We start from the raw sequence: 57671 nt of genomic DNA, 5'->3' as shown, positions 1-57671 counted from the left end.
GGGCTGGAGCAGGGCCTCACCGGCCGCGTTCCGCGGCCACTCCACCGAGCCGGTGGCGGTCCTGGCGGGGACGAGCCAGTAGTCGCCCCGGGTGTAGGTGCCGTCCGGCCGGAAGTACACCTGGACGCCGTCCTCCAGGTCGAGCCAGCTCCCCTCCTGGAGCGGCAGGGCGCCGCCGGCCAACGGCGGGGCGTCCCGGCCGCGCGGTTCGCGGTGGTCCCAGCGGCGCAGGAAGGGGTGGCGCGCGGCCTGCCGGCCGACCTCCGGCGCCGGTTCGGCGGACAGCCGCACCCGGCGGCCCGGCAGGTCGATCTCCTCCACCTGGAGCAGCTCCGTCACCTCCTCCCGGCTGACGGACGCGCTGTCCGCGACCTCGACCCGGTCGCCGACCGAGAGCCCGAGCCGGTCGTCGTCGCCCAGGGTGCCGAGGCCGACCCAGACGCCCTCGACGGAGACGATCGGGAGGACGACCGAGCCGTTCTCCCGGGACCACGTGAACGTGGCGTCGCAGCCGGCCCGGCCGCCGTGGTGGACCTCCACCCGGTACAGCTGGTTCTCCGGGCCCCGGTAGCGGGCCTCGGGGTGCGCCAGGCACGGGTCCTCGCCCGCGCGCTCCGGCCGCCGGGCCCGCGCGGCCAGCCGGGCGACGGGCCGCTCGTGCGCCCCGGCCCAGGCGTCGAAGGCCTCCCGCACCCCGGCGAGGCCGCCCTCCGGAACGCTCAACTCCGAGGCGGGCAGCGCGAGTACCTGCCAGACGACCTTGGCCCGGGCCGCCGTGTCGGGCATCGCGGCGCCGAGCGCGACCTCGCGGAGCTCCGGGTCCTCGACCGCGGTGACGCTGCGCTCCCAGACCTTCAGGTAGACCAGGAACGGGAAGGCGCCGGGCAGCCGGTCGCCGGGGCGCTCCTGGTCCCGGTAGGCGTCGGGCTGGTCCCAGTACGTCCACCCGGCGGGCTCCTCGCCGGCCCCGCCGTCGGAGGCGCCGGCGGAAGGACCGGCGGAGGGGCCGGTGGAGGGACCGGTGGGGGCGCCGGCGCCGCCGTCCTCGGGCGCGGCCCGGCCGGGCACGGGCCGGTGGGCCTCGCACAGGATGCCGTCGACGTAGTAGCGGCCGCCGCCGATGGTGAGGTCGTCCAGGTCGTGGCTGCCCGGCACGTGGCCGATCGCGAACCCGGCCGCCGCGGCCGGTCCGCCGTGACGGCCGATCAGGTCGGCGGCGAGGGTGCGCAGCTGGTACCGCTCGATCGCGGCCTGCTCGTTGGCGTCGGCGTCGAGCTGGACCCGGCCCTGCTGCGTCAGCACCGCGGAGTAGTGCTTGCCGGGCCGGAAGGTGAGGCGCGAGAAGTCTGCGTGCACGGTCGTCCTCTCGGAGACGATGGGCGGGGGCGGGTCAGGTGACGAAGAAGATCCCGGCGTCGGCGCCGGCCGGCGTGTACTCGGCCAGCCGCGCCCGCAGGTTGTCCTCGCGCTGGGGCTGGAACAGGTCGTGGAAGGCGCCCAGTTCGGAGCGGTCCTCGGCGCCGCGGGTGATCTCCGGCGCGCACCCGGCGGCGAACCGGCCGTAGTCGGGCGTGCCGTAGCGGAGGCTGCTGAACAGCGGGCGGACCCGGGCGGTCTCCAGCTCGCGCAGCCGGGCGGCCCGCTCCGGGGGCAGCTCGCCGCGCTCGACCAGCTCGGTCACCGCCGAGCGGACCAGGTCGGGCTGGCAGGCGTAGCGGCGCGGGGTGCGCGAGCCCGGGGGCACGTAGCAGAACCGCAGGCAGCCGGTCGAGCGGCGGGCCACCCGCAGCCGCCCGGTGAAGACGCAGTCCTCGGCGACCGGCACCGCGTGGGTGTGCACCTCGCCGGCCACGGTGGTGCGGCGCGCGTGCAGCAGCGCGTGGGCGTGGGTGCAGTCGGGCCCGGCGAGCGCCGGCCGCCGGGGCCCGGTGGCGTCCAGGACGCTGTCGCCGAGGTGGATCTCCAGCGGGTCGGTGCCGGCCTCGTCGCCGACGACCTGGATCGCGCCCAGGATGCTGTGCTCGATCCGCACGCAGGCCGTGGTGCGGTCCAGGACGAGGCTGGGCTCGTGCGGCGAGTGCGGCGCGCAGTGCGGCTCCAGCGACCAGCCCGGGACGAGGGTGCAGTGCCGCAGGGTGACGGAGGCCAGCGGGCCGGTGACGTTGACGCCGCGGCCGGTGATCAGCAGGCCGTCCAGGACCAGCCGCCCGCCCGGGACCACGCCCCGGACGTTGAGCGCGTCCGGCCGGTTGCTGTACCAGTCGAGCAGCCGGATCACCGGCCGGGTGCCCTCGGCGGCGCGCAGTTCGAGGCGGTCGTCGGCCCCGAGGTCGAAGTCCAGCTGCTCCTGGTGGGTGCCGCTGTGGGTGATCTCGATGACGGCGGCGCCGCCCGCGCGGCCGGCCTGCTGGTCGGCGCGCCACCGCTCGTAGGCGTCGGTGATCCGCTGGTACGGCCCGCCGGGGCCGACCCGGTAGAGCGTCCGGTGCCGCACCTCCGGGCGCTCGCGCGGGTACTCCCCGCCGCCGGTGTCGTCGCCGAACGCGTAGTGGTGGTCGACCCAGACGCCGCGGCGCGGGGCGGTGTGGGCCCCGAAGGCGATCCGGCCGAGCACCGGGTCGACGGCGACCTGGCCGCGTCCCGGCCGGTAGGTCCAGCCGGTCAGGTCGGCCACCGTGATCTCGGCGGGCGGGACGGGCTCCTGGGCGCCGTCGCGCCAGAGGGCGAAGCTCTTGCCGGGCCCGTAGTAGTCGGCGAGGCGCTCGGCCAGCTGGCGCCGCCGGATCGGGGCCGGCACGTTGTCGAGCGTCGCGAGGTGGGAGGCCGAGGGCTCCGGTTCGGGCCGGGTGAACAGCGGCGCGTCGTTGCCGAGCACCGAGAAGGTGAACAGGTTCCTGGCCCGGTCGATGCAGTAGGCCGGCGCCCGGGTGACGGAGTAGGGCTTCAGCCGCCACACGTACAGGGCGACCCCGGCGGGCGTGCGGCCGCCCGGGCGGCGGGCGGAGCCGGCCCGGCGGACGTCGACGGTGTGCGCCTGCTCGTCGAAGGGGCCGCCGAGCAGGTCCAGCGCGGCGCCGTCCCGCAGGCCGGCGAGCCGGCCCCGGCCCGGCCGCCGCCCGGCGGCGGGCTCCTCGTCCGGGCGCAGCAGCCGCACCGGCGGGGTGCCGGCGACCAGCCGGGAGAGTTCCACGGCGCGCGCGGGCCAGTCGGCGACCGAGGCGGACAGCTCCTCCAGCAGGGCGAGGGTGCCCTTGCGCCGGCGGTGGGCGACGGTGTTGGCGACGTCGTGCCGGGGCGCCAGCCGGGCGGCGAGCCGGTCGCGGGCCGCGGCCCGCTCCGGGGAGGCGGCGCCGTGCAGGCCGGTCGCGAGCACCTCCTCGTAGCCGGGCAGGATCCGGTAGCCGACCAGGTCGCCGAGGTAGGCGACGGCCCAGTCGGCGGCGGTCTCCACGAACCGGTCCCGGTAGCCCTGGTCGATGCCGCCGCGCACGAGGTCGGCCTGCTCGGCGATGACGGCCAGCAGCGCGCGCAGCGGCTCGCCCGCGTCGGCGTCGCGCAGCCGGTGCCACTGCGGCAGCAGCTCCAGCAGTCCGTCCGGGTCCCGCTCGCCGGTGTCACTCATCCGCGGATCTCCTTGAGGATCAACGTGTCGGGCAGGTTCGGCGCCAGCATGACGAGCTGGGCCGGGCGCAGGCCGCGGAAGACCGTCAGCACCCGGCCGGGCGGCAGCGGGCGGGTGTCGGTGACGTCCGGGTTGAGCCGCAGCAGTTCCGCGACCGTGATGCCGTGGCGGGCGGCGACGGCGGTGAGGCTCTCCCCGGCGGGGTCGCGCACCCGGTGGCGCTGCTCCTCGAAGCGGGCGAGCGCCGCCGGGACGCTCGGCTGCGGTCGCGCGAGCCGCTCGGACAGCTGCTCCAGGCCCTCCGGGGTGAGGCTGCCGGGCACACCGGTGAAGGCGTCGACGTCGACCCGGGCCACGCCGGGCACCGCCTGGGCGGTGGCGAGCACCTCGGACAGGTGGGCGCTCTGGCCGAGTTCGCGTCCGGCGAAGCCCAGCCGGTCGAGCAGGGCGCGGCGCAGCGCCGGTTCGACCACGTCCCAGGAGCGGTCCGGGGCGAGCTCGACGCCCGCGGCGACGATCAGCAGCACGAGTTCGCGCGGCGCGACCTCGACCGGCAGCCGCGGGTCGCCGTGGGCGGTGAGCGCCGAGCGCAGGGTGCGGATCAGGTCGGAGTCGCCGGTGAGCGGGATGTCGTCCACCCCGGCCACGGTGACGTGGACCAGTTCGCGCCCGCCGTCCGAGAGCCGGACGGCGGCGGCGCGCCCGATGCCGGCCCGGGAGCGGGTGAAGTCCGCGTAGTCGGGCACCGAGACCAGCCGGTCCAGGGCGGTCACGGCGAGCGGGACGGTGCGCCGGGCGAGGCCGGGGCCGTCCGGTCCGGCGCCGCCGGTGGCGGGCAGCGGGTTGACGACGGCGGAGACGCCGAGCGGGCGGGTGGTGAGCTGGGTGATCCGGCCGGCGCCGACGTTGCCCGCCGGGCCGATGCCGATCCGGTAGCGGGCGCGGACGTTCTCCCGGCCGGTGGGCAGGCGCGAACCGTGCACGCCGTCGCCGAAGGTGACGGTGGTCCGGCCGTCGCCCGCCGTCGCGGTGACGTAGACCCGTTCGCCGGGGCCGCGCCCGGCGAGGCTGTCGACCTCGTGCCAGAGCACCCCGTCGACCCGCACCTCCAGGGTGCTCCGGGCGCCCCCGGGGGTGTCGGCGGCCAGCCAGGTGAGCGGCGACTGCCAGAGGGCGAAGCGCTGGCCCGGGACGCCGGCGTCGCCGCTGCCGATCGCCTCGTCGCGGGTGGCGCCCTGGGTGGCGCGCACGACGTTGCCGAGGACCTGGACGGTGTCGCGCCGGTAGCGGTGGGCGAGGCCGGCGCTGAGCGTGAGCGTGGTGCGGACGGTGTCCCCGGGCAGGCTCGGGTCGACGCTCTGCCCGACCCCGGCGATCATGGCCAGTTCGGTGCCCCGGACGCCGGTGGTGCCCGGGATGTCGGTGCGCTCGCCGCTCACCGCGACGAGCCGGCCGGGGGTCAGCCCGTCGTAGAGCCGGGCGAGTTCGATCCGGTCGCCGTGGACGTCCTCGGTGACGGGCTCGTCGGCGAGCCGCAGCGACTCGCCGCGGGCGTAGACGGTGGCGTCCCGGATGTGCGAGAGCTGGGTGTCCTGGTCGTCCAGCCAGGGCTGCTGGAGGGACAGTTCGGTCACCTTGCCGGTGATGCCGAAGTCGGCGCGGGAGATCACCCGCACATCGGTCACCCGGGTGATGACCTCGGCGAGGTCGCGGCCGCCCGGGATGCCGCCGTCGAGCCCCTTGCGCGGGCGCTGGACGACCACCCAGCTGCCGGGCGCGATCTGGTCGTACACGGCGTCGAGGGTGAGGACGGTGCCGGAGACCGGCTGCAGCTTGGTGGTGAACACCACCTCGACCGCGGGCGGGGACTGCTCGGTGGCGGGGTGGCGGTGCATCCGGACGTTCAGTTCGCCGGACTCGCCGGTGGTCTCCTGGCCCGGGTCGAGCCGGTGGTCGAGCACGGGGCCGGGCCCGCCCTCGACCCGCACGTGCACGCGGCCGTCGGCCTGCGGGCGGGAGACGAGGACGGTGCGCTCGGGCAGTCCGGCCAGGAACCGGGCGCTGACACCGGGCTCCCGGTCGGGCGCGGGCGCGGCGCCGGCGTGCGGGTCCGGCGGCGGCGGTTCGGTGGTGACCACCTGGACCTGGCCGGGCCCGAACGGGAAGGTGTGGTCCCACGGCAGCGAGAACCCGCTGTGCAGCAGGCTGCCGGCCTCGACGTAGGTGAAGTCGGCGGTCGTGGGGACGGTTCCGGCGGTGTCGAAGCCGATGCGGACGCCGATCAGCGTGCTGCCGGAGAGCGGCCAGTCGACGTAGCGGTCGATCCGGCCGTCGGCGCCGTACACGGGTTTGAGCGGCGCGGTGGCGCCGAACGGCGTGGCCACCACCCGCATCGCCTGGATCTCGTGCACGGCGAGCGGCGCGGTCAGGTCGACCCGTTGCCAGGCGGGGTAGAGGCCCGCGCGCAGCCGGGGGTCCAGGGCGGTCAGCAGCTGCGGGCCGAGGTCCGATCCGGCGGCGAACAGGCGCCGCGGGTCGCGGGCGAGGTCGCGGGCGCTGAGCGGGGGCCGGGCGGGGGTGGTGCGCAGCGCCGCCAGCAGCGGACCGAGGCCGCGGACGGCCGGGTCGGCGGCCGCGGGGCCGGGCGGGTGGGATCCGGTCCCGTCGGGGGGCTGCGGCGGCTCCAGCTGGTGGGCGCGCTCGCGCAGCCGGGCCAGCTCCTCGCCGAGGGCGCCGAACCAGTCGGCCACCGCCTGCTGGGAGCGGGCCAGTTCGGCGGCCTCGGCGGCCCGGGCGGCCACCGGGACGAGCCGTTCGGCGAAGTCGGCCGGGGTGCTCAGCGGACCGTCGGGCCGGTCGAGGTCGGCGCGCAGCGGGGCCAGCACCTGCGCGTCGAACTCCCGGACGATCCGGCTGCGCCCGGGCCTCGGGCGGGGGGCGTGCCCGGAGACGGTGATCCAGTCCGTCAGCTCGGCGCGCAGGTCCTTGAGGGTGCGCAGGTCCCGGGGCAGCCCGATCACGGTGACGTCGTTGTCGCGGTCGATCCGCACCTCGGGCACCAGCCGCAGCACCCGGTGGACCGGGTCGGCGGCCCGGTCGGCGCTGAAGACGAACAGCAGCCGGTCGCCGGGCCTGATGTTGTTGGCGGTGCCGGCGGCGAACAACTCGGCCCGGCCGCCGGGGTTCAGCTGCCCGGGCGTCAGCTGGTAGGGGCGGCGGCGCAGCACGGCCAGCTCGTTCCAGGCCGGGCGGGCGACGAGGTCCTCCGCCGTCTCGAAGGACTGCGGGTCCTCGCCGGGGCCGGGGACGCTCTGGCTGCGGGCGCCGCGCGGCACGGTGACGGCCGGGTCCTCGACGGCCCGCGGGTCGTGGTCGAGGGTGTAGGCGAGATGGGTGTCGGCGGCCACGCCGGGCCGGGGCCGGTGCCCGACCAGCCGGCCGAGCAGGGTGAGCGAGCCCTCCTCGGTGGCGGTGCGCAGATAGCCCTCGTCGGCGATCCGCTCGGAGTGGAAGGTGAGCACGTCGGCGAGCACCGCCCAGGCGTCCAGCAGCGCGATCGCCGGGTCGTCGGGGGTGCGGACGGTCAGGTCGCGCAGCGCCGGGTACGCGGGGCCGGACAGCCGCGCGAGCATGCTCGCGAGGAACTGCCCGTAGCGGCCGACGCGGTGGTCGAGGGCGTTCAGCCCGGGCGGGTTGAACAGCGGGGCCGGGGTCGCGGTCGCGGTGCCCGTGCAGCCGCAGGTGCACTGGCCGTTCACCGGCCACCTCCGATCACGATCGAGAGCCGGCCGTTCTCCGGCCGGTCGGGGTCGTCGTCGCACGCGGCGACCTCCAGCGCGCCGAGCCGCAGCAGCCCGGCGTCCGGCTCGCCGTCGTCCCGCCCGAACTGCCGCCGCAGCCGGGTGATCCGGGCGCTGACCACGCCCGGCACGGCGGCCGCCGCGGCCACCAGCCGGGAGGCCCGTACCGGCTCGCCGAAGCCCAGCGCGTCGGGGTGGAAGAAGCCGAGGCGCCCGTCCGGCAGCGCGCGGCTGCCCAGGACCCGCCGCAACTCGGCGAGGACGTGGCCGCGTTGGTACCCGGCGGCGGCGCAGATCCGCAGTTCGACGTCGAGCGGCACCAGCAGGGCGGGGCGGACGACCAGCTCGTGGCCGATCCGGCGGTACGCCTCCAGCGCGTGGCCGACCGCCTCCAGCAGGGTGCGGTCGGCGAGGGCCTGCCCGTACGGCTCGACGGCGACGTGCACCTCCTGGCCGCTGCCGGTCCAGCGGAGCTCCGCGGCGGCCCGCCGGACCTCCGGCAGGCCGGCGGCCAGCTCGGCGTAGTCGCCGGCCGTGACGGCGCGCAGCCGGCGGCGGCTCAGTGCGAGCGGCGCCGACTGCCGCACCAGGCCCAGCGGTTCGGGTTCGGTGCCGCCGGTCGCGGGCAGCGGGTTGCGGACGTGCAGCACGGCGTCCTGCGGCCGGGTGGCGGCCCCGCCCCGCGGTGGCCGGCAGACCACCAGGTGGTTGACGGCCTCCGCGCCCACGTTCCCGGCCGCGCCGTTGCCGAGGCGGTAGGCGACCCGCAGCTCCGCACCGGGCCGCGGCGGCCGGCCGTGGCGGCCGTCGCCGAAGCGCAGCGCGAGACGGCCGTCGTCCTCGAACTCGCCGACGAAGTGCCGGTCCCGGGGCCCGTCGGCTAGCAGGTCCCGGCGGGGCGTCCACTCCAGGCCGTCGGCGGTGGCCAGGACCGCGGGCAGGGCGGCGCGCGGATCCTGGACGGCGGATCCGCCCGCCGGGCCGGCCAGCGCGGGGGAGCCGGGGTCGAGCCCGGCCGCGTACCGGGCACCCCAGCTCCGGTCCACCTCCCAGACGCCGGAGCGCCGGAGCACCACGCCGGAGCGGGTGCGCGCGACGAGCACGTCGAGGCGGCGCAGCTTGCCCGCGAGCAGCCGGGTGCGGCGGGCCAGCAGCTCGCGCAGGCCGTCGGCGGGCCGCTCCGCGAGACGCAGCTCCTGCACCACCCGGGCACCGAACAGCACGGTGAGTTCGGTGAGTTCGGCGCGGGAGAGGCGGTGGCCGCCGCGCGCGCGGTGCCACAGCTCCTCCAGCCGCCGGTGGACCCGTTCGGGCACGGCGGCCAGCAGGGCGGCCTGTCCGGCACAGATGTGCGCCCGGTCCGGGAAGGCGGCCGCCCGGGTGACCGGCGTGTGGCGCAGCAGCGGCCGGAAGGGCTGCGCCAGGACGGGGTAGCGGGTCTGGTCGAGCAGCGTCTCCAGCACCGCCGCCTGCGCGTCGGCGGTGGGCGGTTCGACCTCGGCGCCCCCGCCGTCGCCGCCCTCCGCGCCGGAGCCGGGCGCGAGCCGCACGCCCAGCCCGGCCCGCCGGACCGCCGCCGCGCCGACCAGCGCCTCCAGCTCGCGGACCTGCCGCGGGCCGAGCTGCCGCCCGCCGCGGGTCAGGGCGAGCAGTTCCTGGAGGGCCTGCGCGGCCGGGCTGTCCCCGGCGCCCTCCGCGCATCCGCACCCGCAGCCGCCGCCCGGCGCGCAGGGCGCCACCCGCACCGGCTCCGGCGGCACCGGGAACGTCTCCGGGGCCCCGCCGCAGAACGTCAGGGAGCGGCCGTGGTCGGCCAGGACGACGTTGCCGCGGGCCACGCTCACGTCGGCGACCGGCCCGCAGCCGCTGCCGCCGTGGGCGGAGAGGCAGACCGGGAAGGCCAGCGCGTCCTGCGGCGCCCAGGCGACCTCGACCAGCGGCTGCCCGTACAGCTCGTCGACCAGCGGGGTGACCGAGGTCAGCCGGACGGCCTGGCGGTGCGCGGGATCGGCGTCGGCGGCGGCGCCGGTGCGCGGGCCGAGCACCTCCTCGACGACCAGCAGGTCGCCGGGGCGCAGCGCCAGCTGCCGGGCCCGCTCCTCCGGGCGGCCGGACCGGTGCCACTCGTCGCGCAGCGTGGCGCCGGTCGCGCCCGCGGGCAGCACGCAGTCCTGGTCGCCCCAGGTCCAGAACCGGATGGTGTTGTGGGCGGGGTGCAGCGCCACGTCCTCCCCGCCGAGCGGCTCGAACACCTCGACGGCGGCGGTGCGGGCGAGCGCGTCCAGCTCCTCGTCGGGGACCACCGCCGCCAGGTCCGGGCGGTCCCGCGGGTCGAGCCGGCCGACGTCGACGGCGGCGAAGCGGAAGGTGCCGCGCCGCAGCGTCAGCGGGCGGTCCACCGTCAGCGCGACGAACGCCCGGGCGTTGCAGCCGTCGTGCATCGGGTAGTCGGTCAGCCGGACGTGCCGGCGCACCGACACCCGGCGGCGCGCGGTGTCGAGGTACGCCTCGGTGGCCACCGCGTCCTGCTGGTAGGAGAGCAGGTCGGCGGTGTGGGCGAGCAGCTCGACCAGGGTGACGCCGAGGTCGGGCAGGTGCCGCTCGGACCAGCCGGGGACGGTCAGGCTCATCCGGTCCAGCACCAGCCGCCGCAGGCTCTCGTAGTCGCGGGCCGTGTAGTCGGTCACCGGGGCCGGGCGGACGACGGGCGGGCAGCTCTCCTCGGCGCGGCAGTCGAAGGGCGAGGGGCAGTCGGCGCCGAAGGAGAAGGCGGCGCTCGCGTACCGCGGGTCGAAGTCCGGACGGGGGCGGGTGCCCGGCCGGCCGTGGGCGTCCGCCTCGACCACGGTCAGCCGGTAGCGGGAGGTGTCGCCGGAGCGGTCGAGGGTGACCCGCATCAGGTCGTCCAGCTCCGGGTCGTCCGCGCGCTCGACCTCGACCCGGACGGCGCGCAGACCGGTGATCCGCCGGCCGCCGTCGATCCGGAGGTTCTCCGGGCCCAGCCCGTCCGGCGCCCGGCCGAGGAAGGTCACCTCCAGCGTGCGCCCGTCGTCGCCCGGCTCGGCGCCGTCCAGGCCCGCCGACCGCGCCGCGCGCACATCGGCGCGCCGCAGGTCCGTCCCGCACCGGGCCCCCGGCCCCTCGCTGCGCCCGGTCATGCCGCCACCCCGCCCTCGAAGATGTCCTGCCGCTGCGTGCCGGTGCGCAGCACCACGTACGCCAGCCGGACCCGCACCACGTCGTCCTCGCTCTCCACGTCGAGCGAGCCGACCTCGATCACATCGCCGAGCCACCGTTGCAGCGCCGCCCGGACGGACAGCTGCAGGGTGGCCGCCAGCTCGGGACTGTTCGGCGCGAAGACCAGGTCGAGCAGTCCGCAGCCGAAGTCCGGGTGCATGACCCGCTCGCCGGGAGCGGTGAACAGCAACTGCTCGATCAGGTCCCGCACGTGGTCGTCGTACCCGGCCTCGGCGGTGCGCCCGCGCCGGTCGATCCGGAACGGGAACGCCAGGTCCGTGCGGGCCGGCCCGGCGCCGTCGCCGGGGTACCCCGTGCCGTTCACGTCCCCTCCGCGCGCTGCTGGACGACGGTCACGACCGGCGGCCCCTGCGGGATCTGCTCGGCGCTCTGGCACAGCCCGACGGCGGAGCTCGGCAGCGCGGGGGAGCCGTTCACCCGGATCCGGGCCGACGGCACCACCCAGCGGACCGTGACGCACGGCTGCGGCTTGCCGGCCACGGTGAACGGGCAGCCGGTCACGGTGTACGGGTCGGCGGTGCCGGTGACGGCCTGGCCGGCGACCAGCACCCGGGCCTGGGCGGGCCGGGCGGTCGCCCGGGCGCCGTGCGGGCAGAGCACCGTGGCGTTGACGTGCAGCAGATTTCCGGGCACGAGGTCCTCCCCGTCAGGTCACGCTCAGGGCGTCCTGGTTGATGGAAACGGTGGCGCCGACGAGCGCGATCGAGGCGCCCTGGCCGTTGCTGATCCGGATGCCCGAGTCGTTGATCACGATCGAGGCCCCGCCCGGGGTGCGCAGGGTGATCCCGGTGACCGGATCGTCGGACAGCACGATCACCCGCCGCCCGGAGGTCTCCAGCACCGTGTTCGGCAGACCCGGCGGGCCGGTCGCCGCCTCCGCCGGCACCTCCGCGGCGGATCCGTACCAGCAGCCCGTCCAGACCGGGTAGCTCTGGTCGCCCTGCTCGAACTCCAGCCACACCCCCGCCCCGACCGGCGGGAGCGCGTAGTGCCCCATGCCCGGGCCGGCCACCGGGAAGCAGGGCATCGCCCAGGTGGAGACCGCCTCGCCCAGCACGTCGGGCACCTGGGCCTGGATGCGGCCGATCCCCAGCGGGTCGGCGTTGCTCACCACCGTCCCCCGGAACTTGCCGAGGTAGCGGGTCGGTTCGGCCATGCGGGCACCTCCTGACTGTGGCTGCTACGGGACGACGACCGGCTGGAGGGCGATCAGGCCCTCGCGGGTCAGCGTGAAGTTCTGGGTGTACGAGCCGCGCTTGAGGTCGTGGGTGACGCTCTTGACGAAGTACAGGCCGTCGTAGGTGAGGCCGGCGCCGCGGACGCCGACCAGCTCGCGCGGCCGCAGCACGTGCCCGTACCGGAGGACGTCGAGCCGGCCGGAGCCCGAGACGGCGTCCGCCGACTGCACCGCCTGGGCGATGATCTCGGCCACCGCCTGGGTGGAGTCCTTCTTGGCGGTGTCGGCGACGACCTTCTTCTTCAGTGCCGGCGCGGGCCGCAGCGCGAGCGGCGGGCGCAGCACGCTCACCTCCGGCACCGGCAGGACGGCGGACACCTTGGTCGCCGGGAGCTGGACGCGGGCCTCCGGCTCCTCGCGCGCCGTCCCGTCGAAGGCGAAGGTGAGCTGGTCGACGTTGGACAGCGCGTCCATGTTCACGTTCAGCGCGTGCTGCGGGACACCGAGCCGGTTCTCCGGCCCCCAGTACGCCCGGCTCGCCCCGGGGACCGGGCCGGGGTCCAGGTAGAACACGTACCCGTTGGCCTTCGCCAGCTCGTTGACGTACCCGAGGTCGGTGCCCTTCTGGAAGTCGATCCGCCGGGTGGGCATCGGCGTCTGCGGCACCAGCTCCGGGATCACCAGCGGGACGATGCCGTACTGCCCGTACTTGCCGATGATCGCGGCGACCCGGGCCGCCGGGGACATCGCGGGGAAGGGCACCCCGGCCTGCTCCTCCAGGTCCATCAGCACCGTCAGGTCCTCCCCGGTGACGGTGAGCGTGGACTGCCCGGGCTGGTTGCTGATGCCGACCTCCTGACGGATGATCACCCCGTCCATCAGCACGCTCGGGGTGCCGGTGACGGTCACCATCAGCACCACCCTGGTCTTCGGGTCGAAGAAGCCGCCCGGCAGCAGGGCGGTGTTGACCGGACCGCGCTTCGACAGGTCGAAGGCCAGCTGGAACCCGCTGCGCTGCCCGGACGCCACCGTGACCTGCGCCGACAGCAGGGCGTCGGTCACCGGCTGCGGCACCGGCACCGGGATCCGCGGGCCCATCAGCAGGCTGAGCCGGATCGAGCCGACCGGTCCGCCGCCCGTGACGGCCGGGGCGTCAGCCATGGTCCACCCCCGCTCCCGCGCCGGGCAGCGCGATGACGATCCGCCGGCCCGGCGTCGCGGTCAGCTCCCGTGGATCCAGCACCGGGTTGGCGTCGGCGATCCGCCACCACTGGTCGGCGCTGCCGAGGTAGCGGTCGGCGAGCAGGTCGAGGCGGTCGCCGGCCCCGACGGTGTGCTCGGCGAGCGGCGTCAGGCCGTCCGCGCGCGGCAGCAGCCGCCGCCGCAGGTACGGCACCTGCCGTCCGTCCGGTTCCGTGTGCAGCGCGAGCGGGACGCCGTGGTAGCGGCTGCCCGGCGGGTACGGCGAGGGCGCGGGCAGCGCGTCGAACGGGTCGCCGGCGGTCATCGGAGCCCCCCGCCCAGGCCGAGCGCCCCCGGCCCGCCGTCGGCCCCGGCGGTGACCAGCCGTTCCTTCTGCGCCAGGTGCGCGAGGTAGAGCTCCGCCCCGCGGTGGCCGGCCGGCAGATCGCTGACGGTCAGCACGCGCAGGCCGACGGCGACGGCCGCCCTGACCGGGTTCAGATCCATGTCGAACGCCTCCTCGGTGATGGTGAGTTCGGTCAGCCGCACCGGCAGGATCCGCTTGCCGCCCCAGGTGAACAGGGTGAGCGGCGCCTCGACCGGCGCGATCTCCAGGGTGCCGAGCGCGGCGAGCGCCTGGCCGGCCCTCAGCTGTGCGCTGGCCGGCTGCACCAGCGACTCCAGCGTGGCCAGCTGCGGATGGATGCCGTTCGGGGCCGGCACGTCCAGCTGGTCGGTGGAGTCCAGCTCCGCGGTGAACTTCCACGTCTCCACGGCCGGTCCCTTGAGCCGCAGGGCCTCCGTGCGGTCCCCGCTGCCGTCCGCCCCCGCCGCCTGCGGGGCCAGCGACCGCTCCAGGCTGTCCGGGTTGAACTGCAGCACGATGATCCGCTGCGGCGTGCCGCGCTGCGGGTCGACGACGACCAGGCCGGAGCGCACCGGCCGGGGGGCGTCCGTGTAGGGCATCAGGAGTCGCCTTCCGTCCGGGCCAGACCCTCCAGCAGGACCCGGGCGTTGTGCCGGACGTGGTCCACCGGGTCCGTCCGGCCCAGCTCCTCCACCAGGGCCACCAGGCCGGGCCAGGGCAGGTAGCCGGTCGCCACCACCACCGCCTGCCGGATCCCCGGATCGTCGTCCCGGGCCGCGGCGGCGAACGCCTCGACCACCGCCCGGTCCTCCGGGCCCTCGGCGGTCAGCGCGGCGGCGTAGAGCGCGACGAGCCGGTCGTTGCGGTCGTCCGCGCCTGGCCGGTCGTCCGCTTCGGGCCGGTCGTCCGCGGCCGGCCGCTCGCCGCGTCCGGCGCTCCGGCGCAGCGCGGTCAGGGCCTCGTCGAGGGTCCACACCCGGCAGCGGGGCCGCAGTTCCGCCTCCGTCTCCGCCGCGCCCTCGCCCCGGATCGTGACGTACCGCAGGCCGGTGGTCCGGTCGTCGACGTAGTGCACCTCGGCCCTGCCGTCCGGGGTGAGCCAGCTGTCGACGACGGCGCCGTCCTCCTTGCGCCCGAGGTCGAGCAGGTTCCAGAACAGGTCCCAGACGACCAGCTTGAAGTCGTGCTCGCCGAACTCGGGCCTGAGGACCAGGCGGGTGAACGATCGGGTCATTCCGGTCTTCTCTCTCATGTCAGGCCGTAGAAGTTCCGCAGGAAGTCCCGGACGAGCTTCTCGCCCTTCCTCACGGTCTCGTCCTCCGTGGCGGCGAGGATCCCCAGGCCGCCGGTGTGGGCGCGGGCCCAGGCCTCGCCGAGCTGCAACTCGCGGAAGCGCAGTTCGTCGCGGTCGGCCTTCGAGGCGTCGAAGTGCTTCTGCCGGCCGGCCTCCTCCTGCTTGAGGGCGCGGGCGGCCGGCACGGCCTTCACCATCGACATCGGGAACCGCCCCCGGTCGCCGCGGCGCTTGCCCTCGTACTCGGCGAACGCCTGTGTCCGGTCCAGCCCGCCGGCGCCCGGTCCGCGGGCCAGGAGGTCGGTCGTCATGGCCGCGTAGCCGAGGTTGGCGGGGCTCCGGACGGACTCCCGCACGAACATCAGCCAGTGCGTGCTGCGCACCAGGGCCCGCTGCTCGGCCGTGAACGAGGGCGGCAGGTGGCTGTTGGTGCTGTAGGCCCGCAGCGCCATGGCGAAGTCCATGTCGCTCAGGCCGACGCGCTTCAGGTCGCCCACGAGCTCGTGGTACTTGGTGACCCCCATGGTCATCGAGTTGAGGGCGCCCCGCTTCTGCTTCTGCTCGCCGACCGGTTCGGCGTCCGGACCGACCAGGTAGCGGTCCACCTTCCCGGTGCCGACGGTGTACGGCGGGAGGAGGAGCGGACCGCCCTGGGCGGCCGAGAGCTGGAGGGCCGATCCGCGCTCCCGCAGGTACCTGACGACGCCGGGGATGTCCTGCGACCCCTGGATCACCAGCGACTGGTTCACGGCGTCGGCCTGGGCCCGGTACTTGATGAGCCGCAGGCGCGCAGCGACGTCGATGACGTCGGCGCGGTCCAGCAGGCCCTCCGCCTGCTTGCGGATGATCGCGCGGATCTCCGCGTCCGTCAGCTCGAAGCCGCCCCCGGCCGAGGCCTTCGGGTTGAGCAGGGCCTCGACGGTGAAGGCCGGACCGCCGACCTCCGCCAGCCCGGTGAGCCGGTACCAGGCCCGCATCCCGGCCAGCACGGGCCGCAGCACCAGCTGCCGGACGCCGCGGGCCAGCAGCCGCTGGATCCGCGGTCGGATCCGGGCGACGATCAGGTCCAGGCGCTGCTGCTTCGCCCGGGGCGAGTTCTCGCGTTCGCGGCGGGCGGCGCGCTGCTGCCGGCGCCGCTGCCGCCAGTCGCGCAGGCGGTCGCGCTGCCTGCGGTAGGCGTCGCGGATCCGCCGGGCGCCGGTGGTGAGGGCGCGGCCGAGCCTGCTGCCGAGGAGCCTGCGGCCGAGGGCGCGGGCGGCGGCCCGCACGCGGGTGAGGGCGGCCCGGACGGTCCGCCGGGAGGAGCGGAGCGCGCGGCCGACGGCGGAGGCCGGGCGGCGGGGAGCGGCCTTCGGGCGGGCGGCCTCGCGGCGCGGGCGCCCGGCGGCGGCGGGGCGCTGCGGGTGCGGGACGGTGGGCCGGGCCGGTCGTGCGGGGCGTACCGGCCGGCCGGGGGAGGGACGGCCCGGGCGGAGCGCTTGGGTGGCCCGGCGCAGGCCCGCCCGGGCCCTGTTGACGGCGCTTCCGGCCGCCCTGCGGGCGCCCCGGCCCGCCCTGGCCAGGCCCTTGAGGATCTTCCGGGCGATCCCCCTGAGCCTGGCGCCGACCGCCTTGCCCGCGCCCTTGAGCTTCCCGAGCAGGAAGTTGGAGATGAAGTCCAGCAGCGCCACCACGCCCGCCGCGACCGCGTCGGCGAACAGGCACGCGGCCGACCCGGACCTGACCGCCTTGAGGAAGGCCACGAACTTCCCGATCGCGGAGACGATCCTGCTGACGGTGTTCCACGCCGCCACCAGGCCCTGGATGACGGCCAGCACCGCGCCCGCGGCCGGCACGATCAGCGACACCAGCTTCTCGACGACGATCGAGACGATCATCCCGGGCAGCGCGGCGACGATCGCCTGCCAGGCCATCCGGCCGATCTGCGCCATCGTGATGCAGCCCTTGACCAGGACGTCGATGAGCGTCGAGGTCAGGCCGACGACCGGCTCCACCTTCTGGTCGAACCACTGCTTCACCGCGCGCTTGATCGCACCCCACAGGTGCAGCCGCACGCCGTCGACCGCCGCCGTGCCCAGCTTCTTCAGCCACCCGCCCGGATCGGCGGCGACGTCGCCGATCAGGACGGCGAACTCGCCGAAGACCGCGATCGCCTTCCGCACGAAGTCGATCGCGTCCAGCACGGCCCGGCGGACCGCCTCCACCGCGGCCTTCAGCCCCGCCTCCAGCGCGTCCAGCAGGGCGTTCAGCCCGGCCGCCAGCGCGTCCAGCAGCTTGTTGACGGCGTTCCTGAGCCCGTCCGCCCACGCGTCGACCTTGGCGACGGCCCGGTCGCGCCACTCCTCGATCCTCCTGCGGAACCGGTCCCGCAGTTCGGGGAAGGCCGCCAGCAGGACGTCGCAGATCCTGATCAAGGCGTCCGCCAGCCCGTTGATCAGGTCGACGGCGAACTTCCGCGCCTGGTCGATCGCCCAGTTCGCGAAGGTGCGGAAGCCGTCGATGATGGCGGTGACCAGGCCGCGGAAGTAGTCGAAGACCTTGGTGACCGCCTCGACCAGCGCGTCGAAGGCCGCCTTCACCTTGGACTTGACCCAGCCCCACCAGCCCTCGGACTCCTCCTTCTTGCGGTCCTTCTCCCGCTGCGCCTTCTCCTCGGCCTCCCTGCGCCTGTCCTGGATCGTCCGGTTGTCCTGCTCCCGGCGGGCCTCGACGTCCCGGTCGGCCTCGGCGCGCCGGCCGTCGATCCGGCCGGTCCTGTCCCGGTGCTCGGCGCCGGCCTCCTGGTCCGCGGCGGAGATCCGCCGGTCCTGCTCGCCGCGCCACTGCTCGCGTTCGGCCCGGACCTTCGCGGCGGCGTCGCTCCGCTCACCGGCCTGGGCCTCGGCGTTGTCGGCCACCGCCCGGTCCACCTCGGCCTCGTTCCGGCGGCGCGCCTCGGCCTCTCCCTGCCGCTGCGCGGCCTGTTCGGAGTCCAGCCGGCCCCGGCCCCGGCCGACGGCGGCCCGGATCTGCGGGCCGCGCTCCTGCTGGGTCACGAGGCCGACGCCGGGGCCTGCTTCGACGGCGCGGGCGGGACCGGCGGCGCGCGTGCGGCCGTCGCCCGGGACGGCGGCGGTCAGCGTCTCCTCCGGCACGTCCGGGTCGATCCGGTCCTCGCCCATCGGCTTGGCGGCGTCCTCCCGGCCGACGCCGAGGATCCTGGCCGAGCTGTCCCTGAGCTTCGCCGCCTGCGCGTCGGCGCGCGCCGGATCGCTCTCGCCGGTCAGCTCCACCCGGGGCGCCGGACCGACCGTGGTGTTCAGCGCCGGGTCCGTCGAGGGCACGCCGTCGACCGCGCCCTGCAGCCGCTGCACCTCCTGCGGCGAGACCTGGGTGCTCGCGTCGTCCGCGACGTGCGGCGCGGTGACCCGCTCACCGGGGTTGCGGCCCTCGACCTGCTGGGGTCCGGCCTCCTGCCGCGCGCCCCCCGCGCCCGTCGGCCCGATCCGCTCCAGCCGCTCCGTCACCGCCCCGGCGGGCGGCGCGGCCTCGGGCGGGCCGGACCGGGTGCGCGGGGCCCCGGACGGGCGCCGCAGGGACGGCGGGGCCTCCCGCAACCGGGCGTGCTGCTCGGTGACCGTGCGGTCCACCGAGCCGTCCACGCCGTCCAGCGCGGCGGCCATCCGGTCGGGCGGCAGGCTCGCGGCGGTGGCGAGGGCGCCCGGCGGGTCCTGGGCGGAGACGTCGGGCGCGGCCGGCTGCTCCTGCGGCGCGGCCGGGGCCCCGCCCGCGCCCCCGGCCGCGCAGACGCCGCCGTCGGCACCGGCACCGTCCGGCTCCGCCTCGGTGGTGGGCTGCGGCGGGCCCGCGCAGGCTCCGCCGCCGGATTCCAGGGAAGCGTCCGGGGCGGGCCGGGCGGTGGGCTCGGCCGGTGCGTCGGCCCCTTCGGCCGCCGGGCCGGGGGCGGGGGACTGCTCGGGAGCACCGTCCTGGGCGTCGCCGCCGACCGGCTCGCGGGTGACGGCGGGGGAGGCGGGCGCGGTGGTGCGCTCCGGGGCGCTCGGCTCGGGCGGGGGCGCGGGTTCGGCGGGCGCCTCCGGCTGCTGCGCCGCGGGCGCCTCCGGTTGTGGTGGTGGCCCGGACTCCGGGGCGGTGGGTTCGGCGGCGGCCCGGGTCTCCGGTTCGACCGGCTGCTGCGGCTGGGCGGCGGGGCCGGCCCGGTCCTCGTCCTCCCGGGCGTCCTGGGCGTCCCGGGTCTCCTCGGCCTCCTCGGTTTCCCGGCTCCCGTCGGCGGCCGGTGGCGGCGCGGCCGCGGGCTCGGCCGGTTCGGGTGCCGGCGCCGGGTCCTCCTCGGTCTCCGGCCGGCTCGCCCGCTCGTCCTGGACCTGCTCGGCCCTGGTGGCGGGCGGCTCGGGGAACGCCGGTGCTTCGGCCGCCGTGGCCGGCAGGCCGTCCGCCGAGGGCCGGATCCGGTCGAGGGTCGGGACGGCGGACACCTCGGGGTCCGTCGCGGGGAGGAAGTCCCCGGGCCTCAACTCCGGGCCGGTGTCGGTCGGCTGCGGTGGCTGCCCGCGGTCCGCGTCGGGGGCCTCGGGCACCTCGGCGTCCGCGCCGGGCTCCAGGCCCAACGGCCGCTCCTCGTCCCGGACGTCGTCCTTCGGGCGGTCGTCCTCCAGCAACCCGTGCCGGGCGAGCGGGCTGTCCGGGGCCTGCGCGACGGCGTCCAGTCGCTCGGGCCTGACCGGCGCGGGCTGCGCCGGCGGTCCGGCGGCGGGCTCGCGCGGCGTCGCCCCGGCCGGGGGACGGGCGGCGGCGCCCGGCTCCCCGGCCTCGGGGGCTCCGGTGCCGGGGGCGAGTGCCTCCGGCCCGGGGTCCGGTGTCGCGGCCCCGGGTGCGGCGGCCCCGGGGGCCGCGCCGGGTGCCTCCGGCGCGCTCGTCGGCTGCTCCGCCGGTTCCGCGTCCGGGGGAGTCTGCTCCGCGTCCTGCTGCTCCTCCGGAGGCCCGGTCTCCTGGTCCGGTGGCGGGGTCTGCTCGTGCTCGTCGCCGGTCTGGCCGGTCTGTTCGGTCTGGCCCGTCTGGCCCGTCTGACCGGTCTGACCGGTCTGTTCGGTCGGCGACGGCGGCTGCTCGGTCTGTTCGGCCGGTCCGGCCGGTCCGGTGCCCTCGGTGACCGGCGCGGGCGTCTGCGCGCCGTCGACGTCGGCCGGGCGGTGCTCGGCGGCCTCGACCAGCTCCAGCACCCGGGTGTAGTCCGGGGACGGCAGCCGGTCCGCCAGCCGCGCGAGCACCGAGGCCTGCAACTCCGGCGCGAATCGTGCGAGTTGCAGCCGGACCCGGCCGGAGGAGTCGGTCGGGTCCCCCCGCAGCGAGCGCAGGATGCCGGCCGCCAGCCGGTCGACCAGCGTGGCCGGATCGAGCCGCTCGGTGCGGAACCGGTCGGCGTCGACGGTCGCGTACCGGAGCCAGCCGGGGGTGGCTCCCGGCGTCGCGGTGGCCGGACGGTCGGCGCGCGCGCCGTGCTCCGCCTCCCGTTCGACCGCGTCCTGCGGCAGGCTGACCGCGCCCAGGTCCCGGCCGGCCCGCAGCGCGCCGAGCGGATCCGGGGCCTGGACGGTGTGCAGCAGCTCATGGGTGAGCAGCCGCCGGCCGTCCTCGGCGGACGGCCGGTACTTGCCCTCGCCGAAGAAGAGGTCCGGGCCGACGGCGACGGCGTCCGCGCCGATCAGCTCGGTCAGCGCGGCGGAGTCCCGGTCGGTGTGCACCCGGACCCGGCCGAGGTCGTGCCCCAGCCGTGCCTCCAGCTCCCGGCGCAGGCCCGGGTCGAGCGGCTGACCGGCGCCGGAGACGATCTCCTTCGGTTCGGGGGCCTTGGCCCTCGGCGCCCTGGTCCGGCGCCGGTCCGCGCCCTGCTCGGAATCCTTCGCGGCCGCAGTGGTGGCGGCGATCCGGGTCATGCCCGCCCCCCTTCCGGCGGCCGGCCCCCGCCGGACAGCCCGGTGTGCACGGCGCGGGCGAGCGCCTCGCCGAGCCGCCGGGGGGAGGCGCCGGCCGGCAGCGGCGGCAGCCCGGCGACGAGGTCCAGCTCCCGGTCACCGCCGGCCGCGAGCGGCACCCCGCGCGCCTCCAGCAGGCGGGTCAGTTCGCTGCGGAACGCCGCCGTCAGCCGGTCGTGGTCGATCCGCGCGAAACCGTCGAGGACCAGCTCGCCGATCTCGACCTCGACCCGTCCGGCCGATGCCCCGGCCGATGCCCCGGCCGGTCCCCCCGTCGGCCCCCCGATCAGATCCATCCGCCGACCTCCGAGGGCGTCAGCGAGCGCTCCAGCTTCAGGTACTCGGTGTGCGCGGCGGCCAGCAGGTGCCGCATCTGCAGGGGGCAGTCCTCGTCGGCGGCCCGGAAGGCGGCGGCCAGCGCGATGTTGCGGATGGAACCGCCGGTCACGGTGAGCTGGGCGAGCCGCTCCGGGTCGAGGCCCCGGCTGGGGGTCTGCGCGGGGATGACCCGCCGCCAGATCTCGGCGCGCTCCGGCACCCCGGGGAACGGGAAGTCGACCACGAACCTGATCCGCCGCAGGAACGCCGGGTCCAGCGCCTTCTTCATGTTGGTGGTGAGCACGGCCAGGCCCCGGTAGGCCTCCATCCGCATCAGCAGGTAGCTGACCTCCAGGTTGGCGTAGCGGTCGTGGCTGTCCCTGATCTCGCTGCGCTTGCCGAACAGCGCGTCGGCCTCGTCGAAGAGCAGCAGGGCGCCGCCGCGTTCGGCCGCGTCGAAGACCCTCCGGAGGTTCTTCTCCGTCTCGCCGATGTACTTGCTGACGACCTGGGAGAGGTCGATGACGAACAGGTCGACGCCGAGCTGCCCGGCGACCACCTCGGCCGCCAGGGTCTTCCCGGTGCCCGACCCGCCGGCGAACAGCGCGGTGACGCCGAGGCCGCGGCGCAGCACCGCCTCGAAGCCCCACTCCTGGTGGACGGTGCCGCGCCGGCGGACGTGGGCGACGATCTCGCGCAGCGTCGAGCGCTGGCGCTCCTCCAGCACGAGGTCCTCCCAGCCGGCGCGCGGTTCGACCCGCCGCCCCAGCTCCTCCAGGGACATCCGGGCCTCCGCCAGCCCGGCGTGCCAGGCGAGCGGGCTGATGTCCCGGCCGTCCTCGGCGGCCCGCCGGGCGGTTGCCGCGGCCGCCCGGATCACATGGCCGGGCAGCGAGAACTGTGCGGCCAGGGCGCGGAGTTCGCCGTCGGTGAGGCCCGGGGCGCCGTCCAGTGCGGCGGCCCAGACCGCGAGCTGCTCCTCGGGGCCGAGCGGGGGCACGGTCAGCCGGGCGCGGTCCGAGACCTCCGCGGGCGCGGGCTCGTCGCCGGACACGACCAGCGGCACGGCGAGGCTCCCGAGGAAGGACTCCACGGCGTTCGGGGACGGCGGACGTTCCCGGTCCGGCTCGCCGCCCTCCACCAGCAGGGCCGCCGGGATCAGGATCGCCTCCCGCTGCCAGAGCCGGGCGAGCCGCTCGCGTTCGGCCGGCGCGCCGGGCAGGTCCTCGCGGTGCACGGCGTAGAGGCCGAGCCCGGCGCGGTGGGCGGCCTCCGCCGCGATCTCCCGGCGGGTGCGGCGGTCGGCGCCGGTCAGTTCGGCGTGCGGGGGGCCGGCCGGTCCGGCCGAGGTCCAGGCCCGGGCCAGCTCGGCCGCGCACCGCTCGTGCGGGCCGGGCAGCTCGCCGGGCGGACCGATCCGGGTGAGCAGGCCGTGCAGCCGCACGTCCAGGTAGGGCACGCCGACCAGGAAGTGCAGCACCCGCTCGTCGATCCGCAGCCGGGAGGTGGTGAGCGCGGTCTCGTCGTCCGGTTCGACCAGCCGGAACCGGCGCAGCGGACCCACGGGGGTCAGCGCGCTCCAGTGCGGCCGGTCCAGGGCGGCGAGGGCGAGCGAGAAGGTGGGGTGGGCGCGCCCGGGGTCGCCGCTCGCCGCGGCACACCGGGCGGCGGTGGTGGGGTCGACGGCGGGGGCGGCGGCCAGCACCAGGACGTCGCGCTCGAACGGGGTGAGCCCGAAGTCCGTGGTGAGGGCGTCCAGGGCCGTGCCGGGCGGTGCGGGCTCGCCGGGCGGCGGGCGGTCGGTGCGGCCCGCCGCGTGCGCGTCGATCCGTTCGAGCACGGCGGCGACCGCGGCCGACAGCGCCCGCCGGTGCGGCTCCTCCGGGTCCTGCCCGTGGCTCGTGCTCATCGCTCCCCCCTCCCCGGTCAGTGCGTCAGATCCACGAGCGGGCCGCTGAACGACCCGTCGGCGGCCACCGTCAACGCGCTGGGCACGCCGTCCACCTGGACCCGGGCCAGATACGCCGTCGGGCGTACGCCGACGACCGGCACCCGGACCTCGTACGGGTCGGGGCGCGGCCGCGACGGCGCGGGGGCGCGGAACTGGTGGCTCGCCCCCGGCCGCCCGGCGGGCGGGCGCGACTCGTCCAGCAGCAGCAGGACGCGCTGGTCGTCCCGCAGCGGAAGGTCCAGCCGGACGCTCAGCCGGGCCGACACCCCGTTCGGTCCGACGCGCCGGTCCGTGATGCCGATCGGTGCGAGGATCCGCGGCTGGCGGGCGAAGCTCTGCGCGTTGGACTCCATGGCGAGGTGGTCGGTGGCGGGCCGGCCGTCCAGCGCGAGTCCGTGCAGCACCTGCACCTGGTGCACGCCGGGCGGCAGGTCCTCCGGTACGGCGACCACCAGCCGGTCGTCCCGGACGCCGTCCGGTCCGACCGGGACCCGCCATTCGCCGAGCCGGGCCACGACCAGGTCCGCGCGCAGGCCGGAGCCGTCCAGCACCAGTTCCCGGTCCTTGGTCACCGGCCCCTCCTCGGGGGCGCCCCGGGACCCGGCCGGCCGGGAGCGCACCCGCTCGACGACCGGCGCCCGGGACGGCACGGCCCGCACGGTGCGGCGCAGCACGGGCCGCCCGGCCACCGGGTCGGCCCGGCCCTCGACGAGGACGGCGGTGGCCTGGTAGACGACGGACAGCGCGTACGGGGTCTGGAACAGCGTGGTCCACAGCTTGGACAGCTCGTCGACGTCCATCGGCGTGGGCGTGAGGCGCACCCGCTGCGGGGCGGCGGCCAGGTCGCTGCCCGCCAGGTACGGCCGGGCGGCCGCCTCCTCGATCAACTGGCGCGGCAGCACCGGCTGTTCGGTCAGCGCCCGGACCACGCAGCCGAGCAGCCGCTGGCCGACCAGCTGGGACTCCTCGCCGTAGCAGCTGATCAGGTAATGCAGGTCGAGGGCAGCGGCCGGGCGGGTCAGCAGGGTGCCGTCGGCCGCGCGGGTGGGCGCGTCGAGGTTGCGCAGCGAGGCGTTGGGCGTGACCTGGTAGAGGAAGACGGTGACGGTCGGGTCGGCGGGCGGTTCGGTCGGCGGTTTGCGGGTGCCGACCTCGACGGCGAACGGGATGTCGGGGGAGAGCGCGCGGGTGAGGAGCAGCCGCAGCGCCTCGCTCACGGTGGCGATCGCGAGGTGGTTGCTCATGGCCGCACCCGCCCGGTCATGAGGGCTCCCGGGAGAGGTAGGCGTCCAGGCCGACGGCCGGGGCCGGCCGGGTGGCCGCCGGTCCGCGCGGTGCGGCCGGGGCGCGCTCGGCGGCCCTGACCTCCACCCGGCCGATCTGGACCCGCACCACCCGTTCGGCCGGCCGGGGTTGGCGCCGGGCACCGGTTCCGGCTCCGGCCGGGTGGCGCGGGGCGGCCGTCGCGGTGGTCCGCCGGCCGGGCGCCGGTGCGACGGCGGGCCGTGCGGGTGCGGGCGCCGCCCCGGCCGCCGGTCCGGCCGCGGCCGCCAGGGGCGGAGCGGGGACGGCCGGCACGGCCGCCGGCCCGGTGGCCCCCGCCCGCGGCGCCGGTACGGTGCCCGGTACGGCGGCGGGGGCCGGGGCGACGGGTGGCGGGACCAGCAGCGGGGTGCGCGGCAGCGGAAGGACGGGCGCGGCGGGCGGCCGGGCGTCGCCGCCCGTCGCCGGGGGCGCCCCCGGCGGTGCCGGCGGGCGCGGCTCCGCCGACGGCCGGGGGAGCGGTGCGGGCGCGGGCCGCCGCTCCGGTGCGCCCGGCTCCTCGTCGACGGGCGGCGGCGTCGGCCCGAGCTGCTCGATCCGCTCGAAGGGCCCCGGCAGGCGCGGCCGCACCCGCACCCCGGCCCGGTCCGGGTCGCTCTTGGCCAGCAGACGGTCGAAGTGGTCAGGCATCGGCACACAGCTCCAGGTAGTAGCGGCGCCGCAGCGGGCTGAGCGCCAGGACCTCCGGCTCGCTCCAGCCGTAGGCGGTGGCCAGCAGATGGACGTCGAGCAGGGTGGCCCGGGCCCAGTCGTCCAGCTCCTCCCAGAGATAGGAGGCGATGTCCAGCTCGGCGAGGGCCTGCCCGCCGCACCCGGGGCAGCCGAGGTTCAGCCGGATGTCCGCGCAGGGGTCGGCGGCGGCCGCGGCCTCGGCCATCCGCCGTTGCACCGGTTCGGGGAGCCGGCGGGCGGCCACCGGCTCCCCGTCGTGCTCGGCGGTCAGCACGCACCGTTGCAGCAGGACCGCCCTGGCCCGGCCGGCGGGGGCCTGTTCGGCGGCGGCGAGGTCGCCGGGGGTGGCCGGGCGGAAACCGACCCGCCAGCCGTCCAGCTCCACCCGCAGCGGCCCGGTCACCGGCCGTGCGGCACCGGCCACCTGCCCGGCGTCCAGCGTGAACTCCAGGTCCTCCGGGCAGCGCGGGCAGCCGGCCCGCATGGTGAGCCGTTCGCCGAACAGCGCGGTGCGCAGGCCGAACAGTTCGGCGTCCCGCTCGCCGAGCGGGACGGCCAGGAGCTCCTCCGGGCCGGCGCCGGGGCGCGCGACGGTGTGCAGCAACAGCGCCCGCCCGGTGCGACCGGCCGCCAGGCCGGCCTCCCAGGTGGCCAACAGGGCGGCCTGCCCGGCGAGTTCCACGGTGCCGCCGCTCAGGCCGGCTGCTGGAACGACGGTTCTTCGGGCTCGGGCGTCTCCTCGTCCCGCTCCCAGCCCTCCACCTCCAGCTTGAGGCTCTGGATCGCCACCGCGTTGGCGTTGGCGTCGAGTTCGCCGAGCACCTGGTACTCGCTCGGCCAGGCGCGGTACAGCTTGTGGGCGACCGCCACCTGGCCGGCCTCGTTGAGCACCTGGATCACCAGGTCCTTGCGGAAGTCCCGCAGTGACACCTCCGCCCCGCGGCCCGCGCCGACCATCCAGACCTTGTTGGCCCAGCGGTCGAACTCCGGGTCGTGGGTGACGCCGCGCTCCAGGGTGACGGCCTCGAAGTCGGTCCGCCCCGGGGACTTCCGCGGTGCGCTCGGATCGCCCCCGCTGCGGTGCTTCACCACCTCGGTGGTGCGCTTGAGCGGGCTGACCTTGCTGACCCCGGCGACCACCCGGCCGTCCCAGACGACCAGGAATTTGAAGTTCTTGTACGGATCGAACCGGTGCGGATTGACGGTGAACTCGACCATGGAGATCCTAAACCTCGAACTGTCCGGCGAGCTGCTCGATCTTGACGATCACGAATTCCGCAGGTTTCAGCGGCGCGAATCCGACCACGACGTTCACCACACCGCGATTGATGTCGTCCTGCGTGGTGGTGTCCTTGTCGCACTTGACGAAATAGGCCGAACGCGCGGAGGTGCCCTGGAACGCGCCCTGCTGGAACAGCGAGTGCAGGAACGCGCCCACGTTCAGCCGGATCTGCGCCCACAGCCGCTCGTCGTTGGGCTCGAACACGACCCACTTGGTGCCGCGGTAGAGGCTCTCCTCCAGCATCAGCGCGAGGCGCCGCACCGGCACGTACTTCCACTGCGAGCCCAGCACGTCGGCGCCGGCCATGGTCCGGGCGCCCCACACCACCGGGCCCACCACCGGGAACGTCCGCAGGCAGTTGACCGCGAGCGGGTTCAGCAGGCCGTTCTCCCGGTCCGTCAGCGGGACGGTCAGCGCGCGCACCCCGGGCAGCCCGGCCTCGGTGCCCGCCGGGGCCTTCCACACGCCCCGCTGCCCGTCGGTGCGCGCCATCACCCCGGCGACGGTGCCCGAGGGCGGGAAGGCGCGCAGCCGCCCGGTGAGCGGGTCGACCAGCTCCAGGTGCGGGAAGTACAGCGCCGCGTGGTCGCTGCGCACCGAGTCGAAGGCGGACAGGCCCGCCCGGGCGGCGTCCAGCGTCGTCCACGCCTGCGGCGAGTCGACGATCAGGAACATCCGCTTCTCCGCGCAGAGCGCCTGGGCGGCCGAGACGACCGTGACGGCCTCGTCGAGGTCGGCGTAGCCGGCCAGTTCCGGCAGCACCAGCAGATTGACGTCCTGCACGTCGCGCAGGGCCTGGATGCCGGTCTTGCCCGCCTCGCTGCCGATCAGGTCGGTCAGGCCGGGGGCGCCGCCGTCCCGCCCGCCGGTGAGGGCGTGCACCGGCGAGCTGACCGAGCCTTCGAGGCCGAGGTTGTTGGCGGCCTCGCCGAGGAAGCGCACCACGTCGGCCGGGTCGGTGGAGCCCGCGACGACCTGCAGCTGTCGGCCGAACACGCTGACCCGGGTGCCCGCGAAGGCGCGCCGGCCCGGCGCGTCCGGCAGGGCGCGCAGCTTGCGCTCCAGCAGCAGGGCGAGTTCGGCGATGCCGGCCGGTGGGGCGCCGTCCACGGCCGGGTCGTGGATCCTGAGGATCCGCGCGACGTCGCCGATCTTGACCTGGACCTCGTGGGTGAGGTCCGGCAGCGCGACCGGGAACGGCTTGGAGACGGTGCCCACCGGGTCCGGCCGGCTCTCCGCCAGGACCCTCACCCGGACCACCGCCGAGCCGCCGTTGACCGCCGACTCGGCGAACCGGGGGTCGGCGGCCCGCACCGAGAGGTCCGTGAAGGACTCCCGGACGGCGCCGGAGGTGTCGGAGACCTGGAGGTTGAAGGTCTCGGCCGGGGTCGGCGTCCGGTAGTCGACGGCGACCCGCAGCGCCGCGCCCCAGAGCCCCGGTTCGACCGCGGTGACCTCCAGGACCGGGGTGGCGGCGGAGGTCTGGGTCGAGCCGAGCGTGACGCCGGCGGCGGCGCCGGTGCCGGCCGCGGCGACCCGGACGACGACCGCGACCGAGCCCCCGTTGAGGAAGAACTGCTGGACGGCGTAGCTGACCGGGCTGTCGCTCGCGAGCCCGCCGAAACGGCGTTCGAAATCCGCGAAACCGGTGATCGTGACGGGCTGGTCGAGCGGTCCGCGCCGGGTGGCCCCGACGAAGGCGGTCACCGACGTGCTGACCGCGGTGACGGTGCGGACGCCACTGGGAAGCTCTTCGATGTAGACGCCCGGGTAGGTCGGTGTCGTCGGCAATTCCCCCTCCGTTCACTTCGTGCATCAAGGGTCCGGGGAAATGGCGGCCCGTGAGATCCTGATGCAGGGATCGGCAGGCTCAGTTTGATATTTCGGTGACGACCCGTCAAGGGCTTTATTGAAAAGGATAATTGTCATACTGCACGCGGTATTCGGGGTTGCGGATCAGGTCGCTCCGCAACCCCTTGTCGGTGCGCGGTGCCGGATTCCGGGTCAGCCGCCTTCGGGGACGTTCAGGTCCTCGAACCGGGCCGGCACGGGCGCCGGGGACGGGTACGCGGGCGGCCGGGCGGCCCCCAGGAACCACCCCCAGGCCGCGCCGAACCGGTGCTCCAGGAACCGGAACGCCGCGTAGTAGGCCGTGCCGAAGCCGGTGACCAGCGCGGCGGTGAGGGAGGCGTTGTCGAGGTCGACGCCGAGCCGCGCGGCCTGCACCGCGAGGAACGCGACGACGTACGGGACGCACGTGCGCCACAGGGAGAGGGAGAGTTGGTACATCGGTCCTCCTCTGCCGACGGTTCTGCCGTCGCGGTGCTGCCCGCCGCACCCGCCGCCCACACGCCCTCCGCCCGCACGAGCCCCGGCGCACGGAATCGGGCTCCCGATCGCGCCCCGCGCCGCACGCCCCCGGCCCGCCCTCCGCGCAGTGCGCGCAGGGGTCGGTCGTAGAGGAAATATAGGGCCGGGGCGCACCCTGACGGGCATGTCTATTTCGAGGAACTCCTTCAGGGCGGGCCTTGCCGCGATCGTGACCGGGGCCGCGCTCCTGGTCCCGGCGGCCTCCGCCGGGGCAGCGGTGACGGATCTTCCCTGCGGTCAGTACACCAGCGGGGGGCGCGAGTACTACCGGAACTGCGAGGACCACGCGATCAAGGCCCAGGGGCAGTACTGGGACGGCTGGCGCGAGTGGGCGTGCGTCCAGCCGGGTCAGTCGGCGCTGTTCGGTCCGGACGTGTGGCTGATCATCAAGATCGAGGACCACTGCTGAACCGCGACCCGGCCGGCCCGGACGCGTAGGACGCCGCTGCCCCCGACGGAGGCCCGTCGGGGGCAGCGGCGTGCCCGGGGACGGTCGCACGGGCCGGTGCGCGCAAGGGTCGGTCGTAGAGGAAATATAGGGCCGGGGCGCACCCTGACGGGCATGTCCATCTCGAAGAACTCCCTCAGGGCGGGCCTTGCCGCGATCGTGACCGGGGCCGCGCTCCTGGTCCCGGCGGCCTCCGCCGGGGCAGCGGCAACGGATCCTCCCTGCGAGCAGTACACCAGCGGGGAATACAAGTACTACCGGAACTGTGAGGACCACGCCATCACGGTCGAGGCGTTGTACTTCGACGGCTGGCACGCGACAAGGTGCGTTCAGCCGGGCCAGTCGGCGCTGTTCGCGTCGGACGCGTGGATCATCTACAAGACCGAGGACCACTGCTGAACCGCGACCCGGCCGGCCCGGACGCGTAGAACGCCGCTGCCCCCGACGGAGGCCCGTCGGGGGCAGCGGCGCGTCCGGGGACGGGGACCGGTCAGGCGCCGGCCACCGCCACGGTGGTGGCCGGGTCGATCGGACCGGCCGCACCCGGGGCCTGGGTGTCCATCCAGGTCGACCAGCGGCCGAGGGCGTAGTCGCCGTTGGCGCAGACGACCTGGCCGTTGTAGACGCCGAACAGCCGGAGGTTGGTGCCGGTGAAGGTGACCGCGAGCTTGCTCAGCGGGGCGGTCTGCCCGGTGACGGCGGAGACGTCGCCCCAGCCGTTCCACCGGCCGGCCGCGTAGTCGGCGGTGGCCTGCTTGACCTTGCCGTCGACGAGGGCCAGCACGTGCTGCTGCGAGCCGACGGCGACGGTGGCCAGGCCGGTGATCGTCCCGCTCAGCGGGCCGACCGCGCCGGTGACGTCGCCGAAGCCCCAGACGCCCCGGTTGTAGTCGGCGTCGGCGATGTAGACGTGGCCGTCGGTGCCGACGCCGTTGATGTACATCACGTTGCCGCTCGCGGTCGCCGCGATCCGGTTCAGCGCGCCGGACGGCAGGCCGAGCACCCCGGAGATGTCGCCCCACGGGTACCAGCGGCCCGCCGAGTAGTCGGCGGCGGCCTCCAGCAGACGGCCGCCGGAGACGACGACCACGTGCATCTTCGTCCCGGTGGCCGCGACCGCGACCTCGGTCACGGGGGACGACAGCGGACCGGCCGCACCGGTGACCTGGAGGTCGTACCAGGGCGTCCACACGCCGGTGTAGAGGTTGCGGTCGGCGGTGTAGACGTGCCCGTTGGCGACCGTCACCGCGTGCAGCTGGCTGCCCATGTACAGCACGCCGAAGCTCTGGTTCGGGTCCGCCGGGCCGGGGACGGTCGGCATCGCGTGGTACTTCTCCCACGCACCGCGGGTGAAGTTGGCACCGGCGTTCACCGGGCCGCTGCTGGTCTGCGCCAGCAGCTGCACCCGCTCGCCGCTGGCCAGCACGTCGGTCTTGGCCGGCACGAGGTCGACGTCGTCGGCCGAGACGAAGGCGAGCCGGTGGTTGTACCGGATCGGGTAGTACGTGACGCCGCCGGTGACCCAGCTGCGGTCGTACGGCGCGCTGCCGTCGACGGTCGGGGCGTAGTAGAAGGCGCCCGCCACCGGCGTCGTGGAGGCCGGGACGTAGAGCTGGCCGGCGGGCAGGGTGTAGTCCAGGGCGACGATGTTCGGGCTCGGCGCCGGGACGTGGAACGCCGTGTAGGCGTTGTACTCCGGGTAGGAGCGGCCGTACACCGCGACGCTGCTGAGGCCGGCCTTCGGGGTCAGCGCGTACTGGCCCGGGCGGTTGTCGGCGGCGGCCATGGTGCCGTCGTTCCAGAACCAGGCCTTGCGGCCGTTGTACCAGATGGCGATCCACTGGCCCTGGATCTCGGCGACCACGTAGCTGCCGCCGGCCACCGCCTTGTCGGACCAGTCCGAGGCGTTCTGGGTGCCGTTGCCGATCAGCGGGCCGCCGGGCGAGCTGTACAGGTAGACGAAGTTCGCCGGCTGGGGCGCGACGTTGTTGATCGTCGGCCGGTAGGCGTTGGAGAACGGCGGGTTGATGGTGATCCGGCCGCCGACCGCGTAGCCCTGGTCCGGCGTGACGTGCCCGCCGACCAGGTCCATGTAGTGGTTCCAGTCCCAGAACGTGCCCGGGTCCCAGTGCATGCCGTTGACGGAGCTCTGGATCGGCCCCGGGACCTCGTCGTGGCCGATGATGTGCTCGCGGTCCAGCGGGACCCCGAACCGGTCGGCCAGGTAGCGGGTGAGCGTCGCCGAGGACTGGTACAGCTGCTCCGAGTACCAGGCGGCGCCGCTCAGCGCGTAGCCCTCGTGCTCGATGCCGACGCTGTTCATGTTGAAGGTCTTGTTGCCGGCGTGCCAGGCGATGTCCTTGTTCGCCACCATCTGGGTGACGTGGCCGTCGCTGGACCGCAGCAGGTAGTGCGCGCTCGCCAGGGTGGCCGGGTTCTGGAAGGTGGCCAGCGAGCCCGCGTAGCCGCCCTCGGTGTCGTGGATGACGATGTAGTCGATGTCCACGCCGGAGCGGTTGGCGATGGAGTAGTTGCCGAAGTCGTTGACGTCGGCGCTGTTCTTCGCGTAGGCGGCCGGCCGGAAGTCGCAGCCCAGCGTGGCCGGGCACTCGATCGGGTCGGCGGCCGCGATCGAGGGCGCGGCCGGCGCCGCGGCGGGCGCGGCGGCGAGCGCGGTGTCCCGCGAGCCGGGCTGCCGCTCGACCCCGCGCGCCACCCCGCGGTCGACCGCCGGGCTGTGCGCGGCGGCGGCCGGGTCGGCGGTGAGCGTCACCCGCTGGCCCTCGGAGGTGGTCCGGACCGCGCCGACCTTGAGGGTGCCGAACACCCGGTCCGCGAACTCCTGGCCCTCGGCCGAGCCCTGACCCGGCGCCCCGCCGTTGCTGAAGCGGACCACCGCGTCGTACCAGGCGGCCGGGTCGGCGGACTGCGGCTTCTTCGCCCCGCGCTGCTGTTCGGCGAGGAGCGCCGCGCCGCCGCGGATGCTCTGCAGGGTGTTCTCGCGCAGCTCCGCCTCGGGCCGCCCGATCAGCTTGGCCGCGGCCTCCAGGGTGTGCAGCGCGGGGCTGTCGGCGGGGGGCGCCGGGACGGGGGCCGCCGCCCGGCGCGCGGCCGGGGCGTCGCCGTCACCGCGCAGGTCGACCTCCGGCTGGGCGGCGGCCTGGGCCGCCGCGACCGCCGCCAGGTCGACCTGGGTGAGGCCCATGACGTTGTAGTTGCCGGTGGTGCTCGGGAGGCCCTGGTGCGACTCCCAGCGGGTCTGCTGGTAGGAGACCGCCAGCAGGACGCTCTCGGGGACCTTGAACTCCTTGGCCGCGGCGGCGAACTGGGCCTGCAGCCCGGCAACCGGTGCGGCCGGCGCCGCGACGGCCACCGTGCCACTGCTCGCGGCCATGCCGAACGCTGCCGCCGAGGCCGCCACGGCCACGGCCGTGCGCAGCGGCGAGCGTGGCCGCCGTATACGGGAGGGATGAGTCAACGGTCGGTACCGACCTTCCTGTTCGACCGGATTGGATCGACGGCGAACGTACCAGCGGTGGCGGACAGGAACGTACTCGGGGCGGGCAGCGTAGCACCGGCGACGACGCCGCGGCGGGCGGCTCGGCGGCGAGCCGGCGACGCCCCGGGAAAATCGCGGGGAAGGGCCTGTGGGGAGCGCGGGCTGACGGGGGGTCGGCAGCGCGGGGGTGCGAGCCTATGATCATCTGACGGCCGTTCTGCGACCGTGATCTTGTCCCCAGGGCGGTCCCGGACCGCCGGCGTCGGGTGGGACGCGTGAGGCGGGGACGGCCGCGACGGTCGTCGAGGGGAGGATGGGCGATGGAACCGCTGGCGGCGGAGGATCCGCGGCAGGTGGGCGAGTACCGCCTGCTGCGGCAGCTCGGAGCGGGTGGAATGGGCCGGGTCTACCTCGGCCGGAGCCCCGGCGGGCGGACCGTCGCCGTCAAGGTGGTCCGTCGCGACCTGGCCGGGGACGCCGAGTTCCGGGCCCGGTTCCGGCACGAGGTGGCGGCCGCCCGGCGGGTCGGCGGCACCTGGACCCCGCCGGTCCTCGACGCGGACACCGAGGGCGGGCAGCCCTGGGTGGCCACCGGCTACGTCGCCGGGCCCGCGCTCACCACCGCCGTCCGGGACTTCGGGCCGCTGCCGGAGCCCGCCGTCCGCACCCTCGGGGTCGGCCTCGCCGGGGCGCTCGCCCATGTGCACGGCCTCGGGCTGGTGCACCGGGACGTCAAGCCGTCGAACGTGCTGCTGACCCTGGACGGGCCGCGGCTGATCGACTTCGGCATCGCCCGAGCCCTGGACGCCACCTCCGCGCTCACCCGCTCCGGCCAGGTGTTCGGCTCGCCGGGCTTCATGTCGCCCGAGCAGGCGAACGGACTGCCCGCCGGGCCGGCCGGTGACGTCTTCTCGCTCGGCGCGGTGCTCGCGTACGCGGCGACCGGCACGATGCCCTTCGGCTCCGGGGTGAGCGCGCCGGTCCTGCTCTACCGGGTGCTGCACGAGGAGCCCGACCTCTCCGGGCTGGCCGGCCCGCTGTACCCCCTGGTCCGTGACTGCCTGGCCAAGGACCCGGCCGCCCGCCCGGCGCCCGCGCTGCTGCGGGAACGGCTGGACCCCGACGGCGCGGCCGCCGCCCGGCTCGGCCACGGCGACTGGCTGCCTCCGGCGCTGGCGGCGGCGGTCGGGCGCAGCGCCGTGCAGCTGCTGGACCTGGAGGGGGAGCGGACGGCCCCGGTGGGACCGGACACCGGGAACAGGACGCTCGCCGGGGTGCCGCAAGCCGTCCCGGGCGGCGGCGCCCCCGTGCTCCCGGCCGCGCCGCCCGGCTTCGGACCGCCGGCCGCGCCGGGCTTCGGCCCGCCGGCCGGGGGCCCCACCGGTCCGGCCGGAGCGTACCCGGCGCCGCCGTACCCGCCGGCCACGCATCCGTCGGCCACGTACCCGTCGGCGCCGTACCCGTCGACGCCCCACTCCGCGCCGTTCCCGGCGCCGCCGGGCCCGGCCACCGCCCCGGGCCACGGACCGCACGCCGCGCCGCGCCGTCGGCGCGGCTACGGCGTGGCGGCCGCGGTGCTGGCCGTCGCCCTGCTGCTGGGCGGCGGGTACCTGCTGATCGAGCGGCTGGGGGACGACGGCGGGAGGACCGCCGCGGCCGGGGAGCGGACGACGCCCGCCGCCCCGCCCGCCCCCGCCGCGACGAGCCCCGAGCCGGCGGAGTCCCCGGCGGACCAGCCGGGGCAGGGCGCCGTCCCCGCGAAGTTCCTCGGGACATGGGTGGGTCAGCGCACGGCGGAGGACGGGGCGGTCACCACCGTCACCCTCAAGATCGTCCAGTCGGCGAGGAGCGAGGAGAAGAGCACCATCCGCGCCGAGACGCCGAAGACCGGCATCTGGTGCGAAGGCGCGTGGACGCTCAGCGAGGCCGGCGACAGCCGGCTCACCTATGCCTCCCGGACGACCGACTCCTCGCCCGGCGCGGCGTGCATCACCGACCGGTCGGTCTACCGCCAGGTCACGATGCAGCCGGACGGCACGCTGCACTACAGCACGGACCTGCTCAACGCGAACCCGTACGTGGTGCTGCAGAAGCTGGGCTGAGGCGCGCCCGGGTCGCACGCGCTTCCCGGAACCGCCGGCTCCGTCGGCCCGTCATCTCCACGGGGGCCGTCACCGACGCACCGCCCCCGCCACGCGCACCACCGTCCGAGTCCGAGGAGATCCATGGCCGACACCGTCAACTCGCTGGTCGCCCGTCTTCACGACGTGGTGGTGGGGATCCTGACCGGGGGACCGTCCGCCGCGGCGGCCGGGACCGGGAGCCTCCACGACGTCGTCGCGCGGGCCGCGGCGCTCGGCCCCGACGGCGCCTGGCTCGCCGCCTCCGGCCACGCCGGCCTCGCGGGGGTGGCCTGCGCGCAGGGGCGGGCGGACGAGGTCGTCCACCACCTCGACGCCGCGGTGTCGTACGGCTTCAACGACTGCGTGGCGCTCCACGCGGCCCCGCTGCTCCCGCTGCACCACGACCCGCGCTTCCGGGCCCTGTACGGGCGGATGCGCATCACCGAGGCCGACCTCGACGAGGTGTACTGGGCGCACCGGGAGATGCGGATCATGATGAGTGACGCCCAGCGCGCGAGCATCGACAACATCAGCCGCTACGACACCGGCGTCTCCCTGCTCCCGCAGGCCCCGATGCCGACCCGTGAACCGCACACCCCCGGCGTCCTGATCACCCGGCTCGACCTCGCGGTGACCCAGGAGGCGCTGCAACGGACCGCCGTGCAGGCCGACTTCCGGCGCAGCGCCGGCAACACCAGCCTCAGCCTCATCGACGACACCTGGGACTACGGCCGGGCCAGGCGCGACGCCTGGCACGCCGACGAACTGGACCACCACCGGCTGCGGGCCTCCGAGGCGCGGGCCTTCGTCGAGCGCCCCGGCGCCGGAGCGACGCTCCTGCCCTGCCCGCCGCTGGGGTCGATCCGCTACCCGGCCTGACGGACGACGGCCGCGCCGGCCCGCGCCCGCAGGTCGCCGAACGCCCCGCCTCCGGGTCGCCGGTGGCGGCCCGGAGGCGGGGGCCCGCAGGCCGGCGGATCGGCGGGTCAGCGGGCGGCCGTGGCGACCGCCGCCGGGTGCGGGACGCCGGGCGCGCCGAGCAACTCGCCCTCGGGGGCGGCCGGCAGGGCGTCGGCGAAGCGGCCGACGACCTCGTCGAGGGCGGTGGCGGCGGCGGGGGCGAGGTCGACGGCGCCGTCCGGGGTGGTGAGGATGTGGCTGTCGAGGACGAACCAGCCCTGGGTGACGTGCGCGGCCCCCATGGCGCTGAGGACCGGCCGCAGGGCGTAGTCCACGGCCAGGACGTGCGCCGGGGAGCCTCCGGTGGCCAGCGGCAGCACCGTCCGGCCCGCCAGCGCGTACTGCGGCAGCAGGTCCAGCAGGCACTTCAACAGGCCCGAGTAGGCCGCCTTGTAGACGGGCGTGCCCACCACGACGCCGTCGACCCGCTGCAGCAGGTCGGCGACCTCGGTGACGGCGGGGTGGGTGACGTCCGAGCCGGTGAGCACCTCGGCGGGCAGCCGGCGGACCTCCAGGGCGGTCACCTGGTGGCCCCGGGCTTCGAGGCGGTGGGCCGCCGCGCCGAGCAGGCGGGTGGTGCGGGAGGTGGCGGACGGGCTGCCGGAGAGGGTGAGGATGCGGGCCATGGGAACCTCGATCAGGGTGGTGCGGCGGGTGGGTTGGGCGTCGTGCGGGGGTGTCAGACCGTGACGATCCGGTGGATGTCGGCGAGCGTGCGGGCCTGGAGCAGGTCGGGGAGCGAGAGCCGGCGGCCGCTGCTCCGCTCCAGGGTGGTGAGCAGGACCAGCAGGTGGAGCGAGTCCCAGCCGGGGAGGTCGTCGAAGTCCACCTCGGCGTACTCGGGGCCGAGCGGGAGGCCCAGTTCGGTGCCGGCCACGGAGATCAGCTCGGCCAGGCCGTCGGAGTCGCTCATGCGGGGGTTCCTTCCAGGAGGCCGGCCAGTTCGGCGTCGAGCCGCAGGTGGCCGGGCGGGGTCAGTTCGGTGCCGAGGTCGTGGCGGAAGGCGAGGGCGCCGTCCGGTGGCGCGGTTCCGTCGGCGGGGGCGAAGCCGTACCGGGGGAGGAGGTCCTTGACCGTCCCGTTGCGCGGGCTCGGCCGGTAGTGGCCGGTGACCTCGCGCAGGCCGGTCCCGGCGGCCAGGCCGAGGACGGCGGAGAGCACCGCCTGTTCGATGCCGCGGGAGAACACCCGGCAGCTGAGCAGGAAGTTGTCGATCCGCAGGGTCTCGCCCTCGCGGGCCAGGAAGACCGCGCCGACCAGGCCGTTGTCGCCGAACCGGTCGGCGGAGCGCACGGTGAGCACCCCGGAGCCCTCGGCGCCGGCGAAGGCGGCCACCTCGGCGGGCTGCAGCCGTCGGGTGGTCAGGTTGAACTGGTTCGTGCGCAGCGTCAGTTGGGACACCCGGGGGAGCTCGTCGGCGGACAGCGGGCGCAGCCGGACCCGCACCTCCAGCTCGTCGAGGTAGTCGGCGAGCGAGTCGAAGCCCTGGAGGAAGTCGCTGCGGGCGGCCTCGCCCCGGTAGAGCTCGGTGCGCGCCCGGTCCTCGCCGGTCAGCCTGCGCACGTCGAACCAGCCGTCGGCCAGCAGCCGTTCGAGGTGGAGGGCCGGCTCCTCGTCCACCGCGACCACCGCGACCTCGGGCAACTCGCGGCGGACCAGGCCGCGTTCGTAGGGCGAGTCGTCCACGAAGACGAAGCCGGAGGTGCCGAGGTTGAGCGCCTCGGCGAGGCCGGTGATCCCGTCCGGCTTGGGGCGCCAGTCGGCCGTCACCCGGACGAAGTCCTCCTCCCGCAGCGTCATGTCGGGGTGGTCGCGCAGCACCGACAGGACCGGCTCGCGGTCGTTCTTGCTGGCGGCGGCCAGCAGGACGCCCTGGGAGCCCAGTTGCTTGACCGCCCGCTGGAAGGCGCGGAACGCCTCGCCGCGCGGGGTGCCGGCCGCCTCGATGCCCTCCGGGCCGTCGTCGCCGAGGATCCCGCCCCACACCGTCTGGTCCAGGTCCAGGACGAGCACCTTGCGGGTCAGCCCGGCCAGATGGCGGGCCAGGTGCCCGGCCTCGCGGGCGTAGGCGGCGAGCAACTGGTCGGAGAGGTGGGCCTTGGCGTAGACGTCGAGCCGGGGGTCGGCGGCGGGGACGCCCTCGGCGAGCAGCGGGTCGAGGTCGAGGACCACCACGGACGCGTTCTCCTCGCCCAGGCGCAGCAGCCGGGCGTTGGCCTCCCGCCAGATCGCGCCGAGCCGGGCCCGGGACTGGTGGTCGACCAGCTGGTGGGTCCAGCGGCGGGGGAGCGGAAGGGTGTTGAGGACCAGCACCCCGCGGGCGGTGGCCGCGAAGCGTTCCGCCAGCCGGCCGATCAGCTCGACCTTCGCGTCGGCCACCCGGGCCACGTCCTCCGGCCGCCAGGGCAGCGGGACCTCGTCGAGGACCACGGCCGGGTCGAGCAGGCAGAGGACGAGGTCGGGGTCGGCGGCGTAGAGCGGGCTGCCGGGGTCGGACAGGTCGAACACCCAGCTGTCGAAGTTCCCCTGGTGCGGGCGCAGCAGCAGTCCGTGGCGCGCCAGTTCGCCGGTCAGCGGGGCGATCAGCGGGCCGACGGTCCCGTGGCCGAGGACGGCGACGGTGAGCGTGGCGGTGCCGGGGTGGGCGGCCAGCACCTCGTCCGGGTCGAGCCCGGCCAGGATCCGGCCGGCGTGCGTGGTCCCGGCGGCGTCGGCCTCGGCGAGCAGGGTGCGGACGGCGGGGTACTCGGCGGCGAGGCGGCCCTGCCGACGGAGGTCCAGCAGGGCGCGGGCCGGGTCGGCGGTCGTTTCCATCAAGGCTCTCCGATCGGTGCTCCCGGGCGCGGGCGGCGGTGGGCGGGGCTGCCGGGCCATCGTGGCCCGAGGGGCTGAACCGGGTCTGAACCCCGGCGGGGCGCCGGGGTTCAGACCCGGTTGAGCGGCGGTTTCGCGCCGTCCTGGAGGGTGGGTGGCTCACTGTGACCCCGAGAACCCCGGGAGGTACCGAGGTGGAAGCACCGCAACCGCCGGCATCGTCGCGGCGGACCGCCTGGCGCCGGGCCGCGGGCTGGGCGCTGCGTCACGTCCTGCTGCCGATGCGGTGGTTCGCCGCCGGCTGGGCGCCGATGCCGTGCACCGACGGCTCGGAGTGGGACCCTCCGGCGCCGTCGGTGCGCACCGGTCCGCCGGCCGGGCATCCCGAGCGGTCGATGGCCGGGGTGCCGCCCACGCCCGTCGAGCGGGAGCTGTGGGCACGGCTCGCCGAACCGATCTGAGCCCGGCGTTCGGAGCAGGCCGTCCGCGCAGGCCCTCCGAGCAGGCCTTCCGTGCCCGTGTACCGGGCCGACGTTCAGGGGTGGTTTAGCCCTCCCGCTGAGCATGGCCGCACGAGCGGGCCGTCGTCCGCGCCCTCCCCGCGGCCGGTCGGCCGCCGCCCCGAGACACCGTGCCGCCCCGAGACACCGCGCAGCCCCCCGTACGCCGGGCCGCCCCCGTTCACCCGGCCGCCCCGACCCCCTTCCGGCCCCCGACACCCCGCCACCGCCTCGACGAGGAGCACGCAGCCCGCGATGACCGCCAAGCCCGAGACCTCCGCGACCGTCCCCGCCACCACCGCCGCCGCCACCGCTCCCGAGGTACCGCCCGGTGCCGTCGCCGTGGTCGGCCTGGCCTGCCGCCTGCCCGGCGCGCCCGACCCGGGGGCGTTCTGGGACCTGCTGCGCGAGGGCCGGGACGCCGTCGGCGAGCCACCCGCCGACCGGTGGCCGTCGGACACCCCGGGCGTGCCGCGCGCGGGCGCCTTCCTGGAGCGGATCGACACCTTCGACGCGGCCTTCTTCGGGATCTCCCCGCGCGAGGCCGCCGCGATGGACCCGCAGCAGCGGCTGGTGCTGGAGCTGGGCTGGGAGGTGCTGGAGGACGCCGGGCGGCTGCCCGCGCGGCTGCGCGACAGCCGGACCGGTGTGTTCGTCGGCGCGTTCCTGGACGACTACGCGGCGCTGGTGCACCGGCGCGGCCCGGACGCGGTGGACCGGCACACCCTGACCGGCCTCAACCGGGGCATGATCGCCAACCGGCTCTCCTACCAGCTGGGCCTGCGCGGCCCGAGCCTGACCGTCGACACCGCGCAGTCCTCCTCCCTGGTCGCCGTCCACCTCGCCTGCGAGAGCCTGCGCAGCGGCGAGTCCGAGCTCGCCCTGGCCCTCGGGGTCAACCTGATCGCCGCACCGGACAGCACGCTCGGCGCGGCCCGCTTCGGCGGCCTGTCCCCGCACGGGCGCAGCCGCCCGCTCGATGCGGCCGCCGACGGGTACGCGCGCGGCGAGGGCGGCGTCGCCGTGCTGCTGAAGCCGCTGGCCCGGGCGCTGGCGGACGGCGACCCGGTGTACGGGGTGCTGCTCGGGAGCGCCACCGGCAACGACGGCGCCACCGAGGGCCTGACCGTCCCGGGCGTCGACGGCCAGGCCGAGGTGCTGGCGGCCGCCTACCGGCAGGCCGGGGTGGACCCGGCGGCCGTCCACTACGTCGAACTGCACGGTACCGGGACGGCGGTCGGCGACCCGGTGGAGGCCGCTGCCCTGGGCCGGGTGCTGGGTGCCGGCCGGGCCGAGGACGACCCGCTGCTGGTGGGCTCGGCCAAGAGCAACGTGGGCCACCTGGAAGGGGCGGCCGGCCTGGTCGGCCTGCTGAAGACGGTGCTCGCGCTGCACCACGGCGAGCTGCCGCCGACCCTGCACCACCGCACCCCCAACCCCGCCGTCGACCTGACGGCCCTGCGGCTGCGGGTCGCCACCGGGCGCACCCCGTGGCCCGGTGCCGCCGCGCGGGCCCGGCTGGCCGGGGTGAGCTCTTTCGGCATGGGCGGGACCGACGTCCACGTGGTGCTGAGGGACGCCCCGCCGGTGCCCGTGCCCACGGCGGACGAGGCTCCGCTGCCCGCCCCCGTGCCGCTGCCCGCCCCCGTGCTGCTGTCCGGCCGGGGTGGCCAGGCGCTGCGCGGACAGGCCGCCGCCCTGCGCGCGCACCTGGAGGCCCGGCCCGCGCTCGGTCCGGCCGCGCTCGCGGGTCCGCTCGCCACCGCCCGGACCGCCTTCGAGGACCGTGCCGTCGTGGTGGCCGAGGACCGCGCGGGGCTGGCCGCCGCGCTGGAGGCGCTCGCCGACGGCGCGGAGGCGTCCGGCGTGGTCACCGGTACCACCGGCACGGCGGGCGGCACCGCCTTCCTGTTCCCCGGCCAGGGCAGCCAGCGGCCCGGTGCCGGCCGTGAACTCCACGCCCGTTTCCCGGTGTTCGCGGCCGCCCTGGACGAGACCCTGGCCGCCCTGGACCAGCACCTCGACCGTCCGCTCGGCGGGCTGCTGTTCGCCGAGCCGGGCAGCGCCGAGGCCGGGCTGCTGGACCGCACCGAGTACACCCAGCCCGCGCTGTTCGCCCTCGGCACCGCGCTGCACGCCCTGCTGCGGTCCTGGGGCGTGGTCCCCGACGCCGTGGCCGGGCACTCCATCGGCGAGATCGCCGCCGCGCACGCCGCCGGGGTGCTGACCCTGGCCGACGCCGCCGCGCTGATCACCGCGCGGGGCCGGCTGATGGGCGAACTGCCCGCGGGCGGCGCGATGGTGGCGGTGGAGGCCGACGAGGCCGAGGTGCTCGCCCGGCTGTCCGGCCGGGAGGCGGAGGTGGGCATCGCCGCCGTCAACGGCCCGCGCGCCGTCGTGCTCTCCGGCACCGAACCGGCCGTGCTGGCCGTCGCCGGGGAACTCGCCGACCTCGGCCGGCGCACCCGCCGGCTGCGGGTCGGCCACGCCTTCCACTCGCCGCTGATGGCACCGGCCCTGGACCGCTTCCGTGAGGTCGCCGCCGGCCTGTCCTACGCACGGCCCCGGACACCGCTGGTCTCCACCCTCACCGGGCGGCCGGTCGAGGCGGACACCCTGGCCGACCCCGAGCACTGGGTGCGCCACGCCCGTGAGGCCGTCCGCTTCGCCGACGGGGTGCGCGCCCTGCACGGCCTCGGCGTGCGGACCCACCTCGAACTCGGCCCGGACGCGGTGCTCACCGCGCTCGTGCGGGACACGGCGGCGGCCGACGGCCTGGGCGGCGAGGTCGCCGGAGCGGCGCTGCTGCGCCGGGGACGGCCGGAGGCGGCGAGCCTGCTCGGCGCGGTCGGGCTGCTGCACGTGCGGGGCGGTGAGGTGGACTGGTCCGGCTGCTTCGGGCCGGGCACGACCGGTCCGGCGGCGGCCCGGGCGGTCGCGCTGCCGACGTACGCCTTCCAGCGGGAGCGGTACTGGCTGGCGGGTCCGGACGCCGTCGCCGAGGAGCCGGAGCCGGTCGCCGGGCCCGTCCTCGCCGAGCCCGCCGTCGTCGAGCCCGCCGTCACCGCCGGTGCGCCCGAGCGGCGGCGCCGGGACCGCGATCTGCTGGAACTCGTCCGGGCCCAGGCCGCCGTGGTGCTCGGTCACCCGACCCCGCACGGCCTGGACAGCCGGCGGACCTTCAAGGACCTCGGCCTGGACTCGCTGGGCGCCGTCGAACTGCGCGACCGCCTGGCCGCCGCCACCGGCCTCGACCTGCCCGCGTCCGCCGTCTACGACCACCCGACCCCGCAGGCCCTGGCCGAGCACCTGCGCGGTGAGGACCGCGACCCGTCCGTGGGGCGGGTGGTGGCGGTGGATGAGCCGGTGGCGATCGTGGGGATGGCGTGCCGGTATCCGGGTGGGGTGGGGTCGCCGGAGGAGTTGTGGCGGTTGGTGGTGGAGGGGCGGGATGCGATTTCGCCGTTCCCGTCGGATCGTGGGTGGGATCTGGAGGGGTTGTACCACCCGGATCCGGATCATCCGGGGACGTCGTACGCGCGGGAGGGCGGGTTCCTGCACGGTGCCGCCGGCTTCGATGCGGAGTTCTTCGGGATCTCGCCGCGTGAGGCGGCGGCGATGGATCCGCAGCAGCGGCTGGTGCTGGAGTCGTCGTGGGAGGCGTTGGAGTCGGCGGGGATCGATCCGGCGGGGCTGCGCGGCAGCCGCACCGGCGTCTACGTCGGAGCGACCGCCATGGAGTACGGCCCCCGGCTCTCCGAGGGGGGCGACGGTTCGGACGGCTTCGTGCTCACCGGCAGCACGACCAGCGTGATCTCCGGGCGGGTGGCCTACACCTTCGGTCTGGAGGGTCCGGCGGTGACGGTGGACACGGCGTGCTCCTCCTCGCTGGTCGCGCTCCACCAGGCGGCCGCCGCGCTGCGCGGCGGGGACTGCGACCTGGCGATGGCCGGCGGCGTGACGGTCATGGCGAGCCCCGGCATGTTCGTGGAGTTCAGTCGGCAGCGGGGGTTGTCGGCGGACGGGCGGTGCAGGTCGTTCGCGGCGGGTGCGGACGGGACGGGGTGGAGTGAGGGTGTCGGTGTGCTGGTGCTGGAGCGGTTGTCGGACGCTCGGCGGCTGGGGCATCGGGTGCTGGCGGTGGTGCGGGGGTCGGCGGTCAATCAGGACGGTGCGTCGAACGGTTTGACGGCGCCGAACGGTCCTTCGCAGGAGCGGGTGATCCGGGCGGCGTTGGCGTCGGCGGGGTTGGGTGCGGGGGATGTGGATGTGGTGGAGGCGCACGGGACGGGGACGCGGTTGGGTGATCCGATCGAGGCGCAGGCGTTGCTGGCGACGTACGGTCAGGGGCGGGCTGCTGATCGGCCGTTGTGGTTGGGGTCGTTGAAGTCGAACATTGGGCATGCGCAGGCTGCTGCGGGTGTGGGTGGTGTGATCAAGATGGTGCGGGCTCTGGCGGAGGGGGTGTTGCCGGGGTCTTTGTATGCGGAGGAGCGGTCGCCGTTGGTGGACTGGTCCTCGGGTGGGGTGGAGTTGTTGGTGGGGGCGCGGGAGTGGCCGGAGGTGGGGCGTGCGCGTCGGGCGGGTGTGTCGTCGTTCGGGATCAGTGGGACGAATGCGCATGTGATTCTGGAGCAGGCGCCCGCCCCGGTGGAGCCGGAGGTGGTGACGGCGCCGGTGGTGGCGTGGCCGGTGTCGGCGCGCAGTGCGGCGGCGTTGGGTGCGCAGGCCGCACGGCTGCTCGCCTTCGCCGAGGAGCACCCCGACCTGGACGCGGGCGTGCTGGGCCGGGCCCTGCTCACCACCCGCTCCGCCTTCGAGCAGCGGGCGGTCGTCCTGGGCTCGGAACGTGCCGAACTGCTCGACGGCCTGCGGGCGTTGGCCGCCGGCGAGGACGCCCCCGGTCTGCTGACCGGCTCCGCCCAGGAGGGCCGGACGGCGTTCGTGTTCACGGGGCAGGGGAGTCAGTGGTCGGGGATGGGGCGGGGGTTGTACGAGGCGTTCCCGGTGTTCCGGGGGGCGTTCGACGAGGTGTGCGAGGCGTTCGGTCCGTATCTGGAGCGTTCGTTGCGGGAGGTGGTGTTCGAGGGTGGTGAGGTGCTGGATCGTACGGCGTTCACCCAGCCGGCGTTGTTCGCGGTGGAGGTGGCGTTGTACCGGTTGGTGGTGTCGGCGGGGGTGACGGCCGATGTGGTGGCCGGGCATTCGATCGGTAGTGTGGTGGCGGCGTTCGTGGCGGGGGCGTTCTCGCTGGAGGACGCGGTGGCGCTGGTGGCGGCGCGCGGCCGGCTGATGGGGTCGGCGCGCTCCGGTGGGGCGATGGTGGCGGTGGAGGCCGGTGAGGAGGAGGTGCTGGCGGAGCTGGCGGAGCATGTGGGCCGGGTGTCGCTGGCGGCGGTCAACGGTCCTCGTGCGGTGGTGCTGTCGGGTGACGAGGAGGTGGTGGCGGAGCTGGCGGAGGCGTGGCGCGGGCGTGGCCGCCGCGTCCGGCGCCTGACGGTCAGTCACGCGTTCCATTCGCCGCACATGGAAGGGGTGTTGGAGCAGTTCGAGCGGGCCGTGGCCGGGGTGGTGTTCACCGAGCCTTTGCTGCCGGTGGTCTCCGATCTGACCGGAAAGCTCGCCACGGCGGAGGAGTTGGCCGATCCGGGGTACTGGGCGCGGCACATCCGTTCGGCCGTGCGCTTCCACGACGTGGTCCGCACCCTCCACGAGCAGGGTGTCACCCGCTACCTCGAACTCGGACCCGACGCCGTCCTCACCCCGCTCGTCCGGGAGGCACTGGACGAGGACGCCGGCCCCGCCGTCGTACCGCTCGCCCGCCGGAACCAGCCGGAGGTCCGCACCCTGGCCACCGCGCTCGCCCGGCTGCACACCGCCGGCGCCCCCGGCGAGGCGCTGCGCCCGCTGCTGCCCGGCCCGGCGGTCCGGCTGGACCTGCCCACCTACGCCTTCCAGCACACCGCCTACTGGTCGGCGCCCCGGCCGGCCGCCGACGCCGCCGCCCTCGGGCTGGCCGAGGCCGGGCACCCGCTGCTCGCGGCCGCTGTCGGACTCGCCGAGGACGGCGGACTGCTGCTCACCGGCCGGCTCTCGCTGGCCGCCCTGCCCTGGCTCGCCGACCACGACATCCTGGGCACCCCGCTGCTGCCCGGCACCGCCTTCCTGGAGCTCGCCCTCGCCGCCGCCGGACGCGTCGGCGCCGACGGCGTCGAGGAACTGACGCTGCACGCACCGCTGCCGCTGACCGCCGAGGGCGCCGTCCAGCTCCAGATCGCCGTCGGCCCCCCGGACGGGCACGGCCGCCGGACCCTGGCGATCCACGCCCGCCCCGGGCGCCCCGGCCAGGAGGACACCGAGGGCTGGACCAGGCACGCCGAGGGCCTGCTCACCGAGACCGCCCCGGCCGCCGGCGCCGGGACCGTCGCCTGGCCCCCGGCCGACGCCGAACCACTGGACGTGGACGCGCTGTACGACCGGCTGCTCGCCCGGGGCTACGCGTACGGCACCGCCTTCCAGGGCGTGCGCGCGGCCTGGCGGCGCGGCCCGGAGCTGTTCGCCGAACTCGCGCTGGGCGACGGACAGGCCGGTGACGCCGCCGAGTTCGGCATCCACCCCGCGCTGCTGGACGCCGCACTGCACCCGCTGGTCGACGCCCGGACCACCGAAGCCGAGAGCGGGGCGGAGGGCCTTCCGCTGCCGTTCTCCTTCGGCGCCGTCCGGCTGCACGCCGAGGGCGCGGACCTGCTGCGGGTCCGCTGGACCCCGGCCGCCGAGGGCACCGCGCTGGAGGCCTTCGACGCCGAGGGCCGTCCCGTGCTGTCCGTCGGAACGCTCGCCCTGCGCACGGCGGCGCCCGCCGCCCGGCCCGCCCCGGCCGACGCGCGCGCGGCCCTGCACCACCTCGACTGGCGGCCGGTGCCCGCCGGAGGCGACCCCGCCCCCGGCCGGACCCTGCTGCTCGGCCCCCCGCCGCAGGGCCTGCCCGAGCTGCCGGCCGTCCCGGACCTGGAGGCGCTGCGCGCCGCGCTCGACGTGGGGCAGCCCGCGCCCGACACCGTGCTCGCCGTCCTGCCGCTGTCCGGCACCGGCCTGCCCGGAGCGGCCCACGAGCTCACCCGCGAGGCGCTGCGACTCGCCCGGCACTGGCTCGACGACGAACGGCTGGCCGACACCCGGCTCGCCGTCGTGACCCGCCGCGCCGTCACCGCCACGGCCGACGACGCCGCGCCCGACCCGGCCGCCGCCGCCGTCTGGGGCCTGCTGCGCAGCGCCCAGAGCGAGCAGCCCGACCGCTTCCAGCTCGCCGACCTGGACGACGACCCGGCCTCCGCCGCCGCGCTCCCGGCCGCACTCGCCACCGGCCTGCCCCAACTCGCCCTGCGCGCCGACGCGGTGCTCCAGCCCCTGCTCCAGCCCGCGCCGCTGCGTGCCGCGGACGGCGCCGCACCGGACCTCGGCCGGGGCACCGTCCTGATCACCGGCGGCACCGGCGGGCTCGGCACCCTGCTCGCCCGCCACCTGGTCGCCCGGCACGGCGTCCGGCGGCTGCTGCTGGTCAGCCGCAGCGGGCCGGCCGCCCCCGGCGCGGCCGAACTGGCCCGCGAACTGGCCGAGCAGGGCGCCGAGGTGGCCTTCGGCGCGGCCGACACCGGCGACCGGGCCGCGCTGGCCGGACTGCTCGCCGAGCTGCCCGCCGACCGGCCGCTGAGCGCCGTCTTCCACCTCGCCGGAATCGTGGACGACGCCACCCTCGCCGGACTCGACGGCGACCGGATCACCCGGGTGCTGCGCCCCAAGGCGGACGCGGCCTGGCACCTGCACGAGCTCACCGCCGGCCTCGACCTGGCGGCCTTCGTGCTCTTCTCCTCCGTCTCCGGTGTCACCGGCACCGCCGGCCAGGGCGGCTACGCGGCCGCCAACACCTTCCTGGACGCACTCGCCCAGCACCGCCGGGCGGCCGGCCTGCCCGCCCTCTCGCTGGCCTGGTCGCTCTGGGCCGACCAGGACGGCATGGCCGGTGCGCTGGACCCCGAGGTGCTGCGCCGCTGGGGCCGCAGCGGTCTGCCGCCGCTGGAGACCCCGGCCGCCCTGGACCTGCTCGACGCGGCGCTCGCCGACCCCGCCCCGCTGCTGGTGGCCGCCCGGATCGACCCGGCCGCCCTGCGGGCCCGCGCCGCCGACGGTCCGCTGCCGGCCCCGCTGCGCGGCCTGGTCCGCGCACCCGCCCGCCGCGCCGCGGCCCGTACCGCGGGCGCTGCGGCCGGCACCGGCTGGGCCGAGCGCACCGCCGCCCTGCCCGAGGCCGAACGCGCTCGGACCGCCGAGGAGTTGGTGCGCGGCGCGGTGGCCGCCGTGCTCGGCCACAGCGGCGCGGACACCGTCGACGCGGAGCGGTCCTTCAAGGACCTCGGGCTGGACTCACTGACCGCCGTGGAACTGCGCAACCGGCTCAACACCGCGACCGGCCTGCGCCTGCCCACCACCGTCGTCTTCGACCAGCCGTCCCCGGCCGCGCTCGCCCGGCGCCTGCTCGCCGGCCTGGACGGCGCCGGGTCCGCGACCGGGCAGGCGTCCGTGGGGCGGGTGGTGGCGGTGGATGAGCCGGTGGCGATCGTGGGGATGGCGTGCCGGTATCCGGGTGGGGTGGGGTCGCCGGAGGAGTTGTGGCGGTTGGTGGTGGAGGGGCGGGATGCGATTTCGCCGTTCCCGTCGGATCGTGGGTGGGATCTGGAGGGGTTGTACCACCCGGATCCGGATCATCCGGGGACGTCGTACGCGCGGGAGGGCGGGTTCCTGCACCGGGCTGCCGATTTCGATGCGGAGTTCTTCGGGATCTCGCCGCGTGAGGCGGCGGCGATGGATCCGCAGCAGCGGTTGCTGCTGGAGTCGTCGTGGGAGGCGTTGGAGTCGGCGGGGATCGATCCGGCGGGGCTGCGCGGCAGCCGCACCGGCGTCTTCGCCGGGGTGATGTACAACGACTACGGCTCCCGGCTGCAGCGCGCCCCCGAGGGCTACGAGGGGTACCTGCTGACCGGCAACACCTCCAGCGTGATCTCCGGCCGGATCGCCTACACCTTCGGTCTGGAGGGCCCGGCGGTCACCGTGGACACGGCCTGCTCCTCCTCGCTGGTCGCGCTGCACCTGGCCGCCCAGGCCCTGCGCAGCGGTGAGGCGACCCTCGCCCTGGCCGGCGGCGTCACCGTGATGGCCCGGCCGGACACCTTCGTGGAGTTCAGTCGGCAGCGGGGGTTGTCGGCGGACGGGCGGTGCAGGTCGTTCGCGGCGGGTGCGGACGGGACGGGGTGGAGTGAGGGTGTCGGTGTGCTGGTGCTGGAGCGGTTGTCGGACGCTCGGCGGCTGGGGCATCGGGTGCTGGCGGTGGTGCGGGGGTCGGCGGTCAATCAGGACGGTGCGTCGAACGGTTTGACGGCGCCGAACGGTCCTTCGCAGGAGCGGGTGATCCGGGCGGCGTTGGCGTCGGCGGGGTTGGGTGCGGGGGATGTGGATGTGGTGGAGGCGCACGGGACGGGGACGCGGTTGGGTGATCCGATCGAGGCGCAGGCGTTGCTGGCGACGTACGGTCAGGGTCGTTCGGTGGATCGGCCGTTGTGGTTGGGGTCGTTGAAGTCGAACATCGGGCATGCGCAGGCTGCTGCGGGTGTGGGTGGTGTGATCAAGATGGTGCGGGCTCTGGCGGAGGGGGTGTTGCCGGGTTCGTTGTATGCGGAGGAGCGGTCGCCGTTGGTGGACTGGTCCTCGGGTGGGGTGGAGTTGTTGGTGGGGGCGCGGGAGTGGCCGGAGGTGGGGCGTGCGCGTCGGGCGGGTGTGTCGTCGTTCGGGATCAGTGGGACGAATGCGCATGTGATTCTGGAGCAGGCGCCCGCCCCGGTGGAGCCGGAGGTGGTGACGGCGCCGGTGGTGGCGTGGCCGGTGTCGGCGCGCAGTGCGGCGGCGTTGGGTGCGCAGGCCGCACGGCTGCTCGCCTTCGCCCAGGACCGGCCGGAGCTCGACCCGGCCCGCCTCGGATTCGCGCTGGCCCGGACGCGTGGCGCACTGGACCACCGGGCCGTACTGGTCGGCTCCGGACGTTCCGACCTGCTGGACGGTCTCGCCGCGTTGGCCTCCGGCGCGGAGAGCCCGACGCTGTCGCGGGGCCGGGTCGCGGCCGGTGGCCGGACGGCGTTCGTGTTCACGGGGCAGGGGAGTCAGTGGTCGGGGATGGGGCGGGGGTTGTACGAGGCGTTCCCGGTGTTCCGGGGGGCGTTCGACGAGGTGTGCGAGGCGTTCGGTCCGTATGTGGAGCGTTCGTTGCGGGAGGTGGTGTTCGAGGGTGGTGAGGTGCTGGATCGTACGGCGTTCACCCAGCCGGCGTTGTTCGCGGTGGAGGTGGCGTTGTACCGGTTGGTGGTGTCGGCGGGGGTGACGGCCGATGTGGTGGCCGGGCATTCGATCGGTGGTGTGGTGGCGGCGTTCGTGGCGGGGGCGTTCTCGCTGGAGGACGCGGTGGCGCTGGTGGCGGCGCGGGGCCGGTTGATGGAGTCGGCGCGTTCCGGTGGGGCGATGGTGGCGGTGGAGGCCGGTGAGGAGGAGGTGCTGGCGGAGCTGGCGGAGCATGTGGGCCGGGTGTCGCTGGCGGCGGTCAACGGTCCTCGTGCGGTGGTGCTGTCGGGTGACGAGGAGGTGGTGGCGGAGCTGGCGGAGGCGTGGCGCGGGCGTGGCCGCCGGGTCCGGCGTCTGACGGTCAGTCATGCGTTCCATTCGCCGCACATGGAAGGGGTGTTGGAGCAGTTCGAGCGGGCCGTGGCCGGGGTGGTGTTCACCGAGCCGTTGCTGCCGGTGGTCTCCGATCTGACGGGAAAGCTCGCCACGGCGGAGGAGTTGGCCGATCCGGGGTACTGGGCGCGGCACATCCGTTCGGCCGTGCGCTTCCACGACGTGGTCCGCACCCTCCACGAGCAGGGTGTCACCCGCTACCTCGAACTCGGACCCGACGCCGTCCTCACCCCGCTGGTCGAGGCCGCCCTCGGTGCGGACGCGCCCACCGCGGCCGCGGCCGCCCTGCGCCGGGACCGCCCCGAGGCACCGGCCCTGGCGACCGCCCTCGCCCGGCTGGCCGTCACCGGGACCGCCGTCGACTGGCCGGCCCTGACCGGGGTGAGCGGCAGCATCGCTGACGCCCCCCAACTGCCCACCTACCCCTTCGAACACCGGCGCTTCTGGCTCGACGCCGATCCCACCCCGGCCGACCCGCGCGAGGTGGGCCTGGACCGCGCCGACCATCCGCTGCTCGGCGCCGAACTGCGGCTGCCCGGCAGCGACGGCCTGGTGCTGACCGGCCGGCTCTCCCCGGCCGCCCTGCCCTGGCTCGCCGACCACGAGATCCTCGGCACCCCGCTGCTGCCCGGCGCCGCGCTGGTCGAACTGGCGCTCCGGGCGGGGGAGCGCGCCGGAACCCCGTACCTGGCCGAGCTGACCCTGGAGTCCCCGCTGCCGCTCGCCGCCGACGCGGCCGTGCAGCTCCAGCTCTCCGTGGGGCCGGCGGACGCGGACGGCCGGCGGGCGCTGGCCGTGCACGCCCGGCCGGCCGGGGACGGGGAAGGGCCCTGGACCCGGCACGCCACCGGAACGCTCGCCGCCGAAGCCGCCGAAGCCGCCGAAGCCGCCGAAGCCGCCGAAGCCGCCGAAGCCGCCGGAGCGGCCGGAGCGACCGAACCGACCGCCGCCGCGCCGGACTCCCTGCGGGCCTGGCCCCCGGCCGGCGCCGAGCCGCTGGACGTGGCCGCGCTGTACCCGCGACTCGCCGCCGAGGGCTACCGCTACGGCCCCGCCTTCCAGGGCCTGCGCGCCGCCTGGCGCGCCACGGACGGCACGCTCTGGGCCGAGGTCGAGCTGCCCGAGGGCCCCGCCGCCGACGCCGGGGCGTACGGGCTGCACCCGGCCCTGCTGGACGCCGCCCTCCACCTGCTCGCCGGGCACGGACACCCGACGGACGCGGGGCCCGGCCTGCTGCTGCCCTTCGCCTGGAACGGCGTCGCCGTGCACGCCGTGGGCGCGGTCGCCGCCCGGGTGGCGCTGCGGCCCGTCGACGGCGGCTACCGGCTCACGCTCGCCGACGGCCGCGGTGAGCCGCTGGCCGACGTCGCCCGGCTGGATCTGCGCCCGGTCGCCCCGGAGGCGCTGGCCCGCGCCCTGCGGAGCACCGCCGAGCGCTCGCTGTACGCGCTCGCCTGGGAGCCGGCGCCGGCCGGGCCCCCCACTCCCGCCGGTGCGGGGGAGGCCGCGGTGCTCGTCCTCGACGGGCAGCGCCCGGAGCCGGACCTGCTGCCGCCCGTCGGTGCCGTGACCGCGCTGGACGGGATCCCGGAGCCGGTGCCGCCGCTCGTCCTGCTCCCGTACGCGACCCCGGACGGTCCGGGGGCCACGGACGGTGCCGCCGACCCGGCGGAGGCCGCCCGCGCGGCCGTCCGGCAACTGCTGCCGGTGCTCCAGGAGTGGCTGGCCGACCCGCGCTTCAGCACCTCCCGGCTGGTGCTGCTCACCCGGGGCGCCGTCACCACCGGCGACGACGACCCGGTCCAGGACCTCGCTGCGGCGGCCGTCCGCGGACTCTTCCGCTCCGCCGCCGCCGAACACCCGGGCCGGGTGGCCCTGCTGGACGCCGGTCCGGGCGATCGGGTCACGGCGGACGCCCTGCAGTTCGACCAGGAAGCAGAGCTGACGCTGCGTCATGATGCGATCCTGCGGCCGAGGCTGACCCGCGCCGAACTCCCGGACAGTCGCCCGGACTTCGGCGACGGCACTGTTCTGCTGACCGGCGCCTCGGGGGCGCTCGGCGCCCTGGTCGCCCGCCATCTGGTGCACGCCCACGGAGTCCGGGGACTGCTCCTGCTCAGCCGCCGGGGCACCGTCGAACCCGGCCTGGTCGAGGAGTTGACGGCGGCCGGGACCGCCGTGGCGACCGTCGCCGCCGATGTCGCCGACCCCCGGGCCGTGCGGGAGGCGCTGGCCCAGGCGCCCGCCGGGCTGCCGGTCACCGCCGTGCTGCACGCGGCCGGCGTGGTCGACGACGGCGTGACCGAGGGGCTCACCCCCGAACGGGTCGCCGCCGTGCTGCGGCCCAAGGCCGACGGCGCCTGGGCGCTGCACCGGGCGACCGCCGAACTGCCGCTGCGGGCCTTCGTGCTGTTCTCCTCGGTCGCCGGTCTGCTCGGCACCGCGGGCCAGGGCCCGTACGCGGCCGCGAACTCCTTCCTGGACGCGCTCGCCGCCCACCGGCGCGAACTCGGCCTGCCCGGACTGTCGTTGGCCTGGGGCCTGTGGGACGGCGACGGCATGGGCAGCCGGCTCTCCGCCGCCGACCTCGCGCGGCTGGCCCGGACCGGCATCGCCCCGCTGCCCCCGGCCGAGGCGCTCGCCCTGCTCGACGACGCGCTCGGGACGGCGCGGGCGCTGCTCGCCCCGGTCCGGCTGGACCTCGCGACGCCCGCCGCCACCGGGGCGCCGCTGCCCGCGCCACTGCGCGCGCAGGCCGGCCCGGCCCCGCGTCGCACGGCGCACGCCGCCCCGGCGGCGGGGCCCGGCACGACGCCGCTCGCGGACCGGCTCGCCGCCCTGCCGGAGGCCGAGCGCGGGGCGCTGCTGCGCGAACTGGTCCGCGGCGCCACCGCCGCGGTGCTCGGGCACAGCGGGCCGCAGGCCGTCGAGGAGGACCGCTCCTTCACCGAGCAGGGCTTCGACTCGCTGGCCGCCGTCGACCTGCGCAACCGGCTCAACGCGACGACCGGCCTGACGCTGCCCAGCACCCTGGTCTTCGACCACCCGAGCCCGGCGGCCCTGGCCGCCCACCTGGGCGACACCCTGCTGCCCTCGCGGCCGGGCACCGGTGAGGACCGGCCGCTCGATCCGCCGGTCCCGGTGACCGACGACCCGGTCGCGATCGTCGGCATCGGCTGCCGCTACCCCGGCGGGGTGAGCTCCGCCGAGGAGCTGTGGCAGCTGGTCGCCGACGGCGTCGACGCCGTCGGCCCGTTCCCCGAGGACCGCGGCTGGCGCCTGGACCGGCTCTTCCACCCCGACCCGGAGCGGCCCGGCACCTCCGCCGCCCGCGAGGGCGGATTCCTCTACGACGCCGCCGACTTCGACCCCGCGTTCTTCGGCATGAGCCCGCGCGAGGCGCTGGCCACCGACCCGCAGCAGCGGATCCTGCTGGAGACCGCCTGGGAGGCCGTCGAGCGGGCCGGCATCGACCCGGGGACGCTGCGCGGCAGCCGGACCGGCGTCTTCGTCGGCGTGATGTACGACGACTACGGCTCCCGCCTCAGCCAGGCCCCCGAGGCGCCCGACGGCTACGAGGGCTACCTGGTCAGCGGCAGCGCCGGCAGCGTCGCCTCCGGGCGGGTCTCCTACGCGCTCGGGCTGGAGGGTCCGGCGGTCACGGTGGACACGGCGTGCTCCTCCTCGCTGGTCGCGCTGCACCTGGCCGCCCAGGCCCTGCGCAGCGGTGAGGCGACCCTCGCTCTGGCCGGCGGCGTCACCGTGATGGCCACCCCCGCCACCTTCGTGGAGTTCAGCCGCCAGCGCGGGCTGGCCCCCGACGGGCGCTGCAAGCCCTTCGCGGCCGGCGCCGACGGCACCGGCTGGGCCGAGGGCGCGGGCGTGCTCGTCCTGGAACGCCTCTCCGACGCGCGGCGCAACGGGCACCCCGTGCTGGCCCTGCTGCGCGGCACGGCCGTCAACCAGGACGGTGCGTCGAACGGGCTGACGGCACCGAACGGGCCCGCCCAGCAGCGGGTCATCCGGGCCGCACTGGCCTCCGCCGGCCTCAAGGCGGACGGCGTGGACGCGGTCGAGGCGCACGGGACGGGCACCCGCCTCGGCGACCCGATCGAGGCGCAGGCCCTGCTGGCCACGTACGGGCAGGGCCGGCCGGAGGGACGGCCGCTGTGGCTCGGCTCGATCAAGTCGAACATCGGCCACACCCAGGCGGCGGCCGGGGTGGCGGGCGTGATCAAGATGGTCGAGGCCATCCGGCGGGGCCGGCTGCCCGCGACCCTGCACCTGGACGCGCCCTCGCCGCACGTGGACTGGACGGCCGGGGCGGTGGAGCTGCTGGCCGAGCCGCAGGAGTGGCCGCAGGCCGGCCGGCCGCGCCGGGCCGGGGTGTCCTCGTTCGGGATCAGCGGCACCAACGCCCATGTGATCCTCGAACAGGCGCCGCCGGCGGACGCGCCCGCGACGTCCGCGACGTCCGGGGCGCCCTCGGCGCCCGACGCACCCTCCACGCCCGACGCACCCGAGGTCGCGGCGCGGCCGGACGCGGCCGGGCCGGTGGCCTGGCCGGTGTCGGCGCGCACCGGGCCCGCGCTGCGGGACCAGGCACAACGGCTGCTCGCCCTCGCCGCCGAGCTGCCCGGGGACCAACTGGCCGAAGCCGGAGCCGCGCTGGCCGTCACCCGGTCGGCCTTCGAGCAGCGCGCGGTGGTGCTCGGCTCCTCGCCGGCCGAACTGGCCGACGGGCTGCGGGCACTGGCCGCCGGAGCGGACTCCCCGGAGCTGCTGCGCGGCACCGCCCGGAGCGGCCGGACCGCCTTCGTCTTCACCGGCCAGGGCAGCCAGCGCGTCGGCATGGCCCGGGAACTGTACGGGAGGTACCCGCGGTTCGCGGCCGCCCTCGACGAGGTCTGCGAGGCCTTCGCGCCCCACCTGGAGCGGCCGTTGCGGGAGGTCCTCTTCGAGGAGACCGGCCTGCTGGACCGCACCGGCTACACCCAGCCCGCCCTGTTCGCCGTGGAGTTCGCCCTCGTGCGGCTGCTCGACCACTGGGGCGTGCGGCCGGACGCCGTCCTCGGACACTCGATCGGCGCCGTCGCCGCCGCCCACACCGCGGGCGTGCTCACCCTGGACGACGCCGTCGCCCTGGTGGCCGCACGCAGCCGGCTGATGGACGCGCTGCCCGCCGAGGGGATCATGCTCTCCTTCCGGGCCGCCGAGCCGGACGTGCTCGCCGCCCTCGACGGCTACACCGACCGGGCCTCGGTGGCCGCCGTCAACGGCCCGCGGGCCACGGTCGTCTCCGGAGCGGAGGACGCCGTGCTCGCGGTCGCCGCCCGGCTCGCCGCCACGGGGGTCAAGGCCCGGCGGCTGACCGTCAGCCACGCCTTCCACTCCCCGCTGATGGACCCGATGCTGGACGACTTCCGCGCCGCCCTCGACGGCCTCGCCTTCGGCCGTCCCACGATCCCCTTCGTCTCCGACCTCACCGGCCGCCCGGCCGATCCGGCGGACACCGACTGGCCCGACCTCTGGGTGCGCCAGGTGCGCGGGACCGTCCGCTTCGCCGACGGCGTGCGGGCCCTGCGGGACCTCGGCACCGTGCGTTACCTGGAGATCGGCCCCGACACCCTGCTCACCTCCCTGGTCGAGGACGTGCTGGCCGGTGAGCCGCAGGACCCGCACGACCAGCGGGACCCGCAGGACCCGCCGGCCGTCACGGCGGCGGTGCTGCGGCGCGAACGCGACGAGGCGGACACCCTGCTGCGGGCCGTCGCCACCGTGCACGCCGCCGGGGCCGCCGTCGACTGGCCCGCCGTCCTGGGCGCCGCCGGCCGGTCGGCCCCCGGCCTGCCGACCTACCCCTTCCAGCGCACCCGGCACTGGCTCGACGCCCCGGCCGTCGCCGGCGACCTCGGGGCCGCCGGGCTCACCACCGCCGGTCACCCGTTCCTCGGTGCCGCCGTCGAACTCGCCGACGGCGCCGGGACGGTGCTGACCGGCCGGCTCGACCCGCGCGAGCACCCCTGGCTGGCCGGGCACACCGTGGCCGGCGCGACCGTGCTGCCCGCGACCGCCCTGCTCGACCTCGCGCTGCACGCGGGCCGCGCCGCCGGCCTGCCGGTCGTCGCCGCCCTCGACCTGCACGCCCCGCTGCTGCTCCCGGACGGCCCGGCGCTGCGGCTCCAGGTCGGGCTGGACCCGGCGGACGGCAACGGGGAGCGGGCCGTCCGCATCCACGCCCGGCCCGACACCGCCGACGAGGAACCCTGGACCAGGTACGCCGGAGGCGTGCTCGCGCCCGCCCCGGCCGATCCGGCCCCGCCGCTGGGCAGCTGGCCGCCGCCCGGCGCCCGGCCGGTCGCCGCCGAGGAACTGTACGCCGCCCTCGACGCCCACGGCCTCGGCTACGGTGGCGCCTTCCGCACCGTGACCGCCGCCTGGCAGCACCCCGACGGCACCCTGTGGGCCGAACTCGCCGGACCCGCCGAGGGCGCCCGGGACGCCGACCGGCGCTTCGTGGTGCCGCCCGCCGCCCTGGACGCCGCCCTGCACCCCTGGGCGCACGCGGGCCTGCCGTCCGACGACCGCACCACGCTGCGGCTGCCCGTCGCCTGGCGCGAGGTCCGCCCGTACGCGGCGGTCCCGGCCGGACCGCTGCGGGCCCGGATCGTCCCGGACGGGGAGCACCGCGGCGCCGTCACCCTCTACGACGCGGACGGCGCCGTGCTGCTGCACGCCGGCGCCCTCGAACTCGCGGAGGTGCCCGCCGAGCGCTTCGCCGCCGCCCGCCGGAACGACCCGCTGCTCGTCCCCGGCACCCGCCGGCTGGCCCTCCCCGCGGACCCGCACCCGGCCGTCCTGGTCGAGAGCCTGTCCGAGCTCGCCGAACCCGTACCGGCGGTCGTCGGGCTGACCCTGCCGCCCCGTCCGGCGGACCTCCCCGTCCCCGACCAGGTCGCCCACGCCACCGGCTGGGCGCTGAGCACCCTGCGGGCCTGGCTGGCCGACCGCCGCCACGAGGCCTCCCGCCTGGTCGTCCTGCTGCCGGCGGCGGCCGAGGGCAGCGCCGACGCGCTCGCCGCGGCGGCGGCCGGAGGCCTGATCCGCTCGGCGGCTGCCGAACACCCCGGCCGGATCCTGCTGCTCGACACCGACCTCCCGCCCGGCACCCGTCCGGCGCTCCCCGCCCTCGCCTGGCCCGAGGACGAGCCCCACCTGCTGCTGCGCGCCGGGCAGATCCTGGCACCACGGCTGACGGTGGCCTCGGCAGATGCTTCCGGCGGTGCCGGAGCGTCCGGCGCCGGTCACGCTGTGGGTACTGGAGTGTCCGCTGCGCCGCTGGCCGGCTCGGGTGATGCCGGGTCGCCCGGTGCGTCCGACGCCGGGAGCGTCCCGGCGGCCGGTGCGTCCGGGGCGCCTGGGGCGTCGGCGGATGCCTCGGGTGATGCCGGGGCAATCCCGGTGACCGGCGTGTTGGCGGCGTCGGCGGATGGTGCCGGCGACGCTGGGGTGTCTGGCGCCGGTCACGCTGTGGGTACTGGAGTGTCCGCTGCGCTGCTGGCCGGCTCGGGTGATGCCGGGTCGCCCGGTGCGTCCGACGCCGGGAGCGTCCCGGCGGCCCGTGTGGCCGATGCGTCGGCGGATGGCTCGGGTGATGCCGGGGGCGTCCTGGTGACCGGTACGCCGGGGGCGTCGGCGGATGGTTCCCGCGGTGCCGGGGGCGTCCTGGTGTCCGCTGAGGCCGATGCCTCGACCGACGCTTCCGGCGGTGCCGGGGCGTTCGGTGGTGGCAGTGTGCTGGTGACTGGTGCGTCCGGGGCGTCGGCGGATGGCTCGGGTGATGCCGGGGGCGTCCTGGTGTCCGGCACGCCGGGGGCGTCGGCGGATGGTTCCCGCGGTGCCGGGGGCGTCCTGGTGTCCGCTGAGGCCGATGCCTCGACCGACGCTTCCGGCGGTGCCGGGG

The 57671-nt window shown here is 76.4% G+C and carries 30 protein-coding genes (1 of these 30 only partly in view); 6 read left to right on the top strand and 24 right to left on the bottom strand.

Features of this window, described 5'->3' with window-relative positions:
* The 20 genes from ACFVVL_RS20520 to ACFVVL_RS20425 form a co-directional block, all read right to left on the bottom strand.
* Positions 1-1356 carry the 5' portion of a DUF6519 domain-containing protein gene (locus ACFVVL_RS20520; protein WP_387677158.1) on the bottom strand. 189 nt of this gene lie to the left of the window's left edge, so 1356 of the gene's 1545 nt are visible here — the first part of the coding sequence; it begins with the start codon at positions 1354-1356; its stop codon lies off the left edge, out of view.
* Between the two features lie 34 nt (positions 1357-1390).
* Positions 1391-3622 carry a hypothetical protein gene (locus ACFVVL_RS20515; RefSeq protein WP_387677155.1) on the bottom strand — a complete coding sequence of 744 codons (2232 nt, stop codon included), beginning with the start codon at positions 3620-3622 and terminating at the stop codon, positions 1391-1393.
* Positions 3619-7380: a putative baseplate assembly protein gene (locus ACFVVL_RS20510; RefSeq protein ID WP_387677152.1), complete on the bottom strand. Its 3762-nt coding sequence runs from the start codon at positions 7378-7380 to the stop codon at positions 3619-3621. Before ACFVVL_RS20510 ends, ACFVVL_RS20515 begins: the two co-directional genes overlap by 4 nt.
* Complete coding sequence (locus ACFVVL_RS20505) at positions 7377-10580, bottom strand: putative baseplate assembly protein (protein WP_387677149.1); 3204 nt, start codon at positions 10578-10580, stop codon at positions 7377-7379. The genes ACFVVL_RS20510 and ACFVVL_RS20505 overlap by 4 nt, the downstream gene beginning before the upstream one ends.
* Entirely contained in the window at positions 10577-10984 is a 408-nt protein-coding gene (locus ACFVVL_RS20500; protein ID WP_387677147.1) for a GPW/gp25 family protein, read from the bottom strand. The genes ACFVVL_RS20505 and ACFVVL_RS20500 overlap by 4 nt, the downstream gene beginning before the upstream one ends.
* The gene (locus ACFVVL_RS20495) at positions 10981-11313 is read right to left on the bottom strand and encodes a hypothetical protein (protein WP_387677144.1); all 333 of its coding nucleotides are present in this window, start codon (positions 11311-11313) and stop codon (positions 10981-10983) included. Before ACFVVL_RS20495 ends, ACFVVL_RS20500 begins: the two co-directional genes overlap by 4 nt.
* 13 nt (positions 11314-11326) lie before the next feature.
* Positions 11327-11836, bottom strand: coding sequence for a phage baseplate assembly protein V (locus ACFVVL_RS20490; RefSeq protein WP_380291837.1), 510 nt, complete (start codon positions 11834-11836; stop codon positions 11327-11329).
* Between the two features lie 24 nt (positions 11837-11860).
* On the bottom strand, positions 11861-13018 hold the full coding sequence (locus ACFVVL_RS20485) for a hypothetical protein (protein WP_387677141.1): 1158 nt from the start codon (positions 13016-13018) through the stop codon (positions 11861-11863).
* Positions 13011-13364 (bottom strand): hypothetical protein, encoded by a 354-nt coding sequence (locus ACFVVL_RS20480; protein WP_387677139.1) that lies wholly within the window; start codon positions 13362-13364, stop codon positions 13011-13013. The genes ACFVVL_RS20485 and ACFVVL_RS20480 overlap by 8 nt, the downstream gene beginning before the upstream one ends.
* Positions 13361-14008 carry a hypothetical protein gene (locus ACFVVL_RS20475; protein WP_387677198.1) on the bottom strand — a complete coding sequence of 216 codons (648 nt, stop codon included), beginning with the start codon at positions 14006-14008 and terminating at the stop codon, positions 13361-13363. Before ACFVVL_RS20475 ends, ACFVVL_RS20480 begins: the two co-directional genes overlap by 4 nt.
* Positions 14005-14640, bottom strand: coding sequence for a hypothetical protein (locus ACFVVL_RS20470; RefSeq protein WP_387677136.1), 636 nt, complete (start codon positions 14638-14640; stop codon positions 14005-14007). The genes ACFVVL_RS20475 and ACFVVL_RS20470 overlap by 4 nt, the downstream gene beginning before the upstream one ends.
* Positions 14641-14654: 14 nt before the next feature.
* The gene (locus tag ACFVVL_RS20465) at positions 14655-20633 is read right to left on the bottom strand and encodes a DUF4157 domain-containing protein (RefSeq protein WP_387677133.1); all 5979 of its coding nucleotides are present in this window, start codon (positions 20631-20633) and stop codon (positions 14655-14657) included.
* Positions 20630-20968 (bottom strand): hypothetical protein, encoded by a 339-nt coding sequence (locus ACFVVL_RS20460; RefSeq protein ID WP_387677130.1) that lies wholly within the window; start codon positions 20966-20968, stop codon positions 20630-20632. Before ACFVVL_RS20460 ends, ACFVVL_RS20465 begins: the two co-directional genes overlap by 4 nt.
* Complete coding sequence (locus tag ACFVVL_RS20455) at positions 20959-22899, bottom strand: ATP-binding protein (protein ID WP_380297855.1); 1941 nt, start codon at positions 22897-22899, stop codon at positions 20959-20961. Before ACFVVL_RS20455 ends, ACFVVL_RS20460 begins: the two co-directional genes overlap by 10 nt.
* A gap of 17 nt (positions 22900-22916) precedes the next feature.
* The gene (locus ACFVVL_RS20450) at positions 22917-24185 is read right to left on the bottom strand and encodes a Pvc16 family protein (protein WP_387677127.1); all 1269 of its coding nucleotides are present in this window, start codon (positions 24183-24185) and stop codon (positions 22917-22919) included.
* Positions 24186-24201: 16 nt separating this feature from the next.
* Complete coding sequence (locus ACFVVL_RS20445) at positions 24202-24894, bottom strand: hypothetical protein (protein WP_387677124.1); 693 nt, start codon at positions 24892-24894, stop codon at positions 24202-24204.
* Positions 24887-25618, bottom strand: a complete 732-nt coding sequence (locus tag ACFVVL_RS20440) for a hypothetical protein (RefSeq protein ID WP_380296135.1) — start codon at positions 25616-25618, stop codon at positions 24887-24889. The genes ACFVVL_RS20445 and ACFVVL_RS20440 overlap by 8 nt, the downstream gene beginning before the upstream one ends.
* An 11-nt stretch (positions 25619-25629) precedes the next feature.
* On the bottom strand, positions 25630-26154 hold the full coding sequence (locus ACFVVL_RS20435; RefSeq protein WP_350550005.1) for a phage tail protein: 525 nt from the start codon (positions 26152-26154) through the stop codon (positions 25630-25632).
* 7 nt (positions 26155-26161) lie between these two features.
* Positions 26162-28009 carry a phage tail sheath family protein gene (locus tag ACFVVL_RS20430; protein ID WP_387677119.1) on the bottom strand — a complete coding sequence of 616 codons (1848 nt, stop codon included), beginning with the start codon at positions 28007-28009 and terminating at the stop codon, positions 26162-26164.
* A 213-nt stretch (positions 28010-28222) separates the two neighbouring features.
* Positions 28223-28507 carry a hypothetical protein gene (locus tag ACFVVL_RS20425; protein WP_387677116.1) on the bottom strand — a complete coding sequence of 95 codons (285 nt, stop codon included), beginning with the start codon at positions 28505-28507 and terminating at the stop codon, positions 28223-28225.
* 205 nt (positions 28508-28712) lie between these two features.
* Here ACFVVL_RS20425 and ACFVVL_RS20420 point away from each other — a divergent pair, with 205 nt between their 5' ends.
* Positions 28713-28997 (top strand): DUF6355 family natural product biosynthesis protein, encoded by a 285-nt coding sequence (locus tag ACFVVL_RS20420; protein ID WP_387677113.1) that lies wholly within the window; start codon positions 28713-28715, stop codon positions 28995-28997.
* Positions 28998-29150: 153 nt separating this feature from the next.
* Positions 29151-29435: a DUF6355 family natural product biosynthesis protein gene (locus ACFVVL_RS20415; protein WP_380422948.1), complete on the top strand. Its 285-nt coding sequence runs from the start codon at positions 29151-29153 to the stop codon at positions 29433-29435.
* Between the two features lie 91 nt (positions 29436-29526).
* Here ACFVVL_RS20415 and ACFVVL_RS20410 read toward each other — a convergent pair whose 3' ends face one another.
* Entirely contained in the window at positions 29527-32430 is a 2904-nt protein-coding gene (locus ACFVVL_RS20410) for an N-acetylmuramoyl-L-alanine amidase (RefSeq protein WP_387677109.1), read from the bottom strand.
* Positions 32431-32855: 425 nt separating this feature from the next.
* Between ACFVVL_RS20410 and ACFVVL_RS20405 the strand changes: the two genes are divergently transcribed.
* Together ACFVVL_RS20405 and ACFVVL_RS20400 are read left to right on the top strand one after the other, a co-directional pair.
* The gene (locus tag ACFVVL_RS20405; protein ID WP_387677107.1) at positions 32856-34637 is read left to right on the top strand and encodes a serine/threonine-protein kinase; all 1782 of its coding nucleotides are present in this window, start codon (positions 32856-32858) and stop codon (positions 34635-34637) included.
* Between the two features lie 123 nt (positions 34638-34760).
* A complete protein-coding gene (locus ACFVVL_RS20400; RefSeq protein WP_387677104.1) occupies positions 34761-35537 on the top strand; it encodes a hypothetical protein in 777 nt (258 codons plus the stop codon).
* 107 nt (positions 35538-35644) lie between these two features.
* Here the strand turns inward: ACFVVL_RS20400 and ssuE are convergent, their stop codons facing one another.
* The 3 genes from ssuE to ACFVVL_RS20385 are packed head-to-tail and all read right to left on the bottom strand — an operon-like array spanning position 35645 to position 38432.
* Positions 35645-36244 carry an NADPH-dependent FMN reductase gene (gene ssuE / locus ACFVVL_RS20395; protein ID WP_380296124.1) on the bottom strand — a complete coding sequence of 200 codons (600 nt, stop codon included), beginning with the start codon at positions 36242-36244 and terminating at the stop codon, positions 35645-35647.
* A gap of 53 nt (positions 36245-36297) precedes the next feature.
* The gene (locus tag ACFVVL_RS20390) at positions 36298-36531 is read right to left on the bottom strand and encodes a phosphopantetheine-binding protein (protein WP_380296122.1); all 234 of its coding nucleotides are present in this window, start codon (positions 36529-36531) and stop codon (positions 36298-36300) included.
* Positions 36528-38432 (bottom strand): HAD-IIIC family phosphatase, encoded by a 1905-nt coding sequence (locus ACFVVL_RS20385; RefSeq protein WP_387677099.1) that lies wholly within the window; start codon positions 38430-38432, stop codon positions 36528-36530. Before ACFVVL_RS20385 ends, ACFVVL_RS20390 begins: the two co-directional genes overlap by 4 nt.
* A 194-nt stretch (positions 38433-38626) precedes the next feature.
* Between ACFVVL_RS20385 and ACFVVL_RS20380 the strand changes: the two genes are divergently transcribed.
* Both ACFVVL_RS20380 and ACFVVL_RS20375 read left to right on the top strand, forming a co-directional pair.
* A complete protein-coding gene (locus ACFVVL_RS20380) occupies positions 38627-38893 on the top strand; it encodes a DUF6059 family protein (protein ID WP_380296119.1) in 267 nt (88 codons plus the stop codon).
* Between the two features lie 294 nt (positions 38894-39187).
* Positions 39188-57671: type I polyketide synthase (locus ACFVVL_RS20375; protein WP_387677096.1), on the top strand; the 18484-nt coding region annotated here is incomplete at its 3' end.

It is taken from the genome of Kitasatospora sp. NPDC058115, from assembly GCF_042884635.1.
In the GTDB taxonomy this organism is placed as follows: Bacteria; Actinomycetota; Actinomycetes; order Streptomycetales; family Streptomycetaceae; genus Kitasatospora.
This window is presented reverse-complemented; position numbering and strand designations above follow the sequence as displayed.

Excerpts from the sequence above, each read along its gene's own strand:
- ACFVVL_RS20515 (WP_387677155.1), bottom strand. The coding sequence starts at position 3,622 with ATGAGTGACACCGGCGAGCGGGACCCGGACGGACTGCTGGAGCTGCTG.
- ACFVVL_RS20505 (WP_387677149.1), bottom strand. The coding sequence starts at position 10,580 with ATGACCGGGCGCAGCGAGGGGCCGGGGGCCCGGTGCGGGACGGACCTG.
- ACFVVL_RS20490 (WP_380291837.1), bottom strand. The coding sequence starts at position 11,836 with ATGGCCGAACCGACCCGCTACCTCGGCAAGTTCCGGGGGACGGTGGTG.
- ACFVVL_RS20485 (WP_387677141.1), bottom strand. The coding sequence starts at position 13,018 with ATGGCTGACGCCCCGGCCGTCACGGGCGGCGGACCGGTCGGCTCGATC.
- ACFVVL_RS20480 (WP_387677139.1), bottom strand. The coding sequence starts at position 13,364 with ATGACCGCCGGCGACCCGTTCGACGCGCTGCCCGCGCCCTCGCCGTAC.
- ACFVVL_RS20470 (WP_387677136.1), bottom strand. The coding sequence starts at position 14,640 with ATGACCCGATCGTTCACCCGCCTGGTCCTCAGGCCCGAGTTCGGCGAG.
- ACFVVL_RS20465 (WP_387677133.1), bottom strand. The coding sequence starts at position 20,633 with ATGACCCGGATCGCCGCCACCACTGCGGCCGCGAAGGATTCCGAGCAG.
- ACFVVL_RS20460 (WP_387677130.1), bottom strand. The coding sequence starts at position 20,968 with ATGGATCTGATCGGGGGGCCGACGGGGGGACCGGCCGGGGCATCGGCC.
- ACFVVL_RS20455 (WP_380297855.1), bottom strand. The coding sequence starts at position 22,899 with ATGAGCACGAGCCACGGGCAGGACCCGGAGGAGCCGCACCGGCGGGCG.
- ACFVVL_RS20450 (WP_387677127.1), bottom strand. The coding sequence starts at position 24,185 with ATGAGCAACCACCTCGCGATCGCCACCGTGAGCGAGGCGCTGCGGCTG.
- ACFVVL_RS20445 (WP_387677124.1), bottom strand. The coding sequence starts at position 24,894 with ATGCCTGACCACTTCGACCGTCTGCTGGCCAAGAGCGACCCGGACCGG.
- ACFVVL_RS20435 (WP_350550005.1), bottom strand. The coding sequence starts at position 26,154 with ATGGTCGAGTTCACCGTCAATCCGCACCGGTTCGATCCGTACAAGAAC.
- ACFVVL_RS20425 (WP_387677116.1), bottom strand. The coding sequence starts at position 28,507 with ATGTACCAACTCTCCCTCTCCCTGTGGCGCACGTGCGTCCCGTACGTC.
- ACFVVL_RS20420 (WP_387677113.1), top strand. The coding sequence starts at position 28,713 with ATGTCTATTTCGAGGAACTCCTTCAGGGCGGGCCTTGCCGCGATCGTG.
- ACFVVL_RS20415 (WP_380422948.1), top strand. The coding sequence starts at position 29,151 with ATGTCCATCTCGAAGAACTCCCTCAGGGCGGGCCTTGCCGCGATCGTG.
- ACFVVL_RS20410 (WP_387677109.1), bottom strand. The coding sequence starts at position 32,430 with ATGGCCGCGAGCAGTGGCACGGTGGCCGTCGCGGCGCCGGCCGCACCG.
- ACFVVL_RS20405 (WP_387677107.1), top strand. The coding sequence starts at position 32,856 with ATGGAACCGCTGGCGGCGGAGGATCCGCGGCAGGTGGGCGAGTACCGC.
- ACFVVL_RS20400 (WP_387677104.1), top strand. The coding sequence starts at position 34,761 with ATGGCCGACACCGTCAACTCGCTGGTCGCCCGTCTTCACGACGTGGTG.
- ssuE (WP_380296124.1), bottom strand. The coding sequence starts at position 36,244 with ATGGCCCGCATCCTCACCCTCTCCGGCAGCCCGTCCGCCACCTCCCGC.
- ACFVVL_RS20390 (WP_380296122.1), bottom strand. The coding sequence starts at position 36,531 with ATGAGCGACTCCGACGGCCTGGCCGAGCTGATCTCCGTGGCCGGCACC.
- ACFVVL_RS20385 (WP_387677099.1), bottom strand. The coding sequence starts at position 38,432 with ATGGAAACGACCGCCGACCCGGCCCGCGCCCTGCTGGACCTCCGTCGG.